We start from the raw sequence: 57,671 nt of genomic DNA on the forward strand, positions 1-57,671 counted from the left end.
TACAATGTTGAGTATATCTTTTACGATATTCGTAATGCTGATGGTTTCTCTCATCTCACCGTTCATCTGGGCATTGACTAGATGCATTGCGATGAATGCGCATTCGTCTTCAGGAAGCAGGACACCCAATGTTTCTTCAATAATCTGAAGTGCCTTGAGCCCAATGGCATATTCCTTGCGGTACATGCGCTTGATCTCCCAGAATAATGCATTACGAATCTGCAAGCCTTGACGATGCCGGTCAATGGCAAAATGAATATGATCCGTAAGTGAAATGTAGATGCTTTCATGAAGCTTCTCACCCAACACGGTCTCGGCGTAACGAATAATCTCATCCGAGCATTCAACATATTCAACTGGAATATCAGACAGAAGCGTTTTCAGTTTCTGCGATACTTCCTTGCTTTCCAATGAGAATATTTTTTCGACCAGACTGTCGTCTATCGTTTCACCAGTATGCTTTTTGAAGGCTATGCCCCGTCCCATGACGACCAGTTCGTTTCCTCCTGGATCAATCACAGTAACTACATTGTTGTTCAGCACCTTCTCAATTTTCATTTCTTCACATCACCTTGCACCGTCAAAGTAGTAAAAGGCAAAACCAAAGCTGGTCATGATACACATGCCCCGCTTCTGGTTTTGCCTGATTGAACAGTAACAATCCAGTATTCATTAGCCTTAGGCCCATCTTACCATATAATTATCCATCTGACAATGTTTTTGTGAAAGCGGTTAATGTGCTTGAATATGACACAAGAAGATGCTGCCCACATATGTCTTTAGAACTAGAAATTAATGGTTTTCGGATTTTAGACTTGCGCCGTTTGTATCAATAACTTCTTTGTACCAATGGAATGATTTTTTCTTGTAACGATCCAGGGTACCTGATCCATCATTGTTACGGTCCACATAGATGAAGCCATAGCGTTTCTTCATTTCTGCTGTGGATGCACTCACCAGATCGATGCAGCCCCATGAGGTATAACCCATGACTTCAACGCCGTCTTCAATCGCTTCACCCACTTGCACCAAGTGATCATTCAGGTATTGAATCCGGTAATCATCATTCACTGTTTTATTGCCATTTTCGTCTGTGATCAGCTCATCGACTGCACCCAAACCATTTTCGACAATAAACAGCGGTTTTTGATAACGATCCCAGTATTTATTCAGCGTTACGCGCAGGCCTTGCGGGTCAATCTGCCATCCCCATTCACTTGCTTTGAGGTAAGGGTTCTGTACACCTGCAAACAGATTTCCTTTACCTTCAACACGTTTCTGTGGGTCACCTGTCTCACAAATACTTACATAGTAACTGAATGAGATGAAGTCCACCGTATGTTTCAGAATTTCAGCATCGCCATCTTCAAACTTGATGTTGATATTATTCGCTTTGAAGTAACGATTGATGTATTTCGGATAATAGCCACGTGCATGAATATCGGCAAAGATGTCATTCCGCTGTTCTGCATGCATTGCAGCTACAACATCATCCGGATTTGGTGTCAATGGATAGGTTGGCATACTGAGTACCATACAGCCAATTTTCGCTTCAGGCATAATCTCATGACCCAGTTTAACTGCCAGCGCACTTGCCACCAGCTCATGGTGGATTGCTTGGTACAGATCCTGTTTGGACAGTTCCGCTTTTGGTGTGAAAATGCCGCCACTCATGAATGGTTCTTCCAGAATGGAGTTAATTTCATTAAACGTCAGCCAGTATTTTACTTTGCCTTTGAAACGGTTAAACAGCACGGTTACATAACGCTCGTAGAAATCAATCATTTTACGGTTAACCCAGCCATCATACGTTTTGGACAAATGCAGCGGTGTCTCATAATGAGAGATCGTTACGAGGGGTTCAATCCCGTATTTGTGGCACTCGTCAAACAGGTCATCATAGAACTGCAGACCTTTTTCGTTTGGCTCCAATTCATCGCCTTTAGGGAAAATACGGGACCAGGCAATGGATGTGCGGAATACTTTGAAGCCCATTTCAGCAAACAATTTAACGTCCTCTTTGTAACGGTTGTAGAAATCAATACCAATCAATTTCAGGTTATCCTCTGTCGGTCCTTCCGTTCTTGGCGTCGTAATCCCATGCGGCATTACATCCTGAACAGACAGGCCTTTGCCATCTGTATTGTAGGCTCCTTCGAGCTGATTGGCTGCGACTGCGCCGCCCCATAGAAAATCCTTCGGAAATGGTGTTGTCATATCTGTCATTCCTCTCTGGTTACGTTATCTTCATTCTTTGTTAAAACGGTTGACCCTATGCCCGTAAGCACTTGTTTCGATCAGTTCCACATCAATAAGCGGACAACACTCCAACTAAAGGGCTTCAGATCAGATAATCACCGATGGCCTGCTTTATGCTGGGTTTTGCCCGCTTTATGCGGTAACAATCCTCGAATAGCCTAATTACTACAGCGATCCGGGTTTAAGATAAAGGAGTCAGACCAAATTATAGTTGCTCACCATTGCTGGCAATTACGTTCTTGTACCAGTCAAACGAATCTTTCTTCGAACGTTTGAGTGTTCCATTACCTTCGTCGTCCAAATCCACATAAATGAAACCATAACGTTTGGACATCTCAGACGTGGACATGCTCACGAGGTCAATCGGGCCCCAAGCTGTAAATCCAATCAGATCCACACCGTCTTTGATCGCTTCTTTCATTTGTTCGATGTGTTTCTTCAGGTAATCCACACGATAGGAGTCATGAATTGAACCATCTTCTTCAACACGGTCATATGCACCCAGGCCATTTTCTACGATGAACAATGGTTTCTGGTAGCGATCCCAGAAGTTATTCAATGTTACGCGCAGACCGATCGGATCGATCTCCCAGCCCCAGTCGGAAGCTTCCAGATAAGGGTTTTTCACACCGCCAGTCAGGTTACCTGTTGTTTCTTCTTTGTCTGCGGATGCAGATTTGGTTACGGACATGTAGTAACTGAAGGAAATGAAATCAACGGTATTGTTGAGCAAGATTTCGTCATCGCCTGCTTCTTTCTGAATCACAATGTTGTTTTCTTCAAAATAACGAGCCATGTAGTTCGGGTATTGACCACGAGCATGCATATCCGTAAAGAAGAGGTTAATCTGATTCTCATGTTGCGCCAGACGAACATCAACCGGGTTACAGGTCGCAGGGTACGTTTCCATACGAGCGAGCATACAGCCCACTTGGGAACCAGGAATAATCTCATGTGCAAGCTTGGTTACCAGTGCACTTGCTACAAATTGGTGATGCAGCGCTTGATATGTCGTTTGCAGTTGGTTGTCCACTTTATCAATCAGGATACCGCCGCCTGTGTATGGGCTAAATAACATCACGTTGATTTCATTAAACGTCAACCAGTATTTCACTTTATTTTTATAACGGTTGAACACAGTCTCTGCATATCTCACATAGTGCCCAATCACTTCACGGCCTGCCCAACCATTGTATTTCTGTGTCAGACCCAGCGGAGTTTCATAGTGAGACAAGGTTACCAACGGTTCAATGCCGTATTTCAACAGTTCGTCGAAGACATCGTCATAGAATTTCAAGCCAGCTTCGTTCGGCTCTTGATCGTAACCATTCGGGAAAATACGTGCCCAGTGAATGGACAAACGGAACACTTTGAAGCCCATTTCAGCAAACAACGCGATATCTTCTTTATAGTGATGATAGAAATCAATACCAAAGCGTTTAGGGAAACGTTCTTCAATTTTGCCAGAAAGGATCTCTTCAATTCGTGTAGAGGAGATTTCCATGGCATGTCCACCTGTACGCTTCTCTTTGGGAACATGCGCAATCATATCCGCAGTAGACAGACCTTTGCCGTCCTTATCGAATGCACCTTCTAATTGGTTGGCAGCTGTAGCGCCTCCCCACAGGAAGTTTTCGGGGAATCCTTTTTTTGCCGTGGTCATAACGAACAACCTCTTTTCGAATTTTATTTGGGTTTTTCCCGAATACAGCGGCTGTATTTCACGCCAAAAAACAAGAAAAACCTAAACTCAAGGTAAAATAGCTCGCAAAAAAAGAGCCTTCATTTCACCATCAGTTTAGGTTTTGCCTGTCTGCACAGTTACAATCCATCAAAAGATGTTATTGTGTATTCGGTTGTTTTTCTCTTGTAATGTAAGCGTAACATATCTGTTTTGCAAAATCAACTTTCCGCTCAATGCACTCGCTGACCACCTTTGGACGTTATCGAGGCATTCGCATAATCGCTGCTCTTAGGGCATTTGTATCCCCGTATTCGAGGTAGCTGGCAGGACTTTCGTCGCCCAATGCAGGAACTTTCATGTCTATCCATCTTAGCGCATATTCACCCATTTCACATAATATAACCTTGCTAATATCTGCCGGAATCCCTCGCTGCTCTGCACATTCAGCCCATTTTGGGTCCACATGTAAATATGATTTTTCAAAGAGTTGCACAAATGAGTCCCTACTGCCTTGATTAAATTCCGCCAGATATAACTCTTTCATACTCATGTAAATTCCCTCCCTGAAATAGACATCGTAACCCCCAAGTCCTACGATAAGCAATTCATCCTTAAGCCGCTTGAAACCGATTTTGAAAAAGGTAGACTTAATTTAAAATGTTTTTCCGGAAAATGGATAGCCAAGGAGGAACACAACAATGACTGAAGAAGCAAACACATCCGGTTGGGATGCCATTGATATAGCAGTTGGTAAGTTATATGGAGATCAGGAACCACTTCACTATGGTACAGCCATTCCTTATATGCTCGGTGGACCTGATCCGCTAAATGGAATTAGCGTATACAAAGTGGATACCCCCATACCTCACTGGCATTTCATTACCTATGGTTTTTCAGAACTGTATGAGAAGGAATCGGAAGATCTCGAGCATAGCGGTTATGGATTTGAAATGACGTTTCGGCTTACCCGGAGTGAGGGTGAGTCCACACCCCCGTCTTGGGCTCTGAATCTATTACAGAACGTTGGACGATATGTTTTTACTAGCGGAAACGTATTTCATGCAGGAGATTACATGGATGCAAATGGCCCCATTTGTCTCGGCTCAGATACATTACTAACCGCACTTTCTTTTATTGAAGATCCTGATCTGACAGAGATCTCCACACCCAATGGAACGGTGAAATTCATTCAGATGGTGGGAATCACCGGTCTGGAACTCGAAACGATGCAAACATGGAACACCCGCGGATTGTTAGCAGCCTTTGTTGAATTCATGCCAAAATACGTTACGGATCTCATGAGAAATTCATATTTGGATATCCCCTCAGTGATACAGGCTGTTGAGCGCGGGATTGAAGAGGAAGGTTCCAGTACAGCATTTTTATTCATACAACAACTGGCCTGGACATCTCCACGCAAGAGAATACTGCAAAAAAGTGTACCCGCTGAACTCCAGATCGGAGCAAAACAAGCCCAAATTATCGGAAAAATACTACGTAGCCGCTTTTCAAAAGGCGCTCCACTGTCCCTAATCGGATCAGGAGTGAACATTACGTTCGAAGCCGGGGGGACACCTTCATTTTCTGAGGATGGCAACCAGATTAAGGTAATTGTGCATGAACAAACCGTATCGGAGTTAGTTGCAAACCTTCGCCCAGTCGAGCAAACATTTGAAATTGCTTCACTGCCCGGCGTTCTCTTTCGAATTGCCCGCACTGAAATTACCGATCAGGATGGTCATGTGATCGAAACCATCGGTTGATCACAAGGAGGTAACCATATGTCAAGAACATCTTCCTTACGGAAGAGCTGGTCCGAGAGCGAAAATTATACTCACGGTATGGCACATATTCAATATTTAACTAAAACCAATCTGGACAGGATTCGCAAAATCAATCATTTTCTGATTAACGCCTTCCAGCAGAGTCTCTCGGATATCAAAGAAAACCTATCCAGCACGTATCTCTTTCTGCTCACCGACGGGCATGGAGTTCTGCTTGCCATGGATTATAGCCCTGATTTGGAACAGGTGGTGAAACAGTCACCCATCCGCCCGGGTATGATCTTTACAGCTAGAAGCTGTGGCGTCAATGCCATATCCGAATCAATGGATAAACACGGGCCTGTTCAGCTGTCCCCTGAGCAGCATGAGAATCCACTTTTTCAGAACTGGCATTGCTACGCTGCACCTTTGTCGGTCGGTCTTCAACATGTTGGCTACCTGGACGTCTCCACCATTAATGCAGACATCCAGAGTGAGCTGATTGCAATCGCCAAGCTGATCCCGGCCCATATGCAAAATCGGTATCAATCTAACCTTGCCTCGTCGGTAACAGAGCAGCCATCGATTGAATTCACCAAGCGACAGTTAACCATTCTGAAAATGATCTCTAACGGACTGACGGTTAAAGCCATTGCTTTGAAATTGAAAATAAAGGAATGCACCGTAAATCACCATAAAAAAGTGATTTTTAACAAATTAGGTGTACAATCCAGCACGGAAGCTGTTTCAATTGCCAGCCGTCTGTCTTATCTATAAAGGTACACCTATAGATTCCTATAGGTGGTCAACACGAACATCTGTGCTAAGATTTTAGGTACACATGAATTAGAGAGAGAACAAGAACACACACACATTTTCAGGAGGGTAATATGTCTAATCCAAAAAAAGCTTCATTGTTTGCCATGTTAATTATGATTCTGTTGGTTGCTGCAGCCTGCGGCGACAAAGCGGATAACAACGCCAAATCGAAGGAATCCACTGCAACAGAAACCACTGCCGGCACAGATACAGACACAGCCAAGACAGAAGATACGGAGAACACGGAGAGCTCCGAAGCATCCACTTCCGAGTCCAAGGAAACAGATAACTCCAAAGACGTTGAATTGGGAACTACGGAAAAAGGCTCTTACAACAATGACTATTTCGGTGTTTCGCTGAAATTCCCCCAAGCTTGGGAGTTCCAGGATGCCGCAGGCATGAACGAGCTGACTAACGCTTCCTCCGAAGTTATTGCTGGAGATGATGAAACGAAGAAAAAACAAATTGAACTATCTCAGGCCAAAACACTGAACCTGTTGATGGCTTCACAATATCCATTGGACGGAAGTCAAGTTGGCCCTTCCGCCATGGCGATTGCTGAAAAAGTAAGCCTGCTGCAAGGAATTCGTACCGGTAAAGATTATCTGAAAGCAACGAAGAAATTCATGGAGGACAGCCAGTTTCCTTATGAATACAAGGAATTCACAACCGAAACCATCGGTGGCAAAGAGATGGATCTGATGCAAATTACGATGGATGCGGGCAATGGTTCAACCATTACGCAAGATTACTACAGCACCATTATTGAAGGTTATGCATTCAACTTCATCTTCACCTATTTGGATGATACTACAAAGGCCGAGATCGATAACATTAAGAAATCCGTTCAGTTCAAATAATACACTCACTGTCACAGTGTCTGCTGTGCATGAATTGAACCCCGCGCAATGACCTTCCACAGATCATTGCCGGGGTTCTTTTTCGATTAAAAATGAATGTTTCACCTTATCCGGAAATGGCCACCCAATGTCCCTCTTTGACTTCCACCCATCGGGACTGTTCTAGATTATAGCGATCTTCCACTTCTACCGTCTCTCTTGGGGCTTCGTTTACAGCATGGCGTTTTTTCTTCGCTTCCACAGCCGGGTCCGGAACCGGAATAGCCGATAACAAGGCCTTTGTGTACGCATGCTGAGGGTTCGAATATAGTTCTTCACTTTCTGCTAACTCCACAATCTTCCCATTATACATGACAGCTACACGATCACTGATATGTTTAACCATGGACAAATCATGTGCAATGAACAGGTATGTCAGACCAAGTCGCTGCTGCAATTCTTCAAGCAGCTGTACGATCTGAGCCTGAATGGACACATCCAACGCAGACAAAGGCTCGTCACATACAATAAATTCAGGTTCCACGGCCAGCGCACGAGCGATTCCGATCCGCTGCCGTTGACCACCCGAAAATTCATGAGGGTATCGCTGGGCATGAGCCGGATCGAGACCCACCATCTCCAGCAATTCCTCCACACGTTTTTCCCGCTCAGCGGGGCTGCCGGCAAGATGGTGAATATCCAAGGCTTCCCCAATAATGTCCATAATTCTAAATTTCGGATTAAGCGAGGCATACGGATCCTGGAAAATAATTTGCATATGTCTCCTCATCGTTTTCATCTCTGAGGCAGAGAGGCGGTTGAGCGGCACTCCCTTAAACAGCACATCCCCACCTGTAGGTTCATGCAGTCGTAGAATGGCTCTGCCTGTAGTCGATTTCCCGCTGCCCGATTCGCCTACGACCCCAAGCGTCTCCCCTTGGCGAATCTCGAAACTGATATCGTTCACAGCTTTTAAAGTGTTGCCTTTACCCAAATTAAAATGTTGTTTGAGGGACTTCACTTCCAGTAAAGGCTGATCATCTTCCAGATCGCGTGGCACCAACGAGACGAGTTTCGGCTTTTTCTTCTCATCCAGTCGAGGTAATGCATTCAACAGTCTTGCTGTGTATGGATGTTTCGGATTCGCAAAAATCTCTGTGGTTGTGCCGGATTCCACAATCTGCCCGTCTTTCATGACTACAACCCGATCACACATGCCTGCCACTACTCCGAGATCATGGGTAATCAGAATAATGGAAGTGCCCAACTGTGCCTGCATATCTTTCATCAAATTAAGGATTTGGGCCTGAATAGTAACATCAAGCGCAGTTGTAGGTTCATCCGCAATCAGCAATTCAGGACGGCAAGCAAGAGCAATAGCGATCATCACCCGCTGACGCATACCTCCAGAGAATTCATGTGGGTACTGATTGAAACGTATTTCACTCCGGGTAATACCAACGAGCTCCAGCATTGCAATCGCCTGCTTCTTCGCTTCCCCTCTGGAAAGCTTCTGATGTTTAATCAGACTTTCGGTGATCTGTTTTCCGATTTTCACGGTCGGATTAAGAGAGCTCATAGGATCCTGAAAGATCATGCCGATGTCACGGCCACGGATACTCTCCATCTCTTTTTGCGTTTTATGGACCAGATCTACCCCTTTAAACAGGATCTCACCCTTTTTCATCTGCGAAGGAGGAGAGGCAAGCAGCCGCATAATGGAACGTGCCGTCACACTCTTCCCACTGCCGGATTCCCCTACGATGCCAAGTGTTTCCCCTTTCCGCACTTCAAAACTGACTTCTTTCACCGCCTGAAATTCACTCTCTCCGGAATGAAAAGAAACGGACAACTCATTTACTTTCAACAAAGGTTGCATGTGATCACCAGCCCTCATCCATATTTTCACATGTGCTCATATGTATACTCTTCCATACCTTGACAATTAAATAGACTCTAAATAATATATACTATATCAATCGGAATAATGCAATTTAAAATGAGATGAAAGGAGGCTCGCATGGTTTGAATCTTGCAAAAGGCAGCAAAATGTCACAGCTTGTTTACACCCTGGGATTTAATTATGGCAAAATGCTGCTTCATCCCTCCTATCGATATGTTCTATTTATTCTCGGACTGCCCGTTAATTTGGTTGTACTTCTGATCTGGCAATCTAGACGAAAAAGGGATGGCTGGGCCGTGGTTCAACAAGCTGTTGAACGCGATATGCTCTCCACTTCTTATCGGGATAAACTTAGGACGGACGTTGAAGAACAGTTGAGGCGTAAACACCGTTTCTTTCGGCAGCAAGTTAGTGAGGCAGAGTTTAAGCGTCAGACCGAGGAGTGGCTGGAGGAATCCGTTCAGAAGGAGTTAAAGGAACGAACGTTCAGCAAGCTTCAGGAACAGGGAAAACAGCGACTGACGATGGCTGATACATTCCAATCGATGATTGATAAACCTTGGTTCCTTGCGATATCAGTTATTCCGGGCTGTCTGATGTACGCCATGATGTTTTTGTATGGCAATCCTTATCTAAAGTACATATTCGAAAGAATTCTGATGACGGTATTCGTCATTCTGGGCGTAGCTACACTTGTATTCACCATCTTGTACCTGTCCCCATTCAATCCGGCGGCCAACATTCTCGGAGAGACAGCGACACAGGAACAGATCGCAGCTTTTAACCATGTCTATGGCCTGGATCAGCCCTATCTTGTCCAGCTCTGGAACAATATCAAGGGCATAGCGCTATTTGATCTCGGCAAGTCTTTTTCAGGGAATGAAGATGTCACGGCTACGATCGCCAGAAAGTTTCCAATCACGTTAACACTGGCCGTTATCTCCTTGCTGCTTGCCCTTGTCATCGCATTGCCAATCGGCATCATCTCGGCGATCAAGCCCAATTCACTGTTTGATTACACATTCATGTTTATTGCATTAATTGGATTATCGATTCCGAATTTCTGGCAAGGACTCATCTTCATCCTGAATTTTTCGATCAAACTGCAGTGGCTTCCGGCTACCTTCAATCCACAGAACTGGCTATCTATTATTATGCCAACGATTGTTCTGGGAACGGGATTAACCGCTGCGGTGGCCCGTATGACTCGGTCTTCCACACTGGAAGTTATTCATGAGGATTACGTGATGACTGCTCGTGCCAAAGGATTAAGCGAACGACAGGTTCTGCTGAAACATGCGGTGCGCAATGCGCTAATTCCAATCGTAACCGTTGTAGGTCTTCAATTCGGAGGCATGCTTGGTGGGGCGGCTGTAACGGAGAAAGTATTTAATATCAGCGGACTTGGAAGCTACATTGTGGATAAACAGTTTATCCCTGATATTCCGAGCATTATGGGCGGGGTCATATACACAGCGATTACAATCTCCATCATCAATGTTGTGGTAGATCTGTTGTACGCGTTTGTCGATCCCAGAGTTCGTTCCAAGATGAAACAATATTAAAGCAGGTGCACTATGACAAAATCGGGTTCACTTACACAAGAAATGCGTTTTCGGCTTAAGTCTTCACAGGAGTACAGTCAGGCGAGCTTCGCCTGGGTCACTTCCCTTCTCTTGTCGGTGTTACTGTTGTTCAACAGTTATGACTGGAGCCTTCAGGAGTTCAGACCATTTCTGCTGACTGTGCTTGGAATCTACCTATTTTTCACGCTGGTCCAGAGTGTGCTGACGCTCCGGATTCGGAGAGACCTGATTCGGCAGGGGACAATCTCTGTGCTGACTCGCAGACTCGCCTGGGTCCAACTGTTAGGTATCATTTCAGGCAATATCTTTATCGTGACGGCCGCTTTTCATCTGATCAAGAAAACAAAGAGCATTGAGTATACATTTGCGGTGTATATGCTGCTGACCCAACTGTTCGTTATTGGGGTCTCGGCACTCAATATGTTTAAACCGTATGTTGCGGATACGTTTTTGCCAGCCATGGCTGTGCTCGTACTTGTCCTTGTCATTGATTTGGTGGTGCTGTTTATCGTATCCCGGTATACCTCAGCCTCGATCATCCCACGCTGGATGCTGGGCGTGAGCGTGATCCTAATTCTGACTTCGGTCACAGGGAATGTGTTCGCACTGCTGCTGGGTATTTCCATCATTGGACGAATCCGCAGGCAGGGTAAACAGAAATCCAACTTCTGGAATGATCTGTGGGAGCGTCTTGCTCCGAATGTCACGGCAATGTCCGGTTTGTTTTTTATCATTTTCCTGTTCTCAATATCGATTTGCAGCTTCTTTACTTTTGATTACAGTATGGCTGTAGAAAATAACTACTCTGCCTTGCTTCAGTCTCCATCGCTCGCCTATCCCTTGGGAACAGATGACTTTGGACGATGTTTATTTTCCCGGATTGTATTCGGTGCCCGTATATCGTTGATCGTAGGATTCATGTCAACCCTGATTCCGGTACTGATAGGCGGTATTCTCGGAGCCTTCTCGGGATTCTATGGAAGACACACGGACAATATCATCATGCGACTGCTGGATATTCTCTATGCCATTCCGGGTATTCTGCTCGCTATCGCCATCATTGCGGCGTTCGGGGCCAATACGGTCAATCTTATTCTCGCACTCAGCTTGGGCTCAATCCCAACTTATGCACGAACCATGAGGGCTAGTGTGCTCTATGTATCTACGTTTGAATTTGTTGAAGCTGCACGTGCACTGGGTTACAACAATCGCTCGATTATTTTCAAACATATTATTCCGAACTCGCTCGCACCCATGATTATCAAGTCTACACTTACGATCGGCGGAGCGGTCATTGCCACCAGCAGTCTGAGTTATTTGGGGCTCGGCGTGGAGCCGCATATTCCCGAGTGGGGCAACATTCTCAAGCTGGGCAGCACGTATCTGGAAACCCATTCGTATCTGGCCATCTATCCAGGTCTTGCGATCATTCTGCTCGTGCTCTCGTTCAACTTTCTGGGTGACGGACTACGTGATGCGCTTGATCCAAAGCTGGAAAAGGCTTAACCACTTCTACAATATTCAACTCAAATTGAATTCCAATGATTATGAACTTATCTGGAGGTATTTTCATGAAAAAACGTATGCTGATAGCACTACTATTAACTTTTGTCCTTGTGGTCTCCGGTTGCAGTGTGAAGACCAAGACGGAATCCCAGTCAGAATCCGCACCGTCAGATACAACAGAAAACACGCAAAACCAAAAACCGGTGGACATCGAATTACTGGCTCAGAGCTCCTCCGAAAATGACGTGAACATTATCCGCGACCAGCTTACCAAGAATGGCTTCAATGTTAAGCTGAACCTGCAGACGGATTACGGCAGCTACAAATCCCAGCAGGATGCTGGCAATTATGACATTGCGCTGTCCAGCTGGACAACGGTAACCGGGAATCCGGATTACGCAGTTCGTTCACTCTTCAAAACAGGCGGAGACTACAGCATTCTGGCTGATGAAGAAATCGATAAGCTTATTGACCAGGCTGCTACTCAGACTCCGGACGAATACAAGGATACGTATAAACAATTGGAGGATCGCTTGGTAACCGATCAGGCCTATATCGCTCCGTTGTACATTTCCCTGAAAAGTCAGGCTGTGAACAAAGACATTCTCAATGTAGACACCGTTCGCTTGTCCAAATCCCGCGCCATGGCATGGGAACCGATTGAATTTAAAGACAGCTCCAAAAATACAAAAGAACCATTAATTCTGACACAAACCGCTTCCGTACTGACTTCCCTTGACCCGATTAAAGGAAATGACGGTTCTATCAACCAACTGAACACCAACATGTATGTACGTCTCGTGAACCTGACAGATGACGATCAACTTACACCAGAGAGTTCCCTCTCCCACAATTTCAGCATTGCTGAGGGGAACTCGGAGTATTACTTCATTCTCAGAGACGATATCAACTTTGCTAAGATTGATAATAAAAAAGCCGTAGATACGGGAGAACGTGTCGGTGCAGATGACGTCATCTTCTCTCTCGATCGCGCCAAAAACAAAGATTCCGTACCAGATCACCGGACATACAGCCTTCACGAACATATCAAGGAAGCCGAGTTAGTAACCGATCTGGGCGCCTTGGAATCCGTTCAGCAATCTAGTGGCAGTGGTACGGTTAAAGACGCATTGGAACAGGGGCTTGGCACCAAAATTACGGAACTGGTTACGGACAAAAACAAAGCCGATAACGCTGCCGGAAAGTATCAGGTTGTGAAACTCACAACAACGGAACCTTTCCCGCAAGTATTGAACTATCTGGCTCACCAATCTGCTGGCATTGTGTCCAAAAAACAGGTCGAAAGCATCAATACGTATGATGTAGCTTCGTTTGACGTGAATAAAGACATTCCTTACGGCGATCAGAATACCGTGACTGAAGGTGCTGCGTACAACAACACCCTGTATGCCAGCGGCCCATATATCTTGGCATATAAAAATGATTACGAAGGTGTATTCTATCAGAATCCCGGATACCGCAAAGGCTCTGAGTATGCACCCAAAATCTCTCAGGTGAATGTTCGATTCATCTCTGATGCCGACAGTGCGTTGTCTGCTCTTCGCAGCAGTGAAATCCACCTGTACTACGGAGTATCCGAAACAAAGTATGACATCATCAAAAATGACAGCAAGTTGCAATTGCAGAGCATTCCGAGCAATGCGGTTTCCTATCTGCTGTTCAACACAGCCAATCGGGAAGTTGCCAAGAGCAGTGATCTGAGAAAATCCGTGCTCTACTCCATCAATCAGGATGACATTTTGCAGTTCTACAAAAACAATAAACTTAAGGCATACTCTACAGTAAGTCCACTCGTGCAGACCGGGAATGAATTGAAGTCCGATCCGGCAAAAGTAAAAGAATTCTTGAGCGCCTACCAGGCTTCCAAGTAACAATTAAGATAAACGGCTGTCACCCGGATCACTCCAAGATCCGGATGACAGCCGTATTATTTTATAGAAAAAATATATTATGATGAGCAGTCTGCCTGATACCTTCGCTGTACGTCAGGAAGCAGAGTGACGATCTGGATTCCCACTCCCCAGGAAAAATAGACCAGATGGATAACAGATATATGCTGGATCAAGTATACCTGCACCATAATCCAGATGATCAGAGCAAATCCTGTATATAACGAGAACGTCCATCCCCAGTATTGATTCGAGTAGAGATTCAGTTTCTCACCTATTTCCCAGTGAGTGCGACGAAGGAGTAAAATGGCAATGATCATCGGCATAACACCAAGAACCAACAATAGTATAATTCCCGGGATCAGAAAACTGTCAAAAGGGGAATGCTCCAATAATGAATCCGGCATATGGACGAGATTTCCCGAAGGATCGATAATGAGTGCTCCCCCTCCAACCATCGCACCAATGCCCAGTAACCCCTGCATCATAATGAGCGCCCACGATCTTTCAGGTACACATTCACGCTTTATTCCATCATCACTAGTCCTCATCCCTCACCCTCCAGACATTGTTATACAGATATACTGAACGTTCTATTCCATTTTCACATATGGAAAGGGCTGAATCCTGTGCTCTTTCTCACTAAAATCGTCCCCAAAAATTCGATTATGGTAAAACTTGATAAAAGAACGTACGTTCGGTATAATAGAGATATACTTAATGAGCGAGAGGCAGATATGGACGACAAATTTATTAAGGAACTACGCGAGATTAGTCGGGATGACAGACGAAGATCCGAATTTATGATCCAAGGCATGAAGGAAACACTGCAGGGAAGAAAAGAAGAAAGTATATTCAAGCGCTGGGTTCGGCGTAAGAAGACAGAGAAAAAAATTTCACAACGATTCAATCAGGATCCCTCTTCGGATCAAAAGTAACCACATAAAAAGGAGGCGTACTACGCCTCCTTTATTATTTATATGAGCAGTTTGCACAAATGCCGTTGGTGAATCATTCGGAAAGAACTGTGTGTGAGTCCTTTGCATTATACCTATGTTCAACTTTGTTTTACGGTAAAATGGCAAACGAGCGCACTGGAAAGCCGGACGCCTTTTCGGCCTTGGGTACGATATTGAAGATCACGGCACCTTTGGCTGGTACCTGATCCAGATTCGTTAACAGCTCTACCTGATATGTATCCTGGGCAAGTACATAATATTCTGCCAGAAGTGCCCCGTTCTTTTGATAGTCTACAGCTGAATCAGTGTCGAAGGTCTCATGGCCGATCGCCTGTATTTTTCTTTCCTCGAATAAAAACATTAGCGCACTGACTGACCATCCGGGTGCATGACTGTGTCCCTCAGCATCTTTGTTGTCGAATGCTTCATGACTGGGCCAGCGTTTGCTCCAATCGGTACGCAGTGCTACAAAGCTGCCAGCTTCAATAACGCCATGCTCTTTTTCAAACTCAAGAATATGCTCGACATCCAGCGTGAAATCCGGATTGCTCTCTACAGCCACAGATTGATCAATGACCACCAGCGGTAGCACAAGTTCCTTCAACCCCAATTCATCGAGATAACGGGTATCACGCACAAAATGGATCGGTGCATCGAGATGCGTACCATATTGACCGGGAAACCTGAAACTTTGGGCAAAGAAACCTTGGTCGTGATTAAACAACGTATCGAATTGTGCCGCATCAAAAGCTGAGAAATGTGGAGATTCCGGTCCAAACGTATGGGTCAGATCCACCCACTTCTTTTCTTTTAATAATTGAATCGCTTGAATGAGCTCATTGGACATCCGAATCACCTCATACATAGAATGGAATAAATTGTTACTATTATATCTTATTCCACTCCATGCGAAAATATCGAAATGTCAGCTATTTGATAGAATTCATTAACTCGAAGAAGTATTTTGGTTCATGAGTCTGATATAGATTGAACCACGAATCTAAAGTCTCCGGTGTAAATACATCTAGTACCTTCAATACATGCATCGCAAATTCCAAAGGAGCTATGCCCGATGCAGTAACTAAATTGCCATCCGTTACGGCCGGTACCATTTCATAGTATTTTTCTCCAATGTAATGAGGACAAATCATTTTCAAATATTCCAGATCGTTGCTTGTATGCCTTCTGGAGTCTAGCAATCCCACCCTCGCAAGTCCAACGGTTGCACCACATATTGCCGCAACAACATGACCTTTTTCCAAAGATGTCGAAGCTTTTTTCAATATTGGCTCGTGAATGGATTCCATCCAAGTATTTCCGCCTGGAAGAATCAATACATCCGTACTTTCCAACATACACTCATCAACTGAAATGCGAGGTAGTATTTCCAACCCTCCCATGGTAGTCACCGGACTTTTATCAACGCCAACAGCAACCACCTCTATCGCCGCCAGCCCTTTCTTAAAATACCTTCCCGAGTTTAATTCAGCAATTAAATAACCTACCTCCCAGTCTGACATCGTATCAAATACATAAAGATATGCTTTTTTTGTATGCATAGTGCACTTCCCTTCTAGTGGATACGCCTATTATAAAAAAACTTTACTGACATCTTCCGTCAGTAAAGTTTTTAAATTTGAAACCTTCAAAGATAACCCTCATCTATTCTACTCGAATGACCAGTTTCCCGCGTGTATGATGGGTTTCGCTTTTTTCGTGCGCTTCACGCAGTCCTTGTTCACTCAAGGGGTATGTCTCATCAATGATGGGTCTCAGCTTGCCCTCAGCAGCGAGCTCAGCCAACTGATCGAGTTGATCCCCTTTGGGTTCCATCATGAACACGTTGGCGGTTACACCGGCTTCCTTAGCCAGCGTTTCATCCGGTTGTTCCACAAGTGATACCAGATGCCCACCTGGCTTTAATACCTTGAAGCTATCACGTTGAATATCGCCACCCATCGTGTCCAGCACGACATCATACCCGGAGAGAATCTCCGAGAAATCTTCTTTTTTATAATTGATAAAATGGTCCACTCCCAGCGAACGAAGCAACTCTTCATTCGATTCACTCGCCGTGGAAGCCACTCCAGCGCCAAGATATTTGGCAATCTGAATAGCAAAGGTTCCTACACCACCTGCTCCCGCGTGAATGAGGACCTTCTGCCCTTTGGCAAGCCGTCCATGGTCAACAAGTGCCTGCCAGGCCGTCATGGCTGCTAGCGGTATGGCAGCTGCTTCCTCGAAGCTCAGATTTTCCGGGATACGGGCAATGATGTCCGCATCCACAGCCACATATTCTGCATAGGTCCCGAAATGACGAGGACGGGCAAATACGCGATCGCCCGCTCTGAACCTAGTGACATTGGAACCCGCTTCAGTCACTGTCCCGGCCACATCCCCGCCCAATATTAGTGGGAAAGAATCTGCTGCCTCTTTCATATGGCCTTGTCTGACTTTAAAATCCACCGGGTTTACAGAAGTAGCATGAATGCGGATTAGCACCTGGTTCACTCCACATGCCGGCTTCGGCATTTCCTTTTCCTTCAATTGTTCCGCTCCACCGAACTTTTCAATCACAATTGCTTTCATTAGAGATCCCAGCCTTTCCATAGCATTATCGTTATGCTCTCCTTCTTCATTACCCTTCCCGAACGTTCACTTGACCTATATTCATGAATTCGCAGCAGGTTTGGGTTCACAATCCCGATTAGGAACCGTGATATAATGAAGAACTGTTGAACTTAAATAACTGAACAAGCGAGGTAGAGATGTGGAAATTGAAGTAAGTACGTTACATGCATTTTCGGATAAGCCTCTAGGCGGAAACCCCGCAGGAGTTGTTTTACAAGCAGGACACTTGTCCGACTCCCAGATGCAGGAGATTGCCAGACAAGTTGGATTCTCAGAGACCGCGTTTGTTATGCCATCGGACCAGGCTGATTTCAAAGTGCGTTACTTCACCCCTAGTGATGAAGTTGATCTATGCGGACATGCAACGATTGCCTTATTTTATTTAATGAAAGCACAGCATATCGTTGATGTAGGTGTATACACGCTGGAGACGTTAGCCGGAATACTTGAAGTAGTTGTCCAGAACAATGGTGAAGTCTATCTGTCTCAGGCGCTTCCGGAGTTTGGAGAGATCGTTGACCGACAAGGCATTGCAGATTCTCTGGGTATTTCCACACATGATTTACACGCTGAATTACCTGTACAGATCGTATCTACCGGATTGCGCGATATCTTGATTACGGTTAACCATGTTGATGTTCTGTCAAAAATCATTCCTGATTTTCAGCTTATCGCTGAAATTAGCAAAGCTAACCATGTCGTAGGTTATCACGTGTTTGCAGTCGAACCAGATAAAGAGAGTACTCTGGCAGAATGCCGGAACTTTGCTCCCCTTTACGATATCCCGGAAGAGAGCGCAACTGGTACTTCTAACGGTGCTTTACTCTGTTATTTACATAAATACAACCAACTTTCAGATCCCCACGATACAATCTATACGATTAGACAAGGGTATACTATGAACCGTCCCTCGGAGATCCAAGCCAGATTAACACTGGGCATGTCCAATGAAATTACAAAGATTCAAGTGGGCGGGGTCGCGGTTCATATAGAGAACATTCGAATTCAACTTTCATAAATGTTGAGCTTCAATCTTATGTAAAAATCGTAACACGGCTTCTTCCAATTGATTCAGCCCTGGCTGTTCTATAGGGAAGTGGCCCGCTCCTTCCAACACTACGCATTCCTTTTCTACCTTTAATCGATCAAAAAAAGATTGGCTGAACTGTAATGGTGTCATCGGGTCCAGTTCGGGGTGAACCAGCAGTACAGGACATTGGTCAAACTGTTCCGGGTCTACCTCCGGCTTCTTATTCAGGAATGTTCTTAATAGTTCCAACGGGACACGTGTCGATGCCGCCTGTGGATCATTCATAATAAGTCGGGTTAACTCCGAATTATTGGTAATCAGCTGCATACGCGATACTTGCTTCACAGAGATACGTATATGATCCAGTAAAGCCGGAAACCGATCCATCATACGTTTGCCCCATCGGCTCACCAAACGGTTTGGTGCAAGCTGGTCACGCATATCCGCATCACTCGTGTCCACAAATGTCGTTACAATCAAGCCTTGTACGTGCTCACTGCGTGCACTCATGTGATAAGCCAGCATACCTCCGATGCTGCTTCCCAATGCCACGATCGGCTTGCCGTCTTTCCTAAATTCGCAATCAGCGAGTGAAACAAGCAGCTTGATCCATAGTTCATAATTGAGACGTGTCCCAGGCAACGGATAGCTCAGTCCATACGGTGGAAGATCTGGCGATACTACCTCATAGCCTCGGAGCTGCAACATTCGAGCATAAGGCGCGAGCAACCTGCCATTGCCTCCAGCTCCGTGAATGAACAGAATTTTGATCGGCGACTCGGGCGCGGGCAGACGATCGATGTGCAGATGAACCCCGTTCGATTCCCACCACTCCTCTTCAGGATTCGCATGGTCCCCTAGCCTGAATTCTTCCGGGAAAAAGGCTTGATACTGTTTCCAATAATGATGTGATGAATGATATGAAGGCAGATTATCCATGCTGTTCATTCTCCTCTCGTCATAGATCAGTCTCATTCAGAATGAGACTGATCCTATATAGCCAAAAAAGGCCGTACATTGCACGACCTTACATTAAGCCTACTTCCATAAGTATACTTCTTTGTATAACAGCCTTCATACATCTGTCAATAAAGGGATGGTACATTCCCCGATACAATAAACGCCACACCAAGGAGAGAATATACTCCAAGTAGTGTGGCGTGTACGGTTTAGCAGTGGACTAGATTCAAAGCGTGTTTGCATCTGTGTATTAACCTACGCTGTAAAGACGTGGCAAACAGATGCACAATTCATCCCGTCTCTTTCCCCCTCATTCTTTTCCTCAAGCGAGCGTATTGACTGTAGATCCAAGGTGATTCTTTCGTTAGGATCGGGCCAAGCACTGCCAGAATCAACACATATAACACGGCAAAAGACTGAATGGATGCCATCAGGCCTCCTGCCTTGCCGATGTTCGCCATAATGATAGAGAACTCTCCACGGGACACCAGCGTGAATCCCACATTAAGAGAAGCGCGTGGAGACATCCCGGAGAGTCTGCCAGCGATCATGCCCGCACCATAGTTGCTGGCAATGGTCAGAATAACGGCAATCACGGTCATTCCAACGGCTCCGCCAAGGGTCGAAGGTTCAATGGTCAGGCCAAAGCTGAAAAAGAAGATCGCCCCAAAGAAATCTTTGAACGGCATAATCTGATGCTCAATTCGGCTGGCATGTCTCGACTCCCCCAGAACCAGCCCCATCATCAGAGCTCCAATCGCTTCGGCTACATGCAGCGTTTCCGAGAAACCCGCCACCAGAAAGAGCAGCGTCATAACGGTAAGTAGAAACAACTCCGATGACTTGATGTTGAGTGCCTTATCAATATACTTGATGCATTTCCTGCCTATGATTAGAAATAGCACAATAAAGAGCAGCGCAGACAAGGATACGAGCAAGACGCTGAGGAATGAGGTAGCCCCACTAAGTACAAGCCCCGTCAGAATCGAGATATGGATGGCAATAAACAGATCATCAAACATGATCATGCCCATAATAATCTCCGTCTCCGGGTTCGCCGTGCGCTTCAGATCCACGAGTACTTTAGCCACAATAGCTGTGGAAGAACTCGTCATAATACCACAGACAACTAACGTTTCTTTGAGTGGCAGTTCCATGAACCATCCTAGCAGCAGACCGGAAGCAAAATTTAGTCCAACGTAGAACATACCTCCGGTCAGAATGGCTTTGCCCGACTTCATCAGGCGGGAGACCGAAAATTCCAATCCCAGATAAAAGAGCAAAAACAGAATACCCAGCCTGCCCATAAATTCAATAAATTCCGAGCTTTCGATAAAACGCAAATCCACAATGCCGATCTGTGGTGCATGCGGTCCAACAGCCATACCAATCAGAATATAGAAAGGAATGACCGAAAATCGTAATTTTGCAGATATTAGCCCCGTAAGTGTAATCAGCGCAACGGCAATTCCCACTTCGAATATGAGCATATCCATAGGCTAGAGCCGTCCATTGGATAACAACTGTTTTAACAGTTTGATCTGATCCCGTTCACCAGCGACAACAACCGTAGCCCCCGCGGTAAAGATATAGTCCGGACCTGGATTAAACTGCTTCGTCCTGTTCTTCTCCACCACAGCTAGAATAACTGCTCCTGTTGCCTGGCGAATATTCAGTTCTCCGATCGTTCTTCCTATGCTCTCTGAATGCGGCTCAATACGGAGCCACTCAATTAACAGTCCCTCCAGCATAACTTCACGCTCATCCTGAAAGGTTGGTTTGTACGTCATGCCACCGACAATAGCCGCAACCGCACGTGCCTCATCATCATCCAGTGTGACCAGTGACACCATATCTCCCAATTCTTCAGGCGAATCGCCTGATTCCATGTGAAACAGGTCACGTCGCTCATCATTATGGATAACGATGACCAGATGCTCACCGCTGCGTGTGTGCAACCAATATTTGCGTCCAATTCCCGGCAAATCCGTCTCTTTAAAGTGCATGATCTGCACCCCCAGTGGACATCCGATTCAAGGACTCATTGTTTAACGTAATATCCGTAATGCGTACTCGCATGGAGCCAGCCGGTATATTAATCGACCTCACTTCTCCCTTGAGCCCAAGCAATAATTGCCGCCCCACAGGGGAGAGGAAGGAAATATGCCCCGCATCCGGGTCCGCGTCATCCGGCATAACAATGTTGAATGAATCAGATGTATGGAAGTCAACGTAATCAAAACGGATCAAACTACCGATAAGTACCACCGAGTCCAGAGCTTCATCCGAACCAAGGAGCAGCTTCTCCACACACGTTGTATAGTTCGCAAGCAGGCGTTCCATCTGCGAGCGTTCCGGATCACGCACGTCAAAATAGGCGTCGAGAAATGTTCTTTTCTCTTCACCGAATATAATGAGCTGGTTCACCAGCATTTCTCTGCAATTTTGAAAGGAGGTCCTATGGTTCATAATAAATCTCACCTCCTATACAAGCCCTGTTCTCCATGTTGATTCGCATGTTTTTCTTCATCATGTTGTTCTCCTCCTTCATATAGATAAAAAAACCACGGATACCGCGGTCTTACTACCATCTTACCAAAACTAATTTTTTAATCCAGCTATTCCGTTAACTTTGCCTTGTATAACGATAAAAGGGGCGTCAATTCAGCTTCCAAACTTAACCTTTACATCATATGACAGATCCATAGAAGATTTTAATAACGTCATAAAAAACATTTTATGGGTTTTCATCTCGTATTTTTATTTTGTTTCCTGTATATTTAACTACAAACTTTTATGCAATTTATACAAATAGCCATCCCAAGACTTTAACACAATAAAGGAGTGCATTGAAAAAGTGTCGACTATAACTAAGGATTCAACTCAAGTAACTGCCGCAGAGTATGTTCATTCCGTTTACGAATCGGTTATCGCCAGAAATCCACAGGAAAGTGAATTCCATCAGGCTGTCAAAGAGATCCTGGACTCGCTTATTCCTGTCATTGCAGCTCACCCGAAATATCGGGAAAATGGCTTGCTTGAACAGCTTGTTGAGCCAGAACGTGTCATTACGTTCCGCGTGCCTTGGGTAGATGATCAAGGCAAGGTACAAGTAAACCGTGGATTCCGTGTTCAGTTCAACAGCGCAATTGGTCCTTATAAAGGTGGACTTCGTTTCCATCCTTCCGTTTACTCGGGAATCGTTAAATTCCTTGGATTTGAACAAATTTTCAAGAATGCCCTGACTGGCCTGCCAATCGGCGGTGGTAAAGGTGGTTCCGACTTCGATCCAAAAGGAAAATCAGATCTGGAAGTCATGCGTTTCACTCAAAGCTTCATGACTGAGCTGTACAAATATATCGGTTCCGATGCGGACGTACCTGCCGGGGACATCGGTGTAGGTGCACGGGAAATCGGTTATATGTTCGGACAGTACAAACGCATCAGCGGTGGACACGAAGCTGGCGTTCTTACAGGTAAAGGGCTCCTATACGGAGGAAGTCTTGCACGTAAGGAAGCTACCGGATTCGGATGCGTGTACTTTGTGAAGGAAATGTTGGCATCTAAAGGACTGAGCTTCAAGGACAGCACCGTGGTTGTCTCCGGTTCGGGTAATGTATCCATCTATGCCATTCAGAAGGCTCAAGAGCTTGGAGCTAATGTTGTCGCGTGTAGTGACTCTGGTGGTTATATCTATGACGCTCAAGGAATCAATCTGGATACCGTAAAAAGATTAAAAGAGGTTGATCGTCTGCGGATCAGCGAATATGTCAAAGAGCATCCACATGCCGTGTATACCGAAGGCTGTGAAGGCATCTGGTCTATCCCTTGTGATATCGCGCTGCCTTGTGCAACGCAAAATGAAATCGACGAACAGGCTGCTGCATTGCTCGTGCAAGGCGGAGTTAAAGCGATTGGTGAAGGAGCGAACATGCCTTCCACTCTGGCTGCGATTGACGTTTTCCATAAAGAAGGCGTTCTGTTTGGACCAGCCAAAGCGGCTAATGCTGGCGGAGTTGCCGTGTCCGCACTTGAAATGTCGCAGAACAGCATGCGGTTGTCCTGGTCATTTGAAGAAGTGGACGCCAAGCTGCATGACATTATGTCTGACATCTACACTAGCTGTGTTCAGGCAGCGGATGAGTACGGCTGTGCAGGTAACCTGCTTGCGGGAGCGAACATCGCTGGCTTCCTGAAGGTTGCAGACGCCATGCTTGCGCAAGGTATCGTCTAATTCTAATTGTGTTACAGTTGCTAACTAACTAAATAAACCGCCTTCCATCACGGGAGGCGGTTATTTTACATTCCTACCTGTCATTTATGGAGTTTAATCCGGTATCAGGATCGCCATGTGATCCATATCGGAATTGATCGAAATCCAGTGTAATGGTAAAGTTGTACTGACCTTAAAATAGCATTTTTTTTAATTAAAGGAAGTGTATAAATGACTAACCAAGCATTCAGTAGCAATCAGGCTACTCTGCATTTAAGCGCAGACTGTGAGCAATGTTTTGGTCTATGCTGTGTCGCCTTGCCGTATGGCAAATCCTCAGACTTTGCTTTTGATAAATCCAGCGGTACTCCCTGTTCCAATCTTCGTACCGATAACCGCTGTGGCATCCATACACAGCTGCGACAGAAAGGGTTCAAGGGCTGCACAGTCTACGATTGTTTCGGAGCTGGTCAGAAACTATCACAAATTACATATGCGGGCAAGGATTGGCGTAATCATCCGGAATCAGCTGCTGAAATGTTCGATTGCTTGCCTGTCATGAAGCAGCTTCATGAGATGATGAGCTACATCAATGAAATGCTAATGCTGCCGGAAACATCATCCATCCATGCCGCGTTGAAGGACGTATATCGGGAAACGGAACGACTGACCGATCTGGAGCCATCTGCCATATTACGTCTCGATATTCCTGCACATCGGGCGGTGGTGAACGAACTGCTTGTACAGGCCAGCGAGATGGTGCGGGCAAAGGTCCCAGCTTCGGGTAAGGAGCCTTCCAAATCGAAGACCAAAAAGCGTATCGGAAGAGACTTTCTGGGTGCCAATCTAAAAGGAGCTGACCTTCGGGGAGCGAGCTTCAGAGGTGCATTAATGATAGCGGCTGACCTACGAAACGCAGATATGAGAAAGACCGATCTAATTGGGGCTGACTTGCGGGATGCGAATCTGGGTGGAGCGGATCTGAGAGGCAGCATCTTTCTGACGCAATCCCAGCTCAACTCGGCAAAAGGCAGTGCAGATACCAAGTTGCCGGATCATTTAAACATTCCCTCACACTGGCTGTAGGGAAGACTGTCCCAAGATGAAGTATGAATTATGAATGAATATGAATAAACCATGAATATGCACTGATTCGTATGTATAACACAAACAGCTCGTCCCTCTGTTTAGAAGGACGAGCTGTTTGTGTTGTATTACATTTTAGATATGAATTAATCAGGTCTTGCAACTGCGGTAATGAATTAACGGACTACAGCAAGTCGCGGCGAAGGTCCTCAGCCGATTTAGGAGACAGGTGACCGAGTGGGATATCAAATACTGTCTTAGCCCCTTTGTGTCCTTCCAGACTCAAACGTTGTGCGGCTCTTGCATAAGCCACCAGTACACTTGCGGTAAATTCAGGATTGCTGTCGAGCTTCAGACCAAACTCAATAATTTGTTTCTGGCCTGCACCTGTAACTCCACTACGAATGACAAATCCACCGTGCGGCATGCCTTCATGCTCAGCCTTCAATTGCTCTTCAGTAATAAACGTTACCGTTGTATCGTAATCCGAGAAATAGTTAGGCATAGATACAATCGTTTCACGAATCTCGTCCTGATTTGCACCAGCTTCTGCAACTACATAGCATTGACGCAGATGTTTCTCACGTGTGGTCAATTCTGGGGTCTCCCCAGCACGAATGCTGTTGATTACTTCTTCAACAGGTACAGTGTATTGCACACCAGCCTTAACGCCAGGAACACGACGGATGGCATCGGAGTGACCTTGGCTTACTCCTTTACCCCAGAACGTGTACTCTTTACCTTCTGGCAGGATCGATTGAGCAAGCAGTCGGTTCATTGAGAACAAGCCTGGGTCCCAACCTGTGGAAATGACGCTCACGTGGCCACCTTGCTCTGCCGCAGCGTTAACTTCTTTATAGAATTCAGGGATTTTGGCATGTGTATCGAAGCTATCCACCGTATTGAACAATTTTGCAATTGCAGGTGTCTGCTCCGGAAGATCGGTTGCCGAACCTCCACACAGAATCATCACATCAATTTTGCCTATGTATTGCTCAGCAGCAGAGATATGTTCGAAACGAACCTCTGTACCTTCTGCAACCATCTGCTCCGGGTTACGACGTGTAAATACAGCAACAAGCTCCATATCCGGGTTTTGAGTAATAGCTTTCTCTACACCTTTGCCCAGATTTCCGTAACCTACGATACCAACTTTGACCATGTTCAATCCTCTCCTGTCTTCATCTATAGTTGCCTACTTTATCTAGTATAATGATATAACATAACATGTAAATTGTCAGGTTTCCAGTTTGAAATAAAAATACCTTGCATGCAGAGCAGCAAGGCCTGATATATTCCTTTTATTCTAATCACGTCCAACCGAATGGATAAAAGGTATGGCATCCACGGAAGAAGTAGCAAACAAGACGGAAACGGACAATACCGTTAGAGACAACAGACAACTTGCCAGGAGTAAGGAAAGGAATCTTGAAGCGGTTCTGATCTTTTTCATCCATCCTACCTCCTCATCCTGTTTGCTATATTTTGGCTGGATTATGTTCTTCATAGTTCACCGGACCGCCTCACCAACTCCAAAATTTCATTGGCGACAATATCCGGCTGACTGTTATGAATATCGTGTTTGGCGTGTGCCACAGTGACCTGTGTTCCTTGACTGGACCATGAAGCAAAATCGGCTTGATCTGCCTGCCATGCCCGGCTGCCTTCGCTCGGTTTCTCTGAACCGGCCGTCAGAATGGTTAGCGGGAAGGAGAATTCCTTTTTATGCTCCAAGATATGGGCTGCGTTCGTCTTGGAATTGCGCATCTCTCCAATCACGTTGTCATTGTAAGCATGCTTGAGTGTGGATATGGTGGCTGCCTTTCTCATTGACTCCGTAACGAGATCCGGGTTAACGACCAAAGATTCGGTTAACCGATCCGAATGCAGCAATGTCCGCACAATTCCTGTTTTCACCAGAAGACGGGCTGAATCGAAATACCAATCCGATTGCTCCATAGCCACAGTGCTGTAATATTCGGGACTTCCTCCATCAATCATGACCATGCCAGCTACCTCATCGGGGTACATTTGTGCGAATCGCACGGTCTCCAGCGATCCGAGAGAATGACCTACCATGATATACGGCGGACGTTGGCCGGATACTCGCAGCAATTGATGGATTTCCTCTGTAATGGTATCGATATCACGTGGCCGATCCGTATAATCGCTATACCCGTAACCGAACCGATCATACACCGCAATTTTCACCTGGGATTTCAACTTGTTATATAGCGGGCTGAAATCAACATACGGATTGGGCGTACCCCAGCCTGAAGCGAGAACAACTGTCGCATTTCCTCTTCCCGTTGTATAGAGATGCATGTTACGTCCGCTCACCTCATACATCTTGCCTGGTGCAGTATAAGATTTCATGTCCTGTGTCGACTGATACGCCTCGTACGCGGTTCCTGCCAGCAGCAGAAGTCCTGTTGCCAGCATCAGGCCCCCCAGCCCCTTCAAACCTCTCCGTAACCCCTTCTTCATCATTCTCTACCCCTTACCCGGCTCTTCTTCTATATGTATTCTTCAATCTTACCCAAGTACGGATGGAAACGGAACGATCCCGGGTCCAGTTCTTTCCCCAACCTAAGTCTAGTTCCACCCCTACCCGCAGTATGAAAAATACGATTGAGACCTGTACCAAAGGGAAGATAATCATATAGACAACGTAAAATAACCGCAAATTCCCGATAACGGAAACCTGCGGTTTGGATGATATTCATTTTGTAAAAAGCCAAATAAACCCTCTGCAATCTACAATTGCAACGTGAGACCCACCGGGCAATGATCACTGCCCATGACATGGCAATCAATATGCGCCTCTGACACCTTCGGAGCCAGCTGATTGGACACAAGAAAATAATCGATCCGCCATCCAACATTACGCTCTCTTACCTTGGGCATGTACGACCACCAACTGAACACATCCGTGCGATCCGGGTACAGATGACGGAAGCTATCCACATATCCGGCAGCCAGCAGATCGGTCATTTTGCCTCGCTCTTCCAGCGTGAATCCCGAGTTGCCCAGATTCGGCTTCGGATTCTTCAGGTCGATCTCCTGATGGGCTACATTCAGGTCACCACATACGATAACCGGCTTGGTCTGCTCCAATTGCAGCACGTACCCTCTGAACCGATCCTCCCATTCCAAACGGTAAGGAAGTCTGGTCAGATCCCGCTTCGCATTGGGGGTATATACGTTGATTAGATAAAAATGATCAAACTCCAGCGTAATCATTCGGCCTTCCGGTTCACTATCTTCCTCTATCCCGTACCAGACAGATAGCGGCTTGATCCGGGTAAATATGGCTGTGCCGGAGTATCCTTTTTTGACAGCATAATTCCAGTATTGATATACGTCTTCACCCAGATCCATTTCGATCTGTCCTGCCTGCAGCTTGGTCTCCTGCACACAGAAAATATCGGCCTGACTCTCGTTATAATAATCCATGAATCCTTTGGTAACACATGCCCGCAATCCATTCACATTCCAGGACACCAGCTTCATATCCTCATCTCCTCACATCTCCCCAATATAGCATGGGCGAATTCGGAAGGACAAGCTGAGGTGTGACGATATCCAAACAGAATGAGGGCTTCCTAAGCTATATGCTCACTGATACAACCAGGATAATGCTTCGGGCAGATGCTTGGCAAAAAACAAAAGATCATGCGTCCCGCCCTCTTCCTCCACGTAATTCAGCCGCTCGGCAGGATAACCCTGGGCCAAAATCATGCGACACGCAGAACGTGTATTTTCCAACATTTGTGCTTGGGCATTAACCTTGTACACACCTTCCAGACTCCCAACATACATATACAGCTTCAACCCGTGGCGTTCAGCCCAGGAATAGTCACTCATATAATCGAGGAAACCTTCATACCACATAGAGGCCGATAACGCCCCAACCTTTCCAAAGATATGAGGGAATTCCATCGCCGCAAACAGAGAGATCAGCCCACCGAGCGAACAGCCAAGTATACCTGTATTCTCTGAATCTGCAAGAGTACGGTAAGACGAGTCCACATACGGTTTCAGCTGCTCAGCGATCGCCTTCAGATATATGCTTCCCTGACCGCCAAAGGCCGAAAAGGATGCATGCAGCGCTGGTACAGGCCATGGTGTGTAGTCATCGTTGCGATTGTGAGGTTCAATACCAACCAAAATCAATTCAGGCAATTTTCCGGAGCGAAAAGAATGATCCAGCAGATTGCTACAGGCTTTGGCTACCGCACCTCCATCCTGAATATAAACGACCGGGTAATGACGATCTCCCTCTGTGTAAGATGGCGGAAGCAGCAGATGGAGCGTCCAGCCATTAACCGACTCCTGTACCCATTTACTCATGTATGGAACCCTTCCCTCCTGTTTCAAATCTGGCTTGTTACATCCGGTTTTTGAGCAGTAAAAAGATGAAATAAGGAACGCCAATAATGGAGATGACGATGCCCACAGGCAGTTCTGCCGGGGCAAATACCGTTTTGCCGATCAAATCACCTACAACAACCATCGCCATGCCGACCAAACCGGATATCGGAATGACCCGTTTATGGTGAAGCCCCACCAGCCGCCGTGCAATATGAGGAGCGATTAACCCAACAAATCCGATACTCCCGGATACGGCAACACAGGCACTGACGAGCCCAACACTGCCCAGCAACAATATTTTTCTCTCCCGATGAACATCCACGCCGAGTCCCATGCTGCTGGCCTCCTGCAGCTGCATGACATCCAGCACACGGGATTTAGCCCAAAGCAAAGGAATCAGCAGAACCAGCCATGGAATCATCGCCGATATGTATCGCCAATTGGCATTATAAATGCTGCCTGTCAGCCAGACGGTAGCCATCTCAAAATCGGACGGGTTCATCTTGAGGGAAAGATAAAGCGTAATTGCACTAAAACCTGAACCGATGGCAATCCCGACCAGAATGAGCCTTTGGGAATCCAACTGTCCGCGCTCCTGAGCAAACCACAAGATGAGAATAACTGCGGTTAATCCACCCACCAGGCCAAACAGCGGCATCGCCATAACGGACAACCATCCTGTACCCGTTATGGACCCGTGAAACAGAAGCATAAAGAGCACCATTGCTGTTCCAGCACCTGCGTTAATACCAAGCATGCCGGGGTCAGCAAGCGGATTGCGCGCAATACCCTGAATTACAGCTCCGGCAATCCCGAGTCCCAGGCCAAGCAGTAATGCAATGACAATTCGCGGCAGCCGGAAGTCAAAAATAACAAGATCATGCTCATGGACAGCGTCCAGCCGTAATAACGTTTTGACCACATCCATCACCGATATGTCAAACGCACCGTTAGTCAAACTGATATAAACGGCTGCTGCAATGATTATTGAACTTATGAAAATGACGGCCCATAATCTTCCCCGCTGCGGTTCAGGCATGTTTTCCCCCTCCTTTGGTTTTGATCAGATAAAGGAAGAAGGGAACGCCAAATAATGCGGTGACGACTCCAATTGGTGTTTCAAACGGAGAGTTAATGAAACGACTCAAGATGTCACACCAGGCCAAAAAGAATCCGCCCAGCAGAGCGGAGCACGGAATAATCCAGCGGTAATCCACCCCGAAGAGAAATCGGGTAATATGCGGAACCAACAAACCGACAAAAGCGATTTTGCCCGCCAAAGCCACAGATATTCCAGTCAGGATAACTACACTCAGTATCGATAAAGCCTTAACCCATCCGGTACGCTGCCCCAGGCTTGTTGCCACATCATCGCCCATCGACAGAATGGTAATAGACTTGGAGAGGATGATGGCTAACGCCAGTCCCACCACAGCAAATGGAATAATCAGCTTGATCATGCCCGGGTCCATCTGATGCAATCTGGCGTTATACCAGAAACTGATCGTTTGAGACACCTGATAATAGGTAGCCACGGCCTGAGATACACCACCGAGGAATGTACCAATAATCGTGCCCAGAATGGCAAGTCGAACAGGCGACATACCCCCCGGCAGTAACCAGGCTATGAAAAATACCAGTCCTGCTCCAAGTGCCGATCCCGCCAAAGAGTAAAATATCAGACCAAGAGATGACGTATTCGGCATAAATACCATACATAAGGTGATGACCACTACCGATCCATCGGATACTCCCATAATGGAAGGGGATGCAAGATAGTTTCTTGTCATCCCCTGCATGAGCGCACCTGACACCGCCAGAAAAGCCCCGATTAATAGAGCACCAATAACACGCGGGAGCCGGGATGACACGATGATCTGGTGATCGATGCTGTCTGTATCAAAATGGAAAATGGCTGCCATTATGGTTGAAACGTCAATGCTCTTGGCTCCGTACATGACGGACGCAAGAATGGTAACTGCAATGAACAGAGGTGCTGCTGCGAACAGCACCACCGGATTCAATCTTCTTTTTTGCATAGGAGTATACACGCCTTGCTCTAATTATTTGGATAACTGCTCAACTGCTGCTTTCAGGAATTCAATACGACTCCAGGCCGGACCACCTTCAGCCAATGGATCAATGACATTAACAAAAGCATGATTTTCCTTCAGCGCAGTTGTCTTCTGGATAATCGGGTTGTTCTGTAGATCTGTCAGGGCATTCGGGGTGTCGGAGTTCTCGGATGTCTCAAATTGTACAAACACATAATCCGGGTTCATCTCTGCAAACTTCTCTACCGAAAGTGCTTCCTGTGCTTTGGCTGCCTGAATCTCGGCCGGAACCTGGAATCCAAGGTCTCCATACAGAATCGGATTCACAAAGACAGACTCAGGATACACATACATTTGTCCGTTACGAATACGTACTGCCAACACCTTTTTGTTTTCCAGTTTGTCCCCAAGTTCAGCCTGGGCAGTAGTCAAAGCAGCCTTATACTGTTCAATTTCCTGTTTGGCCTGTTCCTGTTTGCCTGTCAGCTCAGCCAGTAGATTAAGGTTCGACTCCCAATCCGTAGCAATATGAGACACCTGAATAAATGGCGCAATTTTGCTTAACTGCTCGGCCACTTCAGGTTTAAACTTCGTAGAACCCAGGATAATATCCGGTTTCAGGGACAGAATGGTCTCAAAGTTAGGCTCAATCTTCTGCCCAATGGACTCAGCTTGATCCGTGATAGAAGCATACATCTCCGGGAATTCGCCGCCAAAAGTAATAGCCCCTACCGGATGTACATCAAGAACCAGTGCATCCTCCATGGCTTCCATGGAACCGGTAATTACAATACGGTTAACCTCTGTCGGAACCGTGTACTCCTGATCTAAGTATTTAATAGTTCTTGTACCTTCAGCTGCCTCAGCTGTATCCGTTTCATTGGTCGTCGCCGTTGTTCCAGTCGAGGCCGAATTCTCCGCAGTCCCTGACGCGTCCTCTTTATTGGCGCACGCTCCCAATACAGCGAGCATACATATCATTACCAAACATAACCCCAATTTCTTTTTCATCTCTGGTGATCCCCCTTCAATTTCGATTATTCTAATTGAGAATAATAATCATTATTGAATGATAAACAAGATTGACCGACAGAACCATGGACTCTGTCCTGAATCTCTATGGATTTTTCACCGATAGCGATCCATCAGATCGTCCAGGATGCGTTCGTTGGCGAGGGGCGAGTTCTCAAGCCAGGGATCAGCCGGGATGATGAACAACCGGTTATTCTGAACAGATTTTATATTTTGCCACAAGGAGGTTTTCTGCACATCCTCCCAGAAGGATAACGTCTCACTCTCCTGACATACCATCAGAAATATCCAATCCGTCTGCATTTCATCCAGTTGTTCCAGCGTAATCGGCTCGTTATATATCTCCCCTTCTTCACTGACATGAGCTGGTTTGACTGCCAAATCTCCATATAACACTTCCAACATGGATGGTGAACAATAACGTGTGAACTGATGTTTTAACAAACGGACAACGACTACCTTCTCGTTGCCAAGCTTTTGATGCATCATCGTTTTGACCTGGTCAACCTTATGATCATAAGTTTCCAGCCAACTCTTGGCATCCTGCTGTGTCCCCAGATGTTCAGCCAGAATCTGGAGCTGTGATCGCCAGTTGTGATCTGAGACCGTGAGGTAATGAACCGGTGCAATACCTTCAAGCTGTGCTTTCTCCTCAGGTCGCAAATGGTCGTAACTGATAATCAGGTCGGGCTGATGCTCCTGCAGAGCCTGAATTTTGGATTGCCATTCCATGTCAATCCGATAGGCACTCAGATGTACAGGGATGTCCTTGCCATACATTCGATAATAATACGATGTCCATTTCGGGTGCAGCGGTGCCGCATAGGGAATCATGTTCAGGGCCAGCAAATGTCCTGTAATCGCAATGTGATAGGCGGCAATTTTACGGCGGCGGCTGTTCATATATACCGAAGGGGATATTCCCATGGCTTTTTTAAATTTGCGACTGAAGTAAAATTCGTCGTGATATCCAACCTGATGAGCAATATCCCGCAGACGCATTTCAGTACCGGCCATCAGTTGTTTTGCCCGGTTAATGCGGAGTGAAGAAATATAATCAGTTGTACTCATTCCATATCTTCGCTTGAACAGGTCCACATAATATTTCGGACTCAGCCCGGCCATGCCTGCCAGATATTCCACGGTTAGATTCTCATTGGAATGCTCATCGATATAATCTTTGGTACGCTGGATCATCATCTGGGAATCTTCCTTGAGCGGAGGTGATGCTTCTGTAAGGCTTGCGAGTAATTGGAGAAATTGCACATGTGCCTGAAAATGTCCCATGGCCCTGCCACTATGCCACAGGTTGTGTATTTCTTCGCACATAAATGAGAGCTGAACGGTTGGTGACACCGCCAGCTCCTTGCCAGATCTGAACATCGGGGTATCTTTAACCACATGCAAAGTGTCAGGATCATCATGCAGCTCTTGATAAAGGTCAAACCGCATGATCGTTACTTCGGCTCCTTCATCTCCGAAAGAGGTCAGTCCAAAAGTGGATTCGGGTACACAGGAATATACGCCTTGTGCATGGATATGGATAGACCCCCGATCCAGTGTCAGTAAGGCTTCACCACCTGTGACCATGACAAGCACATAAGACGAGGTATGCTGCTGGGGAATGTTCCAGTCTGAAGTGGATTTCATTTTCTCCATGTCACGCAATTTTATAGTCAATCTGTCGAGTGGATACGTGGAATCCACTTCTTGATTAGGGTATAAGTTAGGGGAAATCATCTATTTATAGGCCTCCATTTGATAACCATTCTCAATAACTATCATCAGTATATCAAATTTTCAGAGACCCCCGCATCTACTAGTTCTTTCATGATGGTGCTCAACCCGATCAATCTCTGGATGCAAATCGCAGTACTCTGCTGATCAACACAGGCAATACAGAGATGTGACCTTCATCTTCAAAACAGATAAAATCAGCACGGACTCCATTTGCATCGGCATGGTTCAACCATTCGGTAAATGCTCGGGAACGTTCAATCACCCCGCTGGGATGACTCCCCTCCAGTTCTCCTGCTGCAAGTAAAACGTGAATTTCCATACGATTATCCAGCATACGGGAAGCAAACGTCTCTTGCTGCCGGGCGATCCAGGCCGAGTTCCAATGAAGAGACGGACTACCTGCAATGTAATTTCGGTATGTTCCCGGACGATCTAGTAACAACTGCAAAACAAATAATCCGCCCAGCGAGTGTCCCACAACGGACTGTCTGCTCCGGTCAATGGCATAGCGTCGTTCAATGTCCGGCTTCAATTGTTCCTCGATAAATTGGGTGAATGCTTCAGCGCCGCCATGCTCCGGCCAAGTTGCTCCGTCCGGTCTCCGGGGTAATTCATCTTCGGGAACCGACATCATAAAATCATAGTGCCTGTCCTGTGGAAAGGCTTCCCGGACTGTATACCCCACGCCAACAATAATTGCTGGCGCAACCCCGGTCTTCTCCGGGCGTAAAGATTGTACACGCATGGCCTCAACCATCGTACCAAACACCGCATTGGCATCCAGTAAATAGATCACGGGATATCCGGAAGCTGGCGGGGCGCTCTCCGGCACCCAAACTCTGATCTCGTACTCTCTTTTGGTCTGTTCTGCACGCATGCGGTAAAAGGTGGTTCCCGGCAAAGTTACCTCCGGTTCTGTTCCGTCATGTCTCATCACTTGTTTCAATGAAGTATTCCTCCTGGTTGCTACGGCTTTAGTCTCCGATTATATCCAAGGTAGGTCCGGCCTTCCATGGACGAATCACCCATTTCCATATGGAAAATGCACCGCTTCATTGCACGCATGGCTTTTCCATTTCCATGAAAGAACAAAGCCGGCCCCCTTGACGGGGTAACCGGCTCTGTTTTGTTTTGCTTTGTATTGTAGGGTTCTGTTTTTCTATAAAACATGTCCGTCGCTTTAATGCTATTTTAGACCTGTTGTAGCAATACCACGAATGATCTGCTTCTGAAAACACAGAAAGAGAATGATCAATGGCAGAACCGAAAGTGTTGCTCCAGTCATAATCTGCACCCAGTTGCTGCTGTCCTTAGCCTCGCTGGAGAAGAAAGCCATCCCGACCGGAATCGTAAACATCTCCTCACTCTGTGTAATAATGAGCGGCCAGATGAACGAATTCCAACTGCCCAGGAATGTCAGAATGCAGAGGGTAGCGAACGCTGGCCTTACCAGCGGAACAGCGATCCGAAGGAAAATGCCCCATTCTCCCATGCCATCAATTCGTGCCGCGTCCAGTAATTCCGAAGGAAGAGATTCCATGAATTGCTTCATTAGAAAAATGCCAAACCCGGATATTAAACCTGGAAACAGAATTCCCCAGTACGTATCCATGCCGTTAAAACTGCTGGATACAAGATACCATGGAATAATCAGCATTTCAGTCGGCACCATTAATGTACTCAGAATGAGTACAAAGATAACCTGTTTCCCCCAGAACGTAAATTTGGCCAGAATGTATCCCGTAATGGAATCAAATACGCAGACGCTCACGGTGGCAATGACGGCTACATATAAACTGTTCAACATCCAGCGGGGAAATGGAGTTCCCTGAAAAATAGCCGCATAATTATCCCATGTGACTCTGGAAGGGATGAGGCTTAGAGAGTAGATTTCATCCAGCGTCTTGAACGACGTCGATATCATCCATAGAAACGGAAACACCATCAACCCAAGTCCGAGCGTAAGTAAACCATAACTGATCATTGACCCGGAACGTTTCCAGCGGAGTGTTGTTCGGGTATCGGCCCATGCGGCAGATCTGCTCATGCTTGTAAAGCACCCTCCTTCCTTTTACTCCTGTTGAAAACGACTGCCAAGCACTTTAAGCTGAACCAGAGTCAGCATGAATATGATGACAAACAGAATGACGGTGGCTGCCGAGGCCAGGCCCATATCAAAACTCTTGAAAGCCAAATTGTATATATGAAGCACGACAGATATGGTGGAGTCCAACGGCCCGCCTCCAGTCATATTCAGCACCTGAGTGAAGGATTGCAGAAACCCGATGCTTGCCATGACGACAGATAGAAGCATGACCGGGTTCAACAGAGGGATCGTAATATGCACAAAGCGCTGCCAACCCGTGGCTCCGTCTATGGCAGCCGCCTCATAATACAATTTGGGGATGTTTTGCAGACCCGCCAGGAAAATGAGCATCTGAAATCCGATATTTTGCCATACCATCACCGCAATAATCCAAAAGATGGCCTGTGTGGGCGAATACAGGAAAGATTGCGGCCCAAGGCCCAACTCTATAAATAGAGCATTTACAATCCCGTTCTTCATCAGCAGCCACCGGAATATCCAGCTTACCGCCACTACACTGGTTACATACGGGATAAAGTAGGCTGTCCTGAACAATCCGCGCAGCTTCACCACTTGTTGGAGAAGAAGAGCCACGATTAATCCGGCAATCAACTGTGCAGGTACACCAACAACGACGTAGATTCCTGTATTCACCAGGGACTTGAGGAATAGAGAGTCACTTAGCAACGTCGCATAATTATCAAAGCCCACAAAGGGTTTATCCGGTGACAGCATGCCCCATTCGCGAAAGCTTACGTTAAAGGAATACAGAATCGGTAAGATGCGGATGACTACAAAATAGATCAGCGGAATCAACAAACCGCCATAAATGAATAACCGCTGTTTATGTCTGTAATTGAGTCTTCCTATTCCCGATCCGAACCATAAACGACGCCGTTTCGGCCGCGAAGGGATCACCCCGGTAGTCCTCATAGCTGCGCAGCCTCCTTGAATGAGAACTTATTTTTTCTTATCCTGTTTCGCCCAGTAGTCGTCATAGAGCTTCTGAGTTTTGGCCACCAGATCATTGAAGGCCTGTTCTTCCGGCACATGATTAAGCAGCACCTCATCCACAGCGTTCACAAACAACGTACGCTCCTGCGTCTCATCAATGAAGAAGTGGGCGTTGGCATCGTTCAGTTGGGAGATAAAAGGGCCAAGCAGCGGGTCATTCACATACTTATCCTGAAGAGCAACTTCTTTCTGTGCGGGAAGTTCACCGACCTTCTCCACCCATTGTTCCTGAACGCCCTTGCTGATCAAAAACTGTAAAAAGGCCGTAGCTGCTTCCAACTTCTCTCCGGTAACATTGGCTGGAATCGCATTAGCCCAGAATGAAGCCTGTGTGGATTTCCCTTTATAACCCGGCAGCGGTGCGACAGCAAAATTCAAATCGGGAGCGTCTTTTTTGATAGATCCCAATCGATATGAACCATCGACGTTAATTGCGGCATGGCCCGTTTTGAATGCATTGGCATCATCAGTGTAAAAGCCGTTAATTCCTACCTTATGCACGGTTGCAAAATCAACCAGATACTTGAATGCTTCAAGCCCTGCAGGGGTATCATTCCACAGGATTTTCCGACGATCCTCGCTCGTATCTTTGCCTCCCGCTTGATATAACAATCCGTCTCGGAACCAGTGATGAAGCTGGGAACCTGGTTCCCATGCGAAACCCTCTGTCACCAACTGCCCATTTTTGTCCGTTTCCGTTAATGCCTTGGCATCCGAGACAAGCTCTTCCCAAGTCGTAGGCGGTTTGTCCGGATCAAGTCCAGCCTTGGTGAACAAGTCCTTGTTATAAAACAACCCCAGCGTTCTCACGCCTGTAGGCAGAGCATAATAGCTTCCGTTTAATTTGGCTGTATCTACAAAAGGGAAAAATGCCTCGGCGATGCCCGGAAAGCTGCTTTCCGGCAACGGCTGTAAATAACCGGATTGCACATATTTGGGCAACCAGCCGTAATACAGATTGATGACATCCGGTCCTTTTCCAGCGGGAACCAGTGTAGCTACCTTTTGATTGTACTGGTCGTATGGAAAATTGGTTTGTTTGACTTTGATGTTGGGATGTTCCGTCTCGAATTCCTGGATTAAGGTATTGATCAGTTCAACCTTGGCTGGAAATTCGTACTGCCAGTACTCAATCGTGATGGGCTCCGTCTGATCACCCGAAGCTGTTACACCTGCCGAACCAGACTCTTCGGATGGCTTGGTTGAGCAAGCTGTAATGCTCAATAAGAGTAAACCTGCAATCAATAATTGCAGGGTCTTGCTTGGCCTGAATGAAAAATAACCGGATTTCGTCAAGTGAAGCCACTCTCCCCTCTTTTGCAACAAAAGTGTTATAACGTTCTCTATTTCCTTGGCTTACGCGTTGGTGGAACCGACGGCTTTGCCAACAGGCAGCTTCAACAGACGTCTTGCGTTATTTCCGAAGATGAGTTCAATGTCCGCTTCAGGGAAGCGAAGTTCACGGCATACACGCACCTGATCCTGCAAATAACGATAAGGATAACCACGCGGAAATCCGCTTGCATCCGTTCCAAAGATAATTCGCTCTGGACCCAGCAGCTCGTATGTTTTGCGGAATAACGTCTCCAGGTTCAGCTCATAGGGCATCCAGCGTACCCACTGATTAGAACCGGATGTGTCGATGTATACATTAGGGCAGCTCCAACTTAGATGCAGAAGCTCCTGGAAATACCCTGCGCCAAAATGAGGGATGATGAACGGAATATCCGGATAGGCACGGACTGTATTAAAGATGGCAAGCGGATTGATGTTGGGATGATGAACGATGCCTCCGGCATGACCAAGCATGCCAAAATGAATCAGGACAGGCAGGCGGCGCTCTGCAAGAAATGCCCACACCGGGTCGAGCGAAGGGGAGTCAAAGGGAATCTGGGTGAGAGGACCAAATAGCTTGTATCCTCGCAACCCGAGCTCATCAACTGCCCTACGCAGCTCAATGGATGCATCTTCATTTTCAATGGGATGATAGGCGAATCCGGTAAACCGATCCGGGTATAAGGATATTTGTTCAGCCAGATTGTCATTATCCAGAGCCGTCAGAAAGTTAAGTCCAGCAACATTGTATTTGTCCAATTCCTCTACCCACCGTTCAATTAACGGCCGTGCTGCTTCCTCTCCCTGCTCCTCCACCGCTGGGAAATCCCAGGTTAGTCGCATTCGCTCACTTCGTTCCTTGCCATATCGCGTCACCAACTCATGGTTTTTATATGAGGAAAGCAAAAGTTTATAAGGCAGATGGGCATGGATGTCAAAAACTCGAAAGTCGGGATTGGAGAACATTGATTTTACTCCTTCCATTTAGATTCTGTTAAGCCAGCCGTTTAGAATTAAATCCAGTTTTGCATCTACAGAACGGAGTTTATTAGTGGTATCGAGACTCCATTGTTCCTGTTTGCCGAGACGGAGCGCTTGGGCCTCCAATGCTCTTGCCACTTCTTCCGGATTGGGTCCACCACGCACATGCCGAATGTGTACAAAATGCTCGGGAGATATTGCTTCCTCTAATTGCTCATAGGTTAGGGCAAGCGGCTTGGCGGCAATTTCCTGTACCGCTGTGTTCACAACCTCCCAGTTCAATCCCGAAATAGAAATACCAGATTCCGTCAGCTGTGTTACAATCCGGCTCACGATGGAATGAGCTTGTCGAAACGATAATCCTTCTGTGCGGACCAGCGTATCTGCAAGTTCGGTAACCATGGCAAAACTACGCTCTGCCCGTTCACGCAGCAATGACACATTGACCTTAAGGGTATCCATCACTTCGGACAGCAAGCGATATACGGATTCAAGTGTATTCAGACTTCTCCATACATAGGGCTGCATATCATCTTCGGTATCTACAATGTCACCAAAGGGCGTGTTATGCATCATGTTAAGAGCAGTTGCTGCATCCCCTTTGGCACTTGAAAGGAGTGAACGGGCGTGTTCAATGGATACCGGATTCCGTTTTTGCGGCATGATGGAACTAATCTGAACGTAAGGGGCAGCTACAATTAATGCACCATATTCCTGTGTGCACCATAACAGCAGATCCTGAACGAAACGCCCCAGATTTATAGCTGCCAGTTGGGCTACAGAGGCGGCTTCACCTGCATAATCTGCACCGCTGACGGCATCATAGGCATTCTCAATAATGCCATCAAAGCCGAGCAATTCTGCGGTTCGGTCTCGACAGACCGGAAATCCAGAAGTGGTGAGAGCAGCCGCACCAAGACTGCTGCGATTGCAGCCTGTATAGGCGGATTTCAACCGCTCGAGATCCCGTTCAAGGGAATCGCTAACGGCACAGATGTAATGGGCAAGTGTGGTCGGCTGGGCTTGTTGGGTGTGCGTGTGAGCAATCATGAGGGTATCGATATGACGTAATGCAAATTCTCTTAGGCTTCGGTGTAATGACAGCCCTGAGGAAATCGCTGAGTTCAGCTTATCCCTTAGCACCATACGATAAATGGCGATTCCCATATCGTTTCTGCTTCTGGCTAAGTGCAGATTCCCGACAGAGGGTCCGCCAAGCTTCTCTAGTTCAACTTCGACTTGGTAGAACAAATCTTCAACGTGGGAGGAATACTCGCTCGTTCGGAGCCCATCCACATCCAGACTCTGTACAGCCGAAGCGATGTGGCACGCTTCTTGCTCCGGAATGATGTGTTGTTCACGGAGCATAATTAGATGTGCTTTGTTTACGGCCATCATGGGGTTCAGCAGATGCTGTGTGGCCTGGTTATAGGCGGGTTCAAGTACAATTTCGGCATAGGTTTGACTGGGAAAACCAGACACTTGTGTTGGATTCGTTGACGTTGACTTCACCTTCCTTGTTCTTCATCTGAATATACAGAGATCTGAAATGCCGACTAATCAGGTCGGAATGTTTAGTTCAAAACTCTACCACTATTTTGGTATACATACAACTTTATCCTTAATCAAAATTTTCTATTGTTGTATCGGCTTTCTCTATAACCTGTTCTATTGACTGCCGTAAATTTGAAGACTAGATTATCCTGTATAAGATTGGTCTCTGAAAAATAAGCGGAAGGAGGGATGGTTATATCACATTCCTATGATGTCATTATCGTTGGAGCCGGATCGATGGGCATGAGTGCAGGTTATTATCTTGCGCGCAGTGGATTAAAAACATTACTGATTGATGCCTTTGATCCTCCGCATACGGAGGGCAGCCATCACGGAGAACCACGGCTTATCCGCCACGTGTACAGCGGGGGACCTGACTATATAGCGATGGCACTTCTGGCGCAGGAACTGTGGGAAGAACTGGAGGATACTACCGGGGCCAAATTGCTTGTACCTTCGGGCGTCTTGAATATAGTTGACCCGGACATCCATTCTTTTCATAATCGTTTAACCCATGCTGACGATGCGGGGATTCGATATGAAACCTTGCGCGCAGCCGAAATCATGAAACGCTGGCCAGGCATTGAAGTCCCTGAACATTACGAGGGAATGTATGAGCCTGATGCAGGTTATTTATTCAGTGAACGCTGCGTGCTCGCCTTCCGTCAGGCAGCCGAAGCATCGGGTTCCACTCTCTTAACGCACACACGTGTGGAACATATCGAGTGCAGCGCAGATTCTGTTGGAGTCATCACATCTGCTGGCGAGACGTATTATGCGAACCAGGTCATTCTCAGTGCCGGAGCATGGTTTCAGACGCTGAAACCGTTCGTGAACCTTCCCATTCGAGCTGTACGCAAAACCGTGGGATGGTTCGATGCACCGGAGGCATTGTTCGCCGAGGATCACTTTCCCGGTTTCACGCTGGCTGGAAAAGAAGGCGGATATTATGGATTTCCGAGCATTGGCGGGTCGGGTCTGAAGATTGGACGTCACGATACGGGGCAGGAGTGGACACCAGGCGGTACACTGGCTTCATTTGGCTCTGATAAGACGGATGAGGGTGATCTGCGGAGATTGCTTGAACTTCGGATGCCTCTGGCAGCGGGAAAGCTGAAGCGTGGTGGGGTATGCAAATACGAGTTCACACCGGATGAAGATTTTATTATCGACCGTCACCCTGCCCATAATCATGTATGGCTGGCAGGTGGATTTTCCGGTCATGGCTTCAAATTCGCAAGTGCAGTGGGCAAAATATTGTCTGACTTGGTGCAAACAGGGCATACGGATCAGGATATTGGACGATTTGCCCTTTCACGTTTTCAATAGAGCACTAGCCCCGGAGAAGGCTGAACTAGTACTGAACGTAAGCTAACTCGATTTGGTGTATCAGGATGAACTCCTTTCTTGAGCCGTGCCGTGTGGCATAGCGCGCCCTACTTCAAGAAAGGAGTATCCTTACCTTAGCAACGTTGAATCATTCTAAAGCGAGAGCAGTCCGCGCAATGAATACTCTCCTTCTAATTCACTTTAACCAAACTCCAGTGCTGATTGGCTCCTCCATTGTCTGCCCATTGAATGGTCGAGGCACCGGCGGTTGTGGAGCTCTGGTTGATATCAACGGTTAAGCCGCTATTGCGATTCACGAGCACAAGATATCCTCCGACATCCACCGGTAACCATTGTTGATTGTTGCCCCCGTTATCCTGCCACTGAATCAAGGCTGCTCCTCCTTGAGTAGAGCTCTGATTCACATCCAGCAGCAGACCACTGCCTACGTTACGGATCTTATAATAACTGTTGCCCGCAGACTCCAACTTCCATTGTTGGTTTGCTGCGCCATTGTCGTTCCACTGGATGATCGTTGCACCCCCGGCAGTAGAAGCCCCATTCACATCCAAAGCGAGACCACTGTTCCGATTGATCAGCTTATAGATCGCCCCGGATTCATATCCTGTGCTGCCATTATACGTCGCGCCGGATATGACATAGGTCGTAACCGAGCCCGCTTTGGCGGTCGCTGTAAACTTTTTATTCTGAATGTTGATGTTGGTCAGTTGCTGCAACTTCTCCGTAGAGGAGGTCCGGTGCACTTGAGCAGACGATCCAACACTTGTAAACTGACTCAAATCATACGTCACCGTTGTATCACTCGAATCCGAATTGGTAGTCACCAGCACCACTTTACCTGAAGTAGCATCATAGGCAGCAAGCGTATTGGCATCACTCATGCCGATGATCTTATAACCAGGACGAATAAACTTGCTGTAGTTGCCCATGACATAATATTTCTGATTCACGGTGTAGCTGGTCGTTTGCGTGTTATTCAGTACGTTTTTGAAAAATCCCCAGCCATCTGCACTATCTACGGCCTGCCAGTACACCCACGCACTCGCCCCCATGTTGCGTATATCCTTAAGGATCGTGCGTGACATCGTTAGTCCGCTGGCATCCCCGTCTCCATATTCTGAGGTCCAGAGATGTTTTCCCGCTGAAGTCGCTGTATTCCGCAATGATGCACGATTGCTTCCGCCATAGGTATGTGTGTTAATCTGACTGATCGCAGACTTCACTGCACTGCTGTAACTGTTGAAGGAAGTGGTTGTGTCATCCAGACTGTATTCTTCTGGCGCGCTCAGCTTCGTGGACAATCCCTTTGCTGTAAGTGAAGATTGCACCTGGCTCAGAATCGTGTTCTGATCTGCCCGATCAAAGTGCATGCCCTCCTGATCGTTGCCCTGCTTCCACCAAGTGGAGATGGGTTCATTGAGCGGCGTTACGGTGTCGAACGTGATGCCCCAGTTATCTCTGAAATGCTTCACGACCTCTGTGAGATAATCAGCAAAATCATCATAGTAATCGGGCTTGAGATTGTTGCCACCATTCGCGGCACCGGACACATTTCCACTAATGGTCATCCAGTAAGGTGCCGAGTTCGCAAAGGCTTCAAAGACGTTGACTCCATATGATTTGGCGGCTTGGAGCATATAGCGCTGATTGGCATCTGCATTCCAGTCATACACACCCGGGGAAGGCTGATATCCCGGCACGGCTTTGCGATATTCCAGCACATTCGATGAAGGATTATCGCCGCCTCCAATGTTGTAACGCAGGACGTTTAGACCTAGTCCGGTTGTTGGGCTAAACATCTTTTCCACATACTCATCCCGGTTGGAGTACTCTCCGACCACTTTGCCCCACCAGGCAAGGGATGTTCCCCAACCTTCGATAGTCTGATATTGCTTCGAGGGATCAGCCGTGGCTGTATAAGAACCCGCGGCGGATGCCTCTGTACCCAAGCTCCCTGTTATAAGACTTCCTGCCATTAGCAGGGTGCCCAACCGTTTCAACCATTTCATTCGATTCACTCCTTCTAAAGTAAAATGAGTTCAGTTTCTTGAGATAAAATGAGTTCAATTTCAATGGAAGAATCCAGAAGATTACTGTGCAATCTCTCGGAAGGTCGCGTCTGACTTATCGAGTGCGGTAACGACAGCTTCCAATTTCAGCACATTATTGTAATGCCTCAGATACAGGTTCGGGTTACTAAACGAGGCGTACGATGTCCAAGCGGCGTTAGCAAGTCCATTTACACGTTTGAACGTGGCATCATTTCGAAACGTAGCACTGTCGTCATTTTTCACCAGTGTGATGTTGCCATTATTATTGCGCAGGAAATAGCCTGGATAATTCATAGACTCAAATGAAATGCCTGTTGCATTCGCCAGCCCGGGCACAACCCGGAACTGTGCGTCCTCTGCGGGACTGACACTGGCATCGATTCGGGCCACATAGTTATAATGGCGAATATAGCTGCCTGGAACATTATAGGACTCCAGCTTGCGGATATCGCCAGGCTGCCCGCTTTCTTTCAACACGGTCATGTGCCGAACCAATCCGGTCAGACCGGCAAGCTCCTGCTTTGCACTCCAGGTCTGAAACCCGTCAGCAGAGTCGCTGTAATAATATTTTTGTGTAGAGTAACCGTCAAAATAGATTCGCCAGGAGCCGGTATCCAGTTGGACAAGCGCAGGTCCCTCTACCCAGGAACCCCATCCTGCCCAATCCCCTGTCCCTTTGAATGTGTAAGGTCCAGTGAGGGAAGTAGCTGTAGCATATTCGATATACTTGGTGGTTTCATTCTTGGTGAATGCGTGATAGGTTGAGCCGGTTTTAACGATGAAGGTATCGATGTAGTTGGGTGCAATGCCTGCAAGCTCTGTGGCAGCAGACCATGTTGTGGAAGACAGCGTTGCATTGGTCGCTGTGATAACATAAGGTTTGAAGTTCTCATAATTGCCTGGGGAGATGGACACGATGATGTTCAGACTGCCGTTGCTGTCTTTGAACCATTCCGGTGCCCAGGTATGTGCAATCGTGGTGGGTGCAGATAGGGTAATATTGCGGACAAACGTCCAATTCACCTTATCTGTGCTTGATGCGATGCCGATCGTATTACCTGACCAGTTCGTGGTATAAACGACATAATACAGCCCATCCGTATGCTTCATGATGCTGGGATCACGGATCAGATTGGCCGGGGGTGTATAGGCAGGCCCTTTAAGCAAACCGTAATTAGTCGCATTGTAGGATTCATAGATATACAGATTGGATTCGCTCGTATTGGTAAAAGCCGAAATCGTGTAAACACTTGTTGCTGCTCTGGCTGTATTCGGGAATAACGTAATGAATAAAAGCAATGCTCCAAGCAGCATGATCATGCCGGACTTACAAGTTTTGAATAATCTTGTACTCCATCTTTTCCTTGTGAACATGGGTCATCTCCTTATCGAAAATGTGGGACAGGCATACCTTTTGCCAAACATCACCCCCTTCACAGAACACGTAGCCCACAACGCCCTCGATATGTAAACGGTTTTAATAAGAGATACTAGCTATTCTCGTCGTCCATTCACCGTGCAAGAGCTGCCCGGAGATTCAGAATCTATAGATTCAAACATCCGAGCAGTCTCCGCAAAGAGAATAAATACGACGAGCTAGAACAGGACACGACTGATCAGAACAGACCCAATTCCCTTGTACGTACAATGAAAAGAAGATCTATCCGACCACAACCCATGGATACTGGGACAAGTTATCATACAAGAAGCGCACCCGTTCTGGCGTTCGGCCTTCCTCATCAAATAACAGCAATTCATTCTCATCCTGCAGCCAGGATATCGGAATTTTGTAATCCTCTTGCGGACCGATCTGCCAATAACGTCCCAGATGGTGCCCGTTCAGATGAAGTGTTCCCTTGCTCATCCCGGTAAGACGAAGCATCAGGTTCGCTCGGAAGTGTTCGGGCACAGCTGACTTGGAGAAACGCCAGCGGTACCAGACAGGTTGACCGTACGAACCATTCCCCACCGACATGGCATTCCAATTGCCACTATAATCCGCATCCTGCCGATAGGTATCGAGATGACCTGAGACGTTCGGTGGCTCATATAATCCCCATTGTCGTGGAAGCAAGGCATCCGTACCTGCCATGCGCCAATCCTTCAGCTCATCTTCACTCCGGTACAAGATCAGTTCCAGCCGATTCAGCGGCGTCCTGCTATAAGGCATCTCCAACGTATTGATCTCTCCGGGCCGCAAATAAAGGGAAAGATCCAACGTGTTAAACGAAAACCAGTCCTGATACCCTTCCATTGGCATATCTATGCCATTAATGCGCAATCCTTGGCTCACCGCTCCAACGAGAGTCGCACGGTCCATGCCATCCAGCGTAAAGCTTCTGCTCAGAAGCGGGGCATCCTCAAGATGATTCACCTCATCGAGATGCACCACCCCATGCTCCGCATGCCAATTCCGGCGGATGTCCTGAGCGGAACCACCGATGTACACCGATCCTGCCAGACCTTTGCTTTCACCCAAATATGGAGAAAAATTTAGCCTGCCCATATGCTGTACCAGCACCTGAAGTGTATTCTTTCCTTTCGTCGTCTGCACCTGAACACCCGCTGCACCAACTCGACGAACCAGTGCCTGCTCTACACGATTGACATATATTCTGGCCGTATCCTGAAGGTCCGGCAGAATAAGGGTGGTGATTCCATCCACCGAACGGTCGAAATCGCACTCGTATAACAGATACCCGAAATCTTGTCCGTACTGGGAAAAATGCTCTGGTTGACCACTCGAAGCACGCTGTTCCGCTGTCAAAATCACACGAGACAACTCAGGGGAATCCGTCAGTTTTGGTGGCATTGGCGGCGTGCTGAACAGAGCATGCTGAATTGCTGCGGATGACTCCTGAACATGTTCATCCTGCATGCCGCTCTGTGAATCGTTTGCTTCTCCGTATAAGAACTCATGTCCAGTCAACGTCCGTTCACCATCTGCCCAACTGCCGAGAAGCAACATATTCCGATTCGGATCAGAGATCATACCTGTGACCTGCCCGGATAGGGAGACATCTACATCATCGAATCCGATCGCGTAACGCAGCTGATTTGTCTCTCCCCCTCCTTTGATTCTCCACGTGCGATCCATCGTTTCCTTGTCCAGAACCACGAACCGAATGGGGATACCACTTGCCTCCAGATGAATGATGTCTGGCTCACGGAAATGTACCAGTTCGAAGCGATAGGCTCCATTTAACGGATCATGTTCAACCAGTACCTGCATGCTACTGCCCTGTACATTCAAGACGTTCGTCTCCAGTTCCACAACCGAACGCTGTCCCGCCTCCGCAACGATGAACAGGGTCAATTCTCCATTCACCACTTCATTGCCCGTAATCATCGCGCCACCTGTCAGGTATACATTCTTGGCAATCTCTACCCTGTCAAGTATCGGGATAATCTGCCCTGGGTTCAGGGCAACGGGAAGTGTCCGGCCTTCCTCCAGCGTGACGTGAAACGTCTCACGCTCATCCTTGTGACTCTCCAAGAACCATATCTTCTCGCTGCCTTTAGACCTGCCTCGTACAGAAACGCCTTGCGGATGACGTACCTTGATCTGCTCTGCTGGTACTTCCTCCGTCTCCATCAACAATGCGCCAAACGCATGGACAAAATAGGATAACGTCTTCGCTACAGCATACTTGGCCGTTACCCGTCCGTACTCGTTCAGCGGCGCATCATAATCGTAGGAGGTAATCATGAAAATATCGCTGCTGCCCACGGTTCTGCCACCGTATCCGCCAAAGTTGGTTCCGCCGTAGAACATGTAATGACTGATTCCGGTATAGCCGGTGCGAAGAATTTCCATCATGCGTTTCTCAAACAGTGGCGCCGTCTTCTGAATGGCAGAAGGCCCACCCCAATTCTCGAACCATCCCGTCCAAAATTCCGTAACGATCTTCGGTGTATCCGGCTGCTTCTGCCGAAGCTTCGCATAATGACCGTCAGCACCTGACCAGAAGTTGGCCCCTTCAATCGTGCCCTCCGCGCCACCTACACAGGTGATAAGTGGAACGTCAATCCCTCGCTGAAGCAGGCCGTCCCGAAGGTGGTTCATATGGGCACTTGCTGCTGCATCATCCATCAGATACCCGTATTCGTTCTCGACCTGTACAAGAATAACAGTGCCTCCAGCAGATAGCTGGCGCTCACAAATGATTGGAATGATCCGGTCAAAATACAGATCTACATAATGCAGATAGGATTCATTATTTTGTCGGAACTTGATTCCCTGCTTCGTCTCCAGCCAATACGGAAAGCCGCCGAAATCCCACTCTGCGCAAATAAACGGACCCGGCCTCGTGATTACATACATGCCCAACTCTGCACACAGGTCCAGAAAGGCTCCACAATCATTGTCTCCTTCGAACGACCACTGTCCTTCCTCCGGCTCATGCACGTTCCAGGCAAAATAGGTATCAATGCAATTCATGCCAGCCAGCTTCGCCTTCATCAAAACCTCCCGCCATTCCTCCCTTGGCATGCGGAAATAATGAATGGTGGCACTGTTCAGAAATACTCGTTCTCCATTCATCATGAAGCTGCGCTGATCGTAAGTCAGTTCAGATCGAGCACTATGCTCAGTTCTGGTATTTTTATTCTTTTCCTGCTCCTGAAGCAAAAGGGATGTTTTCTCTGTCAAAGATAAGCCCTCCTTCTCTGTGTTTGAGTTCATCACTGCGATGACAGAAAATGATATATTGCTTAACCTTCAGTTCGCCTGCAACGTTACGCCTTCTAATACAACGGTGGTGATGGAATTGTCCGCAGTCGAGACTTCCAGTCCATTGGTGTATAGCGGAACATTTTCAAGCTGCTCCATGTTCCGATCCGGTGACGTCTGATAAACCTGTGCTGTAGAAGTACTGCTGTAGTCAAATGCCCCCAGTTCAAATGCTGTGGTTCCGGCAGATAACTCATTGCGAATCACCAGTACCAATCTCTTCTGCCCTGCATCATAGGCAGCCAGTGTTCGCCCTTCATCTGTTGGAATAATCGTTGCACCTGGACGGATGAATTTCGTAAACTGGGCCATGCCATAATACTGTTTTGTCATCTCGTACTGCTCTTCTCCATTAAAGTTCGCATGAATAAAGCCCCAGTTATTGTTGGCACCTTCATCTTCAACCGCCTGCCAATACACCCAGGCAGAAGGCTGCATGATTTTCAGATCGAACATGATGCGCTCCGCGAGCTCCTGCACGGAAGTCATGTCCTCGTGACTATGGGGTTCACTGCCACCCGTCCCATACTCGGACATCCACAGTTTCTTGCCATGTCGCTCGGTCAACGTGCGAAGCTCTTCCATTTTGCTACCATTATAGGAGTGCGTGTTAATCTGGTCGATCACATCAAGCGTATCCTGATCATAGAGGCTGAAATTGTGCACCGTCTCGTCAATGCTATTATCGTCCGCAGCACTGATGAGCGTACCGTCCAGCCCTTTACTTTTGAGCGATGCCGCAACCCTCTTGATAATTTCGGCTTGTTTCTCATTGGTAAAATGACTGCCTTCCTGCATGTTGCCTTTCTTCCACCAATCAGAGGAAGGTTCATTGAGGGGGTCAAGTGTACGGAACGTAATGTCCCACTCATCGCGATAATGCTTCACTACTTCGGTCAGATAATCGGCAAACGCGTCGTACTGATCCTCTCGTAGATTGTTGCTACCATCCACGGCACCCGTAACCGAGCCGCTAATCGTCATCCAGTAAGGGGGTGAATTGGAGAACGCTTCAGCGATGTTGACCCCACGTTCCAAAGAACCTTGTAATACGGCACGTTGTCCTGCATCTGCCTCCCAATTCCACACGCCGGGTTCAGGCTGGAAGCCGGGAATATCTCCCCCGGGCCGAAGCGCCTTCATGTCGGGATTCTCCTCGCCGCCAATGTTGTAGCGAACAATGTTCAGACCTAGCCCTTTCTCTGCATCAAACACCAGATCCATGACTTCACTGACCTTTGCTTGATCTTTCCATCCTCCAAGATCGTTGGCCCACCACGCAAGCGACGTACCCCAGCCTTCAAAATGATCATAGGATTGCTCCAGCTTCAGACGTATCGGCTCACCTTGGAATGCAAGTGTTTTGGATGATTCATTGGCAAAATGATTGATGATAATCCCTCCTCCTGCAAGGAGCGCGATCAGGGCCACACCCATCAGGATGTAACTCCGGCTACGCCACCTGCGCTGCTTGTGATGATTATGGTTGTCATTGTTGAAAGGGTCCTTGTTGTTATTCATGATTCATGCAGCCCTTTATCCATGTGCGATGTAGACGGCTCTTGCTTTTCACCATTTGCTTCAACACTGCGTTCACCTCCCGTTACTTGATCCCGCTGCTGCCACCACTGATATTCGCTTCATAGACATAACGCTGTCCAAACAGATATACCAATACCATCGGAATGGTCAGGAACAGGGAAGCAATCATAACGAGGTTCCATGGCGGCATCTGTCCGCCACCTACCGTGGTCAGAAGCTGAACACCGAGCGCCAGTGGCATTTTCTCCGGATCATTGATGTAAATGAGCGGTCCCATGAAGTTCCCCCAGTTATAGGAAAACGAGAAAATGGCGATGGCGGCAAGTATCGGATAGGTGAGTGGCATAATGATCTTCCAGTAGATTCCCGGATGTCCCATGCCGTCGATCATGGCAGCTTCATCAAGCGACTTCGGAATGCTCATGACGAACTGCCGAATGAGAAATACGTTGAAGGCTCCGGCGAAAAAACTAGGCACGATCAGTGGATAGAATGTATTGATCCAATCCAGATGACGGAAGATGATGAACTGCGGCACCATCGTCACCTCGCCCGGAATCATCATCGTACTAAGCAGTACAATGAACAGGAACCGACTGCCTCTCGCCTTGATCCGAGCGAAGCCGTAAGATACGACCGATGCTGACAACACCGATCCGATAATGGTAATGACGGTAATAATGACTGAATTTTTCAGATAAGTACCCAGATTGTTATTCGTGAAGATCGTATAGAAATTGGACCATTGGAATTCGAGCGGTATGAAGGTAAAGGCTGATTTTACTGTTGTAGCGTCACTCGCCAGTGCGATGGAGATCATGTACAGGAAAGGGGAAGCAAGCAGCACCCCAACCAGAATCAGAAAAATGTAAGATATCATTTTCTCTACAGTGGATGGATTACTCATTTGCTTTTCCCTCCTCGTAATGCACCCATAGCGCCGACGAACGGAACACAACCAGGGTCAACGCCATGATGATGATGAACAGCACCCAGGCAATGGCCGATGCATATCCCATTTTGTAGAACTGGAACGCATTCTGGAACAGGTAAGGAACAACCATCTGACTGGCATTGTCCGGTCCACCTGCTGTTACGATGAATACCTGTGCGAACGTCTGGAGCGCCCCGATCATCCCGGTGACAAGATTGAAGAAGATGACGGGAGTCAGCATTGGAAATGTAATATGGAAGAACGATTGCGAGCTCTTCGCCCCATCAATGGCAGCGGCCTCGTACAGCTCCTGAGGAATACCTTTCATACCCGCCAGCAGCAGTACCACGCCGCCCCCGACGCCCCATAGCGACATGAGGATCAAAGCTGGTTTAACCCAGTTTGGATCAAGCAGCCAAGCAGGGCCTTGAATGCCGAAGATGGCAAGTGCCTGGTTGATCAACCCTTCCGTTGGAGCGAGCAAATGGATGAAGAGTAGTGAGCTTGCAACCACCGGAACGACAGATGGCAGATAGAACAGGATGCGGAAGAAGGTAATACCTTTGATTTTTTTGTTGAGGTAATACGCGATCCAGAGCGAGATGGACATGCCTAGCGGAATCGATATTAATGCGTAGAAGAAGGTATTGCCTACGGATTTCCAAAAGATCGGGTCATCAGTCAACAGGTTTTTGTAATTGTCTATACCGATGAATTCAGGAGACTGGAACAGATCCCAATTGGTGAAGCTCATGTAGATGGAAAACAGGATCGGACCCAGGGTAAGTCCAAGGAATCCAATCAGCCAAGGCGAGATGAATATATAAAACCATTTCCCGTCCTTTTTTCTCACGTTAAGCCCTCCCATAACGAAGCGAGCAGACGAAACCCGGATTCATTCATGCCCAATTCCGTCTGTCCCCTGTCGATGCTATTTGTAGATTCTTTCCAGTCCACTCTGAATTTCAGTCACGGTATCATCCAGTGAGGCTTTATTGTTGAAGTAGACACCCAGCTTGTCGTTAATGAGCTTCATCATTTCATTCCATTGCGGATTGAACGGCTCGGCGTAAATGGTGGACTCGCTGAAAGCAGCCATGTTGATTTTCTTGCCGCCATATTCTGCATTCAGGAACTCATCGCTGGACAGGCCTGCTTTCGTTGCTGGAGCATCCTGGCCCGCTTTGATCATTGGTAATTGTGCTTCTGGTGTAGTCAGCGCCTCTATGATTTTGAATGCCTCTTCCTTATGTTTGGACGCGTTCGTAATCGTAAAGCCATTGAAGAAAGCGTTGGTCTCTCCCCATATCGGAGAAATGTCCCAATTGATGCCTTCCACCTTGGCAAGTGAACCGATATTCCAGAATCCCGTCGTCTCCATAGCAATCTTGCCTTGGGCGAACAATGGGTCAGCACCGATATTTCCCATGTCGGCAATCTCCGTTGGCGTTGGTCCCACACCATGGGTGAAGGTCAGATCATTCATGAATTGCAGTGCTTTACGTACAGGTTCGGTATTGAAGGTAGGTTTGCCGCTCTCATCGAACAGGGAGCCACCGTTTTGGTAGATCAATTGCATCCATTGCGGCCACCAGCTGCCTGGGTAGTACCCCCATTGAACCGTTTTGCCATTCTCCTTCACTGTCAGCTTCTGAGCAGCGGCGAGCAGGTCTTCCTGCGTCCATTCCTTGGTCGGGTATTCCACCCCGGCCTTGTCGAACAGGTCTTTGTTGTAAAAGAGTACCATCGCGCCTGCGCGGTCAGGCATTCCGAACTGTTTACCATCGAATTTCATCAGGTTGGCGATGTCGTCAGAATAACGCTCTGACATGTTCACATTGTTGGCCTGGATCATATCATCCAGCGAAACAATTTGGTTTTTGGAGGCGTACGCCTGATAGTTCTCGGCAATCATCATGATGTCTGGTGCGGTTCCTCCGGCGATCATCGTCTGAACCTTTTGATCATAGTCCCCGGCAACGACGTTCAGTTTCACATTAATATCGGGATAGGTCTGCTTCACAATATCGAGTCTCTCCTGATAAATCTTCTTCTCGTCCTCCGAGCCCCAGATCGTCATGCTCAGATCGACCTTTCCCCCAGCTGCACCGCTGTCACCCTTGCTACAGGCTGTCAGACCCATTACCATGACCAACATCAATAACGAAATGACCTTTAAACTTTTTCTCATACCGTGCGCCCCCTTGAAATATGGATGGAAGATCAGACAACTGAAACCCGTTTCATGAAATGGGTTTCATAAAGTTTAAAATTAAAACCCGTTCCAGTTTATGAAAGGGGTTTCATTCACGACCTCATTATATTTCACCCTCCGAAGGAATGTCAACGCTTTCTTTTTCAAACATTCCCCATTTATCGTGGTGCGGGTCCAGTACTCTGGCGGACAACAAGCTCTGGTTGCAGAACAGTCTGTTTCTTCGGATTACCCTGGTTAATCAGTTCATGCAGCTTATCCACGGCCAGCTTGCCCAGCTGATACGTATTCTGGGAAACAGTCGTCAGTTCCGGTATAACGGCACTTGCGAGCGGCGTATCATCAAAACCGACAATGGAAATATCCTTCGGAATCGATAAGCCATGTTCAATGGTCGCCTTAATCGCACCAATCGCCGTGTAGTCGTTCACACAGATCACCGCAGTTGGAGGGTTTCCACGGTCCAGCAGCTTAGACATCTCCCGTTTGCCATCTTCAATGGAGAAGCTTCCAAGCAGTTGACGATCTTTCGGTATTTCGAGTCCATGCTCACGCAGTTTTTTCTGAATGGCCTTGACCTTAACCATCGTGGTGGACAACTCCTTCAAACCGCCCACAAAAGCAATATCCCGATGTCCCAGTTCGAGCAAATGTTCAGCAGCCAAGACGGCTCCTGCTCCTTCATCCGTGTACACCCGATGGAATCCGCCTTTGGCAATGTTGCCATTGACCAGCACGATCGGCATACGTTTGCCCATATCAATCAATTCCTGAGCCATCTCATCCGGACAGACCTGCATGTTGATTCGTCCACCGAGAAAAATAATGCCATCTACCCGCTTCTCGCGCAAAATAGACAGATACTCGGACTCCCGGCTGTAATCCCCGGCCGTATTGCACAGGAAGAATGTATATCCCAATCCACGTGCCTCGTTCTCAGCCCCCCAGAACACTTCTGGGAAGAACGGATTCGTAATGTCCGGCAGGATGATCGCAATGGTTCCCGTCTCTTTCTTGATCAGACTGCGCGCCTGCGCGTTGGGTTGGAACTGGTGTTTTTCAATGATAGACATGATCTTCTCCCTTGTGCTAGCACGCACAGGTGCCGTATCATTCAGCACACGGGAGACCGTGGATACGGATACGTTCGCTTCTTTGGCGATGTCATATATGGTAATCGGTGTCATATGTGGAACCATCCTTTTTCTCTAATATTCCTGCTTATCATACCAGATAAGGAATCGGGATGAAATGGGTTTCATTCCGAGGCTCCATCACAGCATCTCCACCGATGATATTCAAGTAATTGAACCATTCGATTGGATGATCCACCAAAGTTGTAATTTTCATCGGATTCAGTCTGCTTTCCCTTCTATTTCACACCATTGTTCCATATATTAGATTGTAAGCGAATTCATAAGGTGATTAGAGGAGTGTGAACGACGTTATGATCATTCAGGTCAGTCCGCTGGCAGAATCAAGACTTAACGCGATGCTGGGAGATCGGCCGGGCTATTTCAAGCTGTTTTATGACACCGATGGATGCGGATGTGATGGTACTGCTGTGCTTCTGATCGTTAACGAGCCAGACAGTGATGACATTCGGATTGAATCCGATTCGCTTCCTTTCCTTATCAACAAACAGCAACAGATCTATTTCGAACCTTGCCTTCGCCTGCAATCAGAGAACAGTTTCCCTTCCTACCGATTGAGCAGTGATTCCATGATCTACGGTAATCATGTCAAAGCCCATGATCTTCGGGATACCGCAGACACTTCGCAGCAGCCGCTCAGTTGGTTCGTACGATAAAAGTTGGAAAATATGGACCTACGAAAAAACCTCCCAACCCTTGAAAATTAACGGGCTGGGAGGTTTCTTCTTTGTTTGTTTTTGTATGACCTGCATCAGTTGTGTGACTGGAAAGTTATCTCTTGGACCAATCGCAGCATACCTGATCTTGTCAAATGACATCATGCGCTTATTTACTTTGTTTTGAACCGGGATGATGCTTCGGCAAGCTGTTTGGTCAATCCATCGATGGTCTGTACCATCTCTGACAGATGCTCGGTCATGCCTGACTGTTCCTCCATCGTCGCGGTTACTTCCTCCACGGATGCAGACACTTCTTCACCTGAAGCAGACAAGTTCTGTGCAGCTCCAATGACGTCATCCTTATCGCGTTCAATGGATTCAATCTCGGAGGCAATCGCCTGAACCTGGTCCATCATTTCATTCATATTTTGGGTGACAAAATTGAACGTTTCCTTGGTCTGGCCTACACTGCTCTTATGCTGTTCAGCAATCGCCTCAATGGCTTGTACGCTCCGGTTATTCTGCTCGACATGATCAATCGTCTGCATCACAATCCGGCTGATATCCTCCGATTGGGCTGTGGTCTGCTCCGCCAATTTGCGGATCTCCGATGCAACGACGGCGAAGCCACGCCCATGCTCGCCTGCCCTAGCGGCTTCAATGGAGGCATTGAGTGCAAGCAGCTTCGTCTGATTCGCAATCTCGGTTATCGTACCTGTAATTTGGTGAATGCCAGAGGAGCTTTCAGCGAGCTGCACTGTAATCTTGGAAATATTGTTCACTTCGGCCTCGTTCTGTTCGTTCACCGCAATCAACACATCAATGACCTTATGGTTGTTTTTGAATGCATCCGTAATCTCGTCTGCCTTGAGCTTCACTGACTGCGACATCTCATTAACGTTCTCAATTTTATTGCCCACGTTCATGAACTTATCCACGATCGCTTCCGTATCATTGGCCTGAGATTCCATCGCTCGTGAAATTTCAAACGCCGTTGTCGTTGTTTCGGCAATGGAGGTCGAAGTCTGCTGGGTGGACAGATCCAGTTCGGTTGTACTTGTTTTCAGTACGCTGATGGAATGATTCATGCTGGAAATCAGCTGTTGGTTGCCCGCCGCCATCGTGTTAAAGCTGTCCACCAGTTGTTTGAATTCTCCGCTATATTTGCCCTTAGCCTGCACCGTCAGATCCCCGTCTGCAAGTTGTCTGAACAATGCTGTTAGCCTTGTAATGGGTTTGGTAACCAGTAAGGAGATCAGTATTCCTGCGATGATAGACACCGCAATTGCGCTGAACAGGACGATATACATCTGTTTCGCCATTTTCCCTAATGGCTTCTGCACATCACTTAGTTTATCTTCAACAATGATGGTCCAATCCGATCTTGGAATTTTGGAATAAAAGATTACTTTGTCCTTTGTGCTAACATCGCCTTGTTGCAACTGCTCGTTAGAAGGCAGATCAATCAGTGACTGATATTCACCAGACTCAAGCTTCTGCCCCGCCATCTTTTCATCCGCCGAATTGAACATTACTGTACCTACGCGGTCCAGAATAATGACTTTTCCCTCTTCATTAATGTTGATGTTCTGAAGCTGGTCAACGAAGAACGAGGTTGATGCGGTAGATACAAGTACGCCCTCCACTTGTTTGTTTTCATCGTAGATCGGCATTGCAAAAGCAGTACCCAGCGTACCCAGTGACTTGGAGATAACC

The 57,671-nt window shown here is 47.1% G+C and carries 50 protein-coding genes (2 of these 50 cut by a window edge); 12 read left to right on the forward strand and 38 right to left on the reverse strand.

Annotated elements, in window-relative coordinates:
* The 4 genes from licT to AC4PM4_RS13620 all read right to left on the reverse strand — a co-directional run.
* Positions 1 to 558 carry the 5' portion of a BglG family transcription antiterminator LicT gene (gene licT / locus AC4PM4_RS13605; protein ID WP_053781440.1) on the reverse strand. 294 nt of this gene lie to the left of the window's left edge, so only the first 558 of its 852 coding nucleotides appear in the window; the start codon lies at positions 556 to 558; the stop codon falls past the left edge of the window.
* Between the two features lie 234 nt (positions 559 to 792).
* Positions 793 to 2,217 carry a glycoside hydrolase family 1 protein gene (locus AC4PM4_RS13610; RefSeq protein ID WP_063565380.1) on the reverse strand — a complete coding sequence of 475 codons (1,425 nt, stop codon included), beginning with the start codon at positions 2,215 to 2,217 and terminating at the stop codon, positions 793 to 795.
* A gap of 247 nt (positions 2,218 to 2,464) precedes the next feature.
* Complete coding sequence (locus tag AC4PM4_RS13615) at positions 2,465 to 3,922, reverse strand: glycoside hydrolase family 1 protein (protein ID WP_062325655.1); 1,458 nt, start codon at positions 3,920 to 3,922, stop codon at positions 2,465 to 2,467.
* A gap of 280 nt (positions 3,923 to 4,202) precedes the next feature.
* The gene (locus AC4PM4_RS13620; RefSeq protein WP_491613833.1) at positions 4,203 to 4,493 is read right to left on the reverse strand and encodes a hypothetical protein; all 291 of its coding nucleotides are present in this window, start codon (positions 4,491 to 4,493) and stop codon (positions 4,203 to 4,205) included.
* 148 nt (positions 4,494 to 4,641) lie between these two features.
* On the opposite strand from AC4PM4_RS13620, the gene AC4PM4_RS13625 reads away from it, so the two are divergent.
* The 3 genes from AC4PM4_RS13625 (at position 4,642) to AC4PM4_RS13635 (ending at position 7,385) form a co-directional block, all read left to right on the forward strand.
* Positions 4,642 to 5,706 (forward strand): suppressor of fused domain protein, encoded by a 1,065-nt coding sequence (locus tag AC4PM4_RS13625; protein ID WP_491613834.1) that lies wholly within the window; start codon positions 4,642 to 4,644, stop codon positions 5,704 to 5,706.
* Between the two features lie 18 nt (positions 5,707 to 5,724).
* Positions 5,725 to 6,483 carry a LuxR C-terminal-related transcriptional regulator gene (locus AC4PM4_RS13630; RefSeq protein WP_063565379.1) on the forward strand — a complete coding sequence of 253 codons (759 nt, stop codon included), beginning with the start codon at positions 5,725 to 5,727 and terminating at the stop codon, positions 6,481 to 6,483.
* Positions 6,484 to 6,596: 113 nt separating this feature from the next.
* Positions 6,597 to 7,385, forward strand: a complete 789-nt coding sequence (locus tag AC4PM4_RS13635; protein WP_488731507.1) for a hypothetical protein — start codon at positions 6,597 to 6,599, stop codon at positions 7,383 to 7,385.
* Between the two features lie 106 nt (positions 7,386 to 7,491).
* Here AC4PM4_RS13635 and AC4PM4_RS13640 read toward each other — a convergent pair whose 3' ends face one another.
* The gene (locus AC4PM4_RS13640) at positions 7,492 to 9,243 is read right to left on the reverse strand and encodes an ABC transporter ATP-binding protein (RefSeq protein WP_090809725.1); all 1,752 of its coding nucleotides are present in this window, start codon (positions 9,241 to 9,243) and stop codon (positions 7,492 to 7,494) included.
* A 170-nt stretch (positions 9,244 to 9,413) separates the two neighbouring features.
* Here AC4PM4_RS13640 and AC4PM4_RS13645 point away from each other — a divergent pair, with 170 nt between their 5' ends.
* The 3 genes from AC4PM4_RS13645 (at position 9,414) to AC4PM4_RS13655 (ending at position 14,251) form a co-directional block, all read left to right on the forward strand.
* A complete protein-coding gene (locus AC4PM4_RS13645) occupies positions 9,414 to 10,832 on the forward strand; it encodes an ABC transporter permease (RefSeq protein ID WP_072734795.1) in 1,419 nt (472 codons plus the stop codon).
* A 12-nt stretch (positions 10,833 to 10,844) separates the two neighbouring features.
* On the forward strand, positions 10,845 to 12,359 hold the full coding sequence (locus tag AC4PM4_RS13650; RefSeq protein ID WP_090809721.1) for an ABC transporter permease: 1,515 nt from the start codon (positions 10,845 to 10,847) through the stop codon (positions 12,357 to 12,359).
* A 65-nt stretch (positions 12,360 to 12,424) separates the two neighbouring features.
* Positions 12,425 to 14,251: an ABC transporter substrate-binding protein gene (locus tag AC4PM4_RS13655; protein ID WP_491613835.1), complete on the forward strand. Its 1,827-nt coding sequence runs from the start codon at positions 12,425 to 12,427 to the stop codon at positions 14,249 to 14,251.
* Between the two features lie 77 nt (positions 14,252 to 14,328).
* Here the strand turns inward: AC4PM4_RS13655 and AC4PM4_RS13660 are convergent, their stop codons facing one another.
* Positions 14,329 to 14,820: a hypothetical protein gene (locus AC4PM4_RS13660; protein ID WP_491613836.1), complete on the reverse strand. Its 492-nt coding sequence runs from the start codon at positions 14,818 to 14,820 to the stop codon at positions 14,329 to 14,331.
* 186 nt (positions 14,821 to 15,006) lie between these two features.
* Between AC4PM4_RS13660 and AC4PM4_RS13665 the strand changes: the two genes are divergently transcribed.
* The gene (locus AC4PM4_RS13665) at positions 15,007 to 15,207 is read left to right on the forward strand and encodes a hypothetical protein (protein ID WP_063565515.1); all 201 of its coding nucleotides are present in this window, start codon (positions 15,007 to 15,009) and stop codon (positions 15,205 to 15,207) included.
* A 130-nt stretch (positions 15,208 to 15,337) separates the two neighbouring features.
* Here AC4PM4_RS13665 and AC4PM4_RS13670 read toward each other — a convergent pair whose 3' ends face one another.
* The 3 genes from AC4PM4_RS13670 to AC4PM4_RS13680 all read right to left on the reverse strand — a co-directional run bounded on the left by AC4PM4_RS13670 (position 15,338) and on the right by AC4PM4_RS13680 (position 17,817).
* A complete protein-coding gene (locus AC4PM4_RS13670) occupies positions 15,338 to 16,075 on the reverse strand; it encodes a cyclase family protein (RefSeq protein WP_491613838.1) in 738 nt (245 codons plus the stop codon).
* A gap of 82 nt (positions 16,076 to 16,157) precedes the next feature.
* Positions 16,158 to 16,787, reverse strand: coding sequence for a type 1 glutamine amidotransferase family protein (locus AC4PM4_RS13675; protein ID WP_079696318.1), 630 nt, complete (start codon positions 16,785 to 16,787; stop codon positions 16,158 to 16,160).
* Positions 16,788 to 16,890: 103 nt separating this feature from the next.
* Entirely contained in the window at positions 16,891 to 17,817 is a 927-nt protein-coding gene (locus tag AC4PM4_RS13680) for an NADP-dependent oxidoreductase (RefSeq protein ID WP_090953870.1), read from the reverse strand.
* Between the two features lie 181 nt (positions 17,818 to 17,998).
* Here AC4PM4_RS13680 and AC4PM4_RS13685 point away from each other — a divergent pair, with 181 nt between their 5' ends.
* Positions 17,999 to 18,877 (forward strand): PhzF family phenazine biosynthesis protein, encoded by an 879-nt coding sequence (locus AC4PM4_RS13685; protein ID WP_090809713.1) that lies wholly within the window; start codon positions 17,999 to 18,001, stop codon positions 18,875 to 18,877.
* Here AC4PM4_RS13685 and AC4PM4_RS13690 read toward each other — a convergent pair.
* The 4 genes from AC4PM4_RS13690 to AC4PM4_RS13705 all read right to left on the reverse strand — a co-directional run bounded on the left by AC4PM4_RS13690 (position 18,872) and on the right by AC4PM4_RS13705 (position 22,318).
* Complete coding sequence (locus AC4PM4_RS13690) at positions 18,872 to 19,828, reverse strand: alpha/beta hydrolase (protein WP_491613840.1); 957 nt, start codon at positions 19,826 to 19,828, stop codon at positions 18,872 to 18,874. The genes AC4PM4_RS13685 and AC4PM4_RS13690 overlap by 6 nt on opposite strands.
* A 311-nt stretch (positions 19,829 to 20,139) precedes the next feature.
* Positions 20,140 to 21,345 carry a cation:proton antiporter gene (locus AC4PM4_RS13695; protein ID WP_063565369.1) on the reverse strand — a complete coding sequence of 402 codons (1,206 nt, stop codon included), beginning with the start codon at positions 21,343 to 21,345 and terminating at the stop codon, positions 20,140 to 20,142.
* Positions 21,346 to 21,348: 3 nt separating this feature from the next.
* Positions 21,349 to 21,855 carry a cation:proton antiporter regulatory subunit gene (locus AC4PM4_RS13700; protein ID WP_076287930.1) on the reverse strand — a complete coding sequence of 169 codons (507 nt, stop codon included), beginning with the start codon at positions 21,853 to 21,855 and terminating at the stop codon, positions 21,349 to 21,351.
* Positions 21,845 to 22,318, reverse strand: a complete 474-nt coding sequence (locus AC4PM4_RS13705; RefSeq protein ID WP_090953627.1) for a GreA/GreB family elongation factor — start codon at positions 22,316 to 22,318, stop codon at positions 21,845 to 21,847. Before AC4PM4_RS13705 ends, AC4PM4_RS13700 begins: the two co-directional genes overlap by 11 nt.
* Before the next feature lie 388 nt (positions 22,319 to 22,706).
* Here AC4PM4_RS13705 and gdhA point away from each other — a divergent pair, with 388 nt between their 5' ends.
* Together gdhA and AC4PM4_RS13715 are read left to right on the forward strand one after the other, a co-directional pair.
* Complete coding sequence (gdhA, locus tag AC4PM4_RS13710; protein ID WP_072734620.1) at positions 22,707 to 24,083, forward strand: NADP-specific glutamate dehydrogenase; 1,377 nt, start codon at positions 22,707 to 22,709, stop codon at positions 24,081 to 24,083.
* Positions 24,084 to 24,293: 210 nt separating this feature from the next.
* Positions 24,294 to 25,148: a pentapeptide repeat-containing protein gene (locus AC4PM4_RS13715; protein WP_090809707.1), complete on the forward strand. Its 855-nt coding sequence runs from the start codon at positions 24,294 to 24,296 to the stop codon at positions 25,146 to 25,148.
* 184 nt (positions 25,149 to 25,332) lie between these two features.
* Here the strand turns inward: AC4PM4_RS13715 and AC4PM4_RS13720 are convergent, their stop codons facing one another.
* The 15 genes from AC4PM4_RS13720 to argH all read right to left on the reverse strand — a co-directional run bounded on the left by AC4PM4_RS13720 (position 25,333) and on the right by argH (position 41,276).
* A complete protein-coding gene (locus AC4PM4_RS13720; RefSeq protein WP_371121655.1) occupies positions 25,333 to 26,310 on the reverse strand; it encodes a diaminopimelate dehydrogenase in 978 nt (325 codons plus the stop codon).
* Between the two features lie 144 nt (positions 26,311 to 26,454).
* The gene (locus AC4PM4_RS13725) at positions 26,455 to 26,601 is read right to left on the reverse strand and encodes a hypothetical protein (protein WP_157258407.1); all 147 of its coding nucleotides are present in this window, start codon (positions 26,599 to 26,601) and stop codon (positions 26,455 to 26,457) included.
* A gap of 50 nt (positions 26,602 to 26,651) precedes the next feature.
* Positions 26,652 to 27,635, reverse strand: coding sequence for an alpha/beta fold hydrolase (locus tag AC4PM4_RS13730; protein WP_491613841.1), 984 nt, complete (start codon positions 27,633 to 27,635; stop codon positions 26,652 to 26,654).
* 270 nt (positions 27,636 to 27,905) lie between these two features.
* The gene (locus AC4PM4_RS13735) at positions 27,906 to 28,661 is read right to left on the reverse strand and encodes an exodeoxyribonuclease III (protein WP_063565361.1); all 756 of its coding nucleotides are present in this window, start codon (positions 28,659 to 28,661) and stop codon (positions 27,906 to 27,908) included.
* A gap of 105 nt (positions 28,662 to 28,766) precedes the next feature.
* Positions 28,767 to 29,501 (reverse strand): alpha/beta hydrolase, encoded by a 735-nt coding sequence (locus tag AC4PM4_RS13740; RefSeq protein ID WP_491613842.1) that lies wholly within the window; start codon positions 29,499 to 29,501, stop codon positions 28,767 to 28,769.
* A gap of 37 nt (positions 29,502 to 29,538) precedes the next feature.
* Positions 29,539 to 30,561, reverse strand: a complete 1,023-nt coding sequence (locus tag AC4PM4_RS13745; protein WP_491613844.1) for a FecCD family ABC transporter permease — start codon at positions 30,559 to 30,561, stop codon at positions 29,539 to 29,541.
* Positions 30,554 to 31,561, reverse strand: a complete 1,008-nt coding sequence (locus AC4PM4_RS13750) for a FecCD family ABC transporter permease (protein ID WP_063565358.1) — start codon at positions 31,559 to 31,561, stop codon at positions 30,554 to 30,556. The genes AC4PM4_RS13745 and AC4PM4_RS13750 overlap by 8 nt, the downstream gene beginning before the upstream one ends.
* A gap of 24 nt (positions 31,562 to 31,585) precedes the next feature.
* On the reverse strand, positions 31,586 to 32,587 hold the full coding sequence (locus tag AC4PM4_RS13755) for an ABC transporter substrate-binding protein (protein ID WP_072734624.1): 1,002 nt from the start codon (positions 32,585 to 32,587) through the stop codon (positions 31,586 to 31,588).
* A gap of 117 nt (positions 32,588 to 32,704) precedes the next feature.
* Positions 32,705 to 34,348 (reverse strand): AraC family transcriptional regulator, encoded by a 1,644-nt coding sequence (locus AC4PM4_RS13760; protein WP_072734625.1) that lies wholly within the window; start codon positions 34,346 to 34,348, stop codon positions 32,705 to 32,707.
* Between the two features lie 109 nt (positions 34,349 to 34,457).
* Entirely contained in the window at positions 34,458 to 35,282 is an 825-nt protein-coding gene (locus AC4PM4_RS13765; RefSeq protein WP_072734799.1) for an alpha/beta hydrolase, read from the reverse strand.
* A gap of 252 nt (positions 35,283 to 35,534) precedes the next feature.
* On the reverse strand, positions 35,535 to 36,395 hold the full coding sequence (locus tag AC4PM4_RS13770) for a carbohydrate ABC transporter permease (protein ID WP_072734626.1): 861 nt from the start codon (positions 36,393 to 36,395) through the stop codon (positions 35,535 to 35,537).
* Positions 36,396 to 36,419: 24 nt separating this feature from the next.
* Positions 36,420 to 37,367 carry a carbohydrate ABC transporter permease gene (locus AC4PM4_RS13775; protein ID WP_072734627.1) on the reverse strand — a complete coding sequence of 316 codons (948 nt, stop codon included), beginning with the start codon at positions 37,365 to 37,367 and terminating at the stop codon, positions 36,420 to 36,422.
* Positions 37,368 to 37,394: 27 nt separating this feature from the next.
* On the reverse strand, positions 37,395 to 38,744 hold the full coding sequence (locus AC4PM4_RS13780; RefSeq protein WP_072734628.1) for a sugar ABC transporter substrate-binding protein: 1,350 nt from the start codon (positions 38,742 to 38,744) through the stop codon (positions 37,395 to 37,397).
* 60 nt (positions 38,745 to 38,804) lie between these two features.
* On the reverse strand, positions 38,805 to 39,749 hold the full coding sequence (locus AC4PM4_RS13785; protein WP_491613845.1) for an amidohydrolase family protein: 945 nt from the start codon (positions 39,747 to 39,749) through the stop codon (positions 38,805 to 38,807).
* Positions 39,750 to 39,767: 18 nt separating this feature from the next.
* Positions 39,768 to 41,276: an argininosuccinate lyase gene (gene argH, locus AC4PM4_RS13790; protein WP_072734630.1), complete on the reverse strand. Its 1,509-nt coding sequence runs from the start codon at positions 41,274 to 41,276 to the stop codon at positions 39,768 to 39,770.
* A gap of 231 nt (positions 41,277 to 41,507) precedes the next feature.
* On the opposite strand from argH, the gene solA reads away from it, so the two are divergent.
* On the forward strand, positions 41,508 to 42,647 hold the full coding sequence (gene solA, locus AC4PM4_RS13795; protein ID WP_072734631.1) for an N-methyl-L-tryptophan oxidase: 1,140 nt from the start codon (positions 41,508 to 41,510) through the stop codon (positions 42,645 to 42,647).
* Positions 42,648 to 42,838: 191 nt separating this feature from the next.
* Here the strand turns inward: solA and AC4PM4_RS13800 are convergent, their stop codons facing one another.
* The 9 genes from AC4PM4_RS13800 to AC4PM4_RS13840 all read right to left on the reverse strand — a co-directional run bounded on the left by AC4PM4_RS13800 (position 42,839) and on the right by AC4PM4_RS13840 (position 55,492).
* The gene (locus tag AC4PM4_RS13800) at positions 42,839 to 44,677 is read right to left on the reverse strand and encodes an RICIN domain-containing protein (RefSeq protein WP_063565351.1); all 1,839 of its coding nucleotides are present in this window, start codon (positions 44,675 to 44,677) and stop codon (positions 42,839 to 42,841) included.
* Positions 44,678 to 44,758: 81 nt separating this feature from the next.
* Positions 44,759 to 46,093, reverse strand: coding sequence for a glycoside hydrolase family 43 protein (locus AC4PM4_RS13805; protein ID WP_072734632.1), 1,335 nt, complete (start codon positions 46,091 to 46,093; stop codon positions 44,759 to 44,761).
* Positions 46,094 to 46,379: 286 nt separating this feature from the next.
* Positions 46,380 to 49,370, reverse strand: coding sequence for a beta-galactosidase (locus AC4PM4_RS13810; protein ID WP_491613846.1), 2,991 nt, complete (start codon positions 49,368 to 49,370; stop codon positions 46,380 to 46,382).
* 69 nt (positions 49,371 to 49,439) lie between these two features.
* On the reverse strand, positions 49,440 to 50,972 hold the full coding sequence (locus AC4PM4_RS13815; protein WP_491613847.1) for a glycoside hydrolase family 30 protein: 1,533 nt from the start codon (positions 50,970 to 50,972) through the stop codon (positions 49,440 to 49,442).
* Between the two features lie 82 nt (positions 50,973 to 51,054).
* Positions 51,055 to 51,900: a carbohydrate ABC transporter permease gene (locus AC4PM4_RS13820; protein ID WP_491613848.1), complete on the reverse strand. Its 846-nt coding sequence runs from the start codon at positions 51,898 to 51,900 to the stop codon at positions 51,055 to 51,057.
* Positions 51,893 to 52,780: a carbohydrate ABC transporter permease gene (locus tag AC4PM4_RS13825; protein WP_063565348.1), complete on the reverse strand. Its 888-nt coding sequence runs from the start codon at positions 52,778 to 52,780 to the stop codon at positions 51,893 to 51,895. Before AC4PM4_RS13825 ends, AC4PM4_RS13820 begins: the two co-directional genes overlap by 8 nt.
* A 78-nt stretch (positions 52,781 to 52,858) precedes the next feature.
* Positions 52,859 to 54,118, reverse strand: a complete 1,260-nt coding sequence (locus AC4PM4_RS13830; protein ID WP_063565347.1) for an ABC transporter substrate-binding protein — start codon at positions 54,116 to 54,118, stop codon at positions 52,859 to 52,861.
* A 182-nt stretch (positions 54,119 to 54,300) separates the two neighbouring features.
* Entirely contained in the window at positions 54,301 to 55,329 is a 1,029-nt protein-coding gene (locus AC4PM4_RS13835) for a LacI family DNA-binding transcriptional regulator (protein ID WP_063565346.1), read from the reverse strand.
* 37 nt (positions 55,330 to 55,366) lie between these two features.
* Entirely contained in the window at positions 55,367 to 55,492 is a 126-nt protein-coding gene (locus tag AC4PM4_RS13840; protein WP_256336611.1) for a hypothetical protein, read from the reverse strand.
* Positions 55,493 to 55,577: 85 nt separating this feature from the next.
* Between AC4PM4_RS13840 and AC4PM4_RS13845 the strand changes: the two genes are divergently transcribed.
* Entirely contained in the window at positions 55,578 to 55,952 is a 375-nt protein-coding gene (locus AC4PM4_RS13845) for an iron-sulfur cluster biosynthesis family protein (RefSeq protein WP_231952416.1), read from the forward strand.
* Between the two features lie 173 nt (positions 55,953 to 56,125).
* Here AC4PM4_RS13845 and AC4PM4_RS13850 read toward each other — a convergent pair whose 3' ends face one another.
* A protein-coding gene (locus AC4PM4_RS13850) for a methyl-accepting chemotaxis protein (RefSeq protein WP_090809676.1) crosses the window boundary here: on the reverse strand, positions 56,126 to 57,671 show its 3' portion. 512 nt of this gene lie beyond the right edge of the window; the window shows 1,546 of its 2,058 coding nt (coding positions 513-2,058); its start codon lies off the right edge, out of view; it ends in the stop codon at positions 56,126 to 56,128.

This window comes from Paenibacillus sp. MDV22-iso6 (assembly GCF_058408365.1).

Coding starts and splice junctions, on each gene's coding strand:
- AC4PM4_RS13610 (WP_063565380.1), bottom strand. CDS start 2,217: ATGACAACACCATTTCCGAAGGATTTTCTATGGGGCGGCGCAGTCGCA.
- AC4PM4_RS13615 (WP_062325655.1), bottom strand. CDS start 3,922: ATGACCACGGCAAAAAAAGGATTCCCCGAAAACTTCCTGTGGGGAGGC.
- AC4PM4_RS13620 (WP_491613833.1), bottom strand. CDS start 4,493: ATGAGTATGAAAGAGTTATATCTGGCGGAATTTAATCAAGGCAGTAGG.
- AC4PM4_RS13625 (WP_491613834.1), top strand. CDS start 4,642: ATGACTGAAGAAGCAAACACATCCGGTTGGGATGCCATTGATATAGCA.
- AC4PM4_RS13630 (WP_063565379.1), top strand. CDS start 5,725: ATGTCAAGAACATCTTCCTTACGGAAGAGCTGGTCCGAGAGCGAAAAT.
- AC4PM4_RS13635 (WP_488731507.1), top strand. CDS start 6,597: ATGTCTAATCCAAAAAAAGCTTCATTGTTTGCCATGTTAATTATGATT.
- AC4PM4_RS13640 (WP_090809725.1), bottom strand. CDS start 9,243: ATGCAACCTTTGTTGAAAGTAAATGAGTTGTCCGTTTCTTTTCATTCC.
- AC4PM4_RS13645 (WP_072734795.1), top strand. CDS start 9,414: ATGTCACAGCTTGTTTACACCCTGGGATTTAATTATGGCAAAATGCTG.
- AC4PM4_RS13650 (WP_090809721.1), top strand. CDS start 10,845: ATGACAAAATCGGGTTCACTTACACAAGAAATGCGTTTTCGGCTTAAG.
- AC4PM4_RS13655 (WP_491613835.1), top strand. CDS start 12,425: ATGAAAAAACGTATGCTGATAGCACTACTATTAACTTTTGTCCTTGTG.
- AC4PM4_RS13660 (WP_491613836.1), bottom strand. CDS start 14,820: ATGAGGACTAGTGATGATGGAATAAAGCGTGAATGTGTACCTGAAAGA.
- AC4PM4_RS13665 (WP_063565515.1), top strand. CDS start 15,007: ATGGACGACAAATTTATTAAGGAACTACGCGAGATTAGTCGGGATGAC.
- AC4PM4_RS13670 (WP_491613838.1), bottom strand. CDS start 16,075: ATGTCCAATGAGCTCATTCAAGCGATTCAATTATTAAAAGAAAAGAAG.
- AC4PM4_RS13675 (WP_079696318.1), bottom strand. CDS start 16,787: ATGCATACAAAAAAAGCATATCTTTATGTATTTGATACGATGTCAGAC.
- AC4PM4_RS13680 (WP_090953870.1), bottom strand. CDS start 17,817: ATGAAAGCAATTGTGATTGAAAAGTTCGGTGGAGCGGAACAATTGAAG.
- AC4PM4_RS13690 (WP_491613840.1), bottom strand. CDS start 19,828: ATGGATAATCTGCCTTCATATCATTCATCACATCATTATTGGAAACAG.
- AC4PM4_RS13695 (WP_063565369.1), bottom strand. CDS start 21,345: ATGGATATGCTCATATTCGAAGTGGGAATTGCCGTTGCGCTGATTACA.
- AC4PM4_RS13700 (WP_076287930.1), bottom strand. CDS start 21,855: ATGCACTTTAAAGAGACGGATTTGCCGGGAATTGGACGCAAATATTGG.
- AC4PM4_RS13705 (WP_090953627.1), bottom strand. CDS start 22,318: ATGAACCATAGGACCTCCTTTCAAAATTGCAGAGAAATGCTGGTGAAC.
- AC4PM4_RS13715 (WP_090809707.1), top strand. CDS start 24,294: ATGACTAACCAAGCATTCAGTAGCAATCAGGCTACTCTGCATTTAAGC.
- AC4PM4_RS13720 (WP_371121655.1), bottom strand. CDS start 26,310: ATGGTCAAAGTTGGTATCGTAGGTTACGGAAATCTGGGCAAAGGTGTA.
- AC4PM4_RS13725 (WP_157258407.1), bottom strand. CDS start 26,601: ATGAAAAAGATCAGAACCGCTTCAAGATTCCTTTCCTTACTCCTGGCA.
- AC4PM4_RS13730 (WP_491613841.1), bottom strand. CDS start 27,635: ATGAAGAAGGGGTTACGGAGAGGTTTGAAGGGGCTGGGGGGCCTGATG.
- AC4PM4_RS13735 (WP_063565361.1), bottom strand. CDS start 28,661: ATGAAGCTGGTGTCCTGGAATGTGAATGGATTGCGGGCATGTGTTACC.
- AC4PM4_RS13740 (WP_491613842.1), bottom strand. CDS start 29,501: ATGAGTAAATGGGTACAGGAGTCGGTTAATGGCTGGACGCTCCATCTG.
- AC4PM4_RS13745 (WP_491613844.1), bottom strand. CDS start 30,561: ATGCCTGAACCGCAGCGGGGAAGATTATGGGCCGTCATTTTCATAAGT.
- AC4PM4_RS13750 (WP_063565358.1), bottom strand. CDS start 31,561: ATGCAAAAAAGAAGATTGAATCCGGTGGTGCTGTTCGCAGCAGCACCT.
- AC4PM4_RS13755 (WP_072734624.1), bottom strand. CDS start 32,587: ATGAAAAAGAAATTGGGGTTATGTTTGGTAATGATATGTATGCTCGCT.
- AC4PM4_RS13760 (WP_072734625.1), bottom strand. CDS start 34,348: ATGATTTCCCCTAACTTATACCCTAATCAAGAAGTGGATTCCACGTAT.
- AC4PM4_RS13765 (WP_072734799.1), bottom strand. CDS start 35,282: ATGAGACATGACGGAACAGAACCGGAGGTAACTTTGCCGGGAACCACC.
- AC4PM4_RS13770 (WP_072734626.1), bottom strand. CDS start 36,395: ATGAGCAGATCTGCCGCATGGGCCGATACCCGAACAACACTCCGCTGG.
- AC4PM4_RS13775 (WP_072734627.1), bottom strand. CDS start 37,367: ATGAGGACTACCGGGGTGATCCCTTCGCGGCCGAAACGGCGTCGTTTA.
- AC4PM4_RS13785 (WP_491613845.1), bottom strand. CDS start 39,749: ATGTTCTCCAATCCCGACTTTCGAGTTTTTGACATCCATGCCCATCTG.
- solA (WP_072734631.1), top strand. CDS start 41,508: ATGGTTATATCACATTCCTATGATGTCATTATCGTTGGAGCCGGATCG.
- AC4PM4_RS13800 (WP_063565351.1), bottom strand. CDS start 44,677: ATGAAATGGTTGAAACGGTTGGGCACCCTGCTAATGGCAGGAAGTCTT.
- AC4PM4_RS13805 (WP_072734632.1), bottom strand. CDS start 46,093: ATGTTCACAAGGAAAAGATGGAGTACAAGATTATTCAAAACTTGTAAG.
- AC4PM4_RS13815 (WP_491613847.1), bottom strand. CDS start 50,972: ATGAATAACAACAAGGACCCTTTCAACAATGACAACCATAATCATCAC.
- AC4PM4_RS13820 (WP_491613848.1), bottom strand. CDS start 51,900: ATGAGTAATCCATCCACTGTAGAGAAAATGATATCTTACATTTTTCTG.
- AC4PM4_RS13830 (WP_063565347.1), bottom strand. CDS start 54,118: ATGAGAAAAAGTTTAAAGGTCATTTCGTTATTGATGTTGGTCATGGTA.
- AC4PM4_RS13835 (WP_063565346.1), bottom strand. CDS start 55,329: ATGACACCGATTACCATATATGACATCGCCAAAGAAGCGAACGTATCC.
- AC4PM4_RS13840 (WP_256336611.1), bottom strand. CDS start 55,492: ATGAAAATTACAACTTTGGTGGATCATCCAATCGAATGGTTCAATTAC.